We start from the raw sequence: 46,251 nt of genomic DNA, 5'->3' as shown, positions 1-46,251 counted from the left end.
TCCAGCAGAAGCGCTTGACGAGCTGCTGTCACGAATGAAAACACTTGGTGTTGCGACCACCGCTTGAGCCCGCCCCCGGCCCTCCCTGTGCGATGGGCTTACGAGTTATACGCAGTCTCCCCGGTGTCCGGCTTGTGAGCCACCGTCGCCCCTGGGATCATCACCCACGGACTTGGCGCCAGCATCGGGGCGCCGGGACGCTGCGATTTCGTCGTCCTGCTGGACTCGTTCGTCCGCGCGCACATGCGCGCTGCGATCCGACAGGCCACCGCTCCCCGCTTCCTACGTCTCGTGACGATCGCGATGCGCCCCTCCTGTGGAGGCGGGATGCCGGGAAACATCGTCCTGATTTGCCCGACGACACAAGGCGAGCCCCCTGCGGCAGATTGGCTCGACGGGCAATTGGCGCATGGGAGATCGCGCCATTCTGCATATCAGAAACCGGACCGGCTGAGGCTCGGCGCGACCGCGGGAACCGATGGCGCCCGAGGCGCGTTCTCTCACCATCAACGTAATGCGTACGCGATATCCACCGAAGCACGACCTGCTGGCGGCCATCTTTGCATGAAGAATTTTTCCGATGCATCCTTTTCGCCTGACGTCATCGCGCTGATGACCGAAGCCCTCAACGCGTCGGTCGCCGCGCTGCCTGAGCCGGTGAGTTCGACGAACGTGAACCTGCTTGCGGAAGCCGTGCTGCGCGCCGCCAAGGCCGGCGAGCGCGACGTCACCGCGATGCAGCGGCTCGCGCTGCTCGAACTGCAGATCATGCCGCGCATGTAGAGCGGATCACAGGCTTTCCTACAGTCGTAGAGCATTCCCAACGCGCTCACTTCCGGACCTCCTGGCTCGAGATGCGCCGCATGCGGTGCTCCTCACCATGAGGATGTGGGGTCGCGCCTGACGCGCCGCCGGCCTTCCGCGTCCATCCCCCGGCCCCTGCGCCACGTCCCACCCGTTCGCAATTGACAAATCTATTCGTCAATGTCTAACTCCCATCGCCGCCGACAGAGCGGAGCAAAACGGGGAGGATCTTCATGCGACGGCAGCTGCTCGCCTGCGCGTTCCTGGCAACGACGTCATTCATCGCGACAGGCGCTTCAGCCCAGGTTTCTGACGACGTCGTGCGGATCGGCGTGCTCACCGATCTCTCGAGCTGGGGCCGCGACAACAGCGGCCCGGGCTCGGTCGAGGCGGCGAAAATGGCGGTCGAAGAGTTCGGCCCCACCGTGCTCGGCAAGCCGATCGAGATCATCAGCGCCGATCACCAGATGAAGACCGACGTCGGAACGACGGTCGTGCGCGACTGGTTCGACAACGGCAAGGTCGACGCGGTCGTCGACATCCCCAACTCCGGTATCGCGATTGCCGTGCACAACATGGTGCGCGAGCGCAACAAGATCGCGCTGCTGTCAGGGCCCGGCGCGAGTTCGCTGACCGACGAGCTGTGCAGCCCGAACACCGTGCACTTCACCTACGACACCTATGCGCTGTCCAAAGTGACGACCTCGGCCGTGATCAGCCAGGGCGGCAAATCCTGGTACTTCATCACCGCGGATTACGCCTTCGGCCAGCAATTGGAGAAGGACGCCACGCGCTTCATCAAGGAACTCGGCGGCACCATCCTCGGCGGCGTCAAGCATCCGACCAACACCGCCGACTTCTCCTCCTTCGCCTTGCAGGCGCAGAGCTCGAAGGCCGACGTCGTCGCCTTCGCCAATGCCGGGCAGGACACCGACAACGCCATCAAGCAGTCCGGCGAGTTCGGCCTGGTCAAGGGCGGCCAGAAGCTGGTCGGCCTGTTGATGTTCGACACCGACGTGCATGCGATCGGGCTCGAGGCCGCGCAAGGCACCTACATGACCACGGCGTCGTACTGGAACATGGACGACAACACCCGCGCCTGGTCGAAGAAGTTCTTCGCCCGCGCCAAGGTGATGCCGACGATGATCCAGACCGGCGTTTATGGCTCCGTGCTGCACTATCTCAAGGCCATCAAGGCGGCCGGTACCGACGATCCGAAGGCGGTGATGGCGAAGATGCGCGAGCTGCCGATCGAGGATACGTTTGTTCACGGCGGCAAGCTGCGCGAGGACGGCCGCGTCATCCGCGACATGTATCTGGCCCGCGTGAAGAAGCCGTCGGAATCGAAGGAGCCGTGGGACTATCTGGAGATCGTCAAGACCGTGAAGGGCGAGGATGCGTTCCGGCCGGTCTCCGAATCCAAGTGCCCGCTGCTGAAGAAGTAGGAGCGCGCGCATGAGCGGAGCAGATCACCCGGCCGGCGACACCCCTGATTGCGACGTGCTGGTGGTCGGCTCCGGCTGCGCCGGGCTGTCGGCGGCGGTCACCGCCGCCCATGCCGGGCTGAAAGTCATCGTGACCGAGAAGGAGCCGCGCTTCGGCGGCACCACGGCGCGCTCGGGCGGCTGGCTGTGGATTCCCGGCACATCGCTGGCGAAGGCCTGGGGCATCGACGAGCCACCCGAGCTGGCACGCACCTATCTGCGCCATGAGGCCGGCAACAGTTTCGATGCGGCGCGCGTCGACGCGTTCCTGACCAAGGGCCCGGAGGCCGTCGACTTCTTCACCAGCAAGACGGCGCTGAAGTTCGACATGCCGCTGACCTTTCCGGACTACCACGCGGAGGCGCCGGGCGGCACCCAAGGCGGCCGCTCGATGGTGACCCGGCCATTCGACGGCCGCGAGCTTGGGCGTCACATCGAGGATCTCGGCCAGCCCCTGCCCGAGCTCACCGTGTTCGGCATGATGCTCGGCTCCGGCAAGGAGATCATCCACTTCATGCGCGCGACCAAGTCGCTGACGTCGGCGTTCTATGTCGCGAAGCGGCTGTCGAAGCATGCGCTGGACGTGCTGCGCCATGGCCGCGGCATGACGCTGACCAACGGCAATGCGCTGGCGGGGCGGCTGGCGAAATCGGCGTTCGATCTCGGCATTCCCCTGTGGCTGTCGTCGCCGGTGGCCGAGCTGATCCGCGACGGCGATGCCGTGCGCGGCGCCGTGGTGACGCGGCAGGGCAAGCGCATCAGGGTCAATGCGCGGCTCGGCGTGGTGCTGGCCTGCGGCGGCTTCCCGCATGATGTCGACAGGCGCAAGGCAATGTTTCCGCATGCGCCGACCGGCCAGGAGCATGTGTCGCCCGGACCGGTCGGCAACACCGGCGACGGCCTGCGGCTCGCGGAGGCCGTCGGCGGCCGGGTCGAAGACGGCCTGCCGCATGCGGCGGCCTGGGTGCCGGTCTCCGTCACCACGCGCAAGGACGGCAGCAAGGGCGTGATGCCGCACTTCATCGACCGTGCCAAACCCGGCGTGATCGCAGTGACCGCGGACGGCGTGCGCTTCGCCAATGAAGGCAATTCCTACCACGACTTCGTGCAGGCGATGGTCAAGGCGGCCAAGCCCGGCCTCGAGATCGCGGCCTGGCTGATCACCGATCACCGCTCGTTGCGCCGCTACGGCCTCGGCTGCGTGCCGCCGTTCCCGATGCCGCTCGGGCACCATCTGAGCACCGGCTATCTCAAGCGCGGCGCGACGCTCGCCGAGCTCGCGAGCACGACGGGCATCGATCCGCGGGGGCTCGAAGCAACCGTCGCCGCGTTCAACGCCGATGCCGCGCTGGGCCAGGATCCCACGTTCGGCAAGGGCTCGCGCGCCTACAATCGCTATCAGGGCGATGCGCTGCACGGGCCGAACCCGTGTGTGGCGCCGATCAAGGACGGGCCGTTCTACGCCATCAAGATGGTGATCGGCGATCTCGGCACCTATGCCGGCATCCGCACCGATGCGCATGCCCGCGCGCTCGACGCCCAGGGCCACCCGATCGAGGGGCTCTATGCCGCCGGCAACGACATGGCGAGCATCATGGGCGGCAACTATCCGGGCGCCGGCATCACGCTGGGACCGGCGCTGACCTTCGGCTACATTGCCGGCCGCCATCTCGCCGAACGCGCTGGCCAAAGGAGCGCCGCATGAGCGACAGTCAGATGTTGGCCGGCAAACTTGCGCTGGTCACGGGGGCGGCGCACGGCAATGGCCGCGCGATTGCGCTCGGCCTCGCCGGCCGCGGCGCCGATGTCGTCATCACCGACATCGACTTGGAGGGTGCCGAACGTTGCGCCGCCGAGATCCGCGAGCACGGCCGCCAGGCGTGGGCGCATCGGCTGGATGTCACCGACGCCGCCGGATGCACCGCATTGGCGGCGCAATTGCGCGCCGAGGTCGGCGCCATCTCGATCCTCGTCAACAATGCCGGCATCATCATCCGCGAGAACATCGACTCGCCGCGTGCGCCACAGAACTGGCAGCGCGTGCTCGACGTCAATCTCAACGGTGTTTTCAACGTCACCTACGCGTTTCTTGCGGCGCTGCGCGCGACGCGCGGCACGATCGTCAACATCGCATCCGTCGCCTCCTTCATCGGCATCAGCAACACGCTCGGCTACTCGCCGTCCAAGGGCGGGGTGAAGTCGCTGACCCAGGCGCTGGCGCGCGAGCTCGCCGCCGACGGCATCCGCGTCAACGCGATCGCGCCCGGCGTGATCGCCACCGCGATGACGGAGTCGACCCGCAACGATCCCGAGCGGCTCGCCGGCTTCATGAGCCGCACGCCGCTCGGCCGCGTCGGCCAGCCCGAGGAGCTCGCTGGCCCGGTGGCGTTCCTGGTCTCCGACATGGCGTCCTACGTCAACGGCGTCACGCTGCCGGTCGACGGCGGCTTCCTGGCGGTGTAGGCACGGCGCCGGACCAGGGGCACAACAAGACATGGGACGAGAGAGCCGCGGCATCCAGTCGATCGAGGTTGGCGGCACCTTGCTGCAGGCACTGGCCCGCAGCGGCGAGCCGATGATGCTGCGCGACCTCGCGCGCGAGGCCGGGCTGCCGCCGGCCAAGGCCCATCCCTACCTCGTCAGCTTCTCGCGCATCGGTTTGATCGAGCAGGACGAAACCACCGGCCGCTACGAGATCGGCCCGCTGGCGCTCGAGCTCGGCCTGATCAGCCTGCGGCGGCTGTCGGCGGTCCGGATCGCGACGCCGAAGATCGCAGCGCTCGCCGGCGCGATCGATCACGCGGTGTCGCTCGCGGTGTGGGGCACCAATGGCCCAACCGTGGTGCGGCTTGAGGAGCCGAGCCATCCGGTGCACATCGTGATGCGCGTCGGCTCGATCATGGCGCTGCTGGAGACGGCGACGGGCCGCGCGTTCGCGGCGTTCCTGCCGCCGAAGACCGTGAAGGCCGCGCTCGACACCGGCCTCGATCATCTCGGTGTCGGCTACAATCCGAAGCGCGCGCCGAAGAGCCCGAAAGTGGCGGAGATGCTGGCCGAGGTGCGCGCACAGGGCCTGGCGCGCGCCATCGGCGATCCGCTGCCCGGCGTCAATGCCTTCGCCGCACCGGTGTTCGATCACGCCGGCCACGTCGCACTGGTCATCACCGCGATGGGCCCGGCCGGCACCTTCGACGCCGGTTGGCAGTCCCCGCTCGCCAACCGCCTGCGCGCGTGTGCGGCCGAGATCTCCAAGCAGCTCGGCCACGGCATCGCGCAGCCGTGACGCTCAGGCCGCGACCGAGCGTTTCTCCGGCCACGGCTCGGCCCACGCCGGCAGCCGCATCAGGCCATCGAGCCAGCGCACGATGTTCGGAAACGACTCCATCGGCATCTCGGCCTCGCGCCAGTCGGTCGCCATCGAGGCGGCCGCGAAATCGGCGATGGTGAGCCGGTCGCAGGCGATGTGGCTGCGCGCCCGCAGATGCGCATCGAGCACGGCGGCGAAGGTCTTCAGGTTGGCGACCTTGCCGGCCAGCGCGGCACGGTCGGGCGCACCGAGGCCGAACGTCTTGCGGACGATGTGCTCGAAATAGAACGGTCCGACCGCCGGCGCCCAGTGGCAGTCGTTCCAGGCCAGCCAGCGCAGCACCTCGATCTGCTCCTGCGGATTGCGCGCCGGCCACATGTCGCAGCTCTCGCGGATGCAGAGGTGCGCCATGATGGCGGTCGACTCCCACAGCACGGTGTCGCCGTCGACCAGCACCGGCGCCTTCATATTCGGGTTGAGCGCGGCGAACTCCGGCGTCTTCAGGCCGCGGCTGATGTCGATGAACTCGGCGGGCACGCCGAGATGCTTGACCAGCGCGAGCACGCGGCGCGGCGCCTGGGCCTTGATCCAGTAGATCTTCATGACGGGTCTCCATCTCCTGTGCCTTGAAGACGAACGTCGCAGCACCGGATCGACAGTGACGGAGCAAAAATTCAGCGGCGGTTCCGCCGACTCGTACGGTTCCCGTAGCCGTCACATCGCGCGCACCGCCGCCCGTGCGGTGAGAATGCAACCCGGCAGGAACGTGCCCTCCAGCGAACGCTTGCCCGACGCGCCGCCGCCGCCGAAGCCGGCGGCTTCGCCGACCGCATAGAGCCCGCCGATCGGCGCACCCGTGGTGTCGAGCACCCGGCTCTGCAGATCGGTCTTGAGGCCGCCGAGGCTCTTGCGGGTAATCAGTTGCATATGAATGGCGATGTAAGGCCCGGCGCCCGGGGCCTGCAGCGGCGCAGGCTTGCAGGTGCGGAGCTTGTCGGGGCCCCATTGCCGCGCGTGCAGGATGCGGCGCAACTGATCGTCATTGTGGAGCTTGTCGCCATTCCCAAAGTTCGCGTCGAAGGCGTCGGCGGTGGCCTGCAGCACCTCCGGCTTCACGTCGCCGGTGCCGGTCAGCGCATTCATCTTGGCGGCGAGACCGGTCAGCGTCTCGTCGACCAGGAAATGCCGGCTCTCGCGCTGCATCTGCCTGACCAGGCGATGATTGCCGAGCAGCGTCTCCTTGAGGAACATCGGCATCTGCCGGTCGCGGATGCGCGGATTGTGCTCGGCGCCGGAGATGGCGAACTCCTTGGCAGCGATGCGCCAGTTCAACAGATGCCACGTATACGGCTTCTCCTGCGCCGCGACGCGCTGGCACAGATCATGGGTGTCGAAGCCGGTCACCAGCGGCTCGGGCCCGATGCGCTCGCCCCTGTGATTGAGCCACAATGCCGATTTGCACGGCACCAGCGACAGGCCATGGCCCTCGAAATGCGGAAACGGATGCGGGATGCCGGCGGCGTAGTTCCACATCTCGCCGGCATGCGTGATCTCGGCGCCGAACGCCTCGGCCGCGTGGTGATGCAACTTGCCGTCGGAGAACGGATGCGCGCCATTGAGCATCGCCGCCGGCAGCGGCCGGCCCTTGATCCAGTTGGCGCGGGCCTCCGCATGGCTGCCATTGAGGCCGCCCATCGCCAGCACCGTCAGCGGCGCGGCGATGCGGATTTCGGCGCCCGTCTCCTCGTTGACGGCGACCACGCCCGATACTGCGCCGGCAGCGCAATCGAGGCTGACAACGCGATGACGGTGCAGCACCGTCAGCCTGCCGCCACCGTCGGCCCCGCGCATCGCTTCGATCATTACGCGCGTGAGCCGCTGCGAGGTGCCCCAGACGATGTGATAGCGCGGCAGCGCATTACCGTCGCCGTACCGGCCGCGCTCGACCCAGTTCACTGCCGGCATGAACGTCACGCCGTGCGCCAGCAGCCAGTCGTAGACCTCGCTGCGGGAATGCGCGACGTAGTAGCGCGCCCATTGCAGCGGCCAGTGCTCGGCGGCATCGAGCTCGCCGAACCTGATCCAGTCGCGCAACGCGATCTCCGGCGTATCCGGGATCTTCATGCGCGCCTGCAGCGGCGTGCCGATCAGCGCCATGCCGCCGAATGCCCACAGCGCCAGCCCGCCGAGCCGCTCGGGCGTGTCCCGGTCCACGATCGTCACCGACTTGCCGGCGCGCAGTGCCTCCAGCGCGGTGACGATGCCGGCAAGACCGCCGCCGGCGATGACAACATCGGATTGCAGCGTCGCGCTCATGTCACGGCGCGATCTTGCGCTTGAGCATCCGCGCCACCGGCAGCGGAACGCGGTCGAGCGATCCCAGGAGGTGCGGCAGGAGCTTCAGCTTGAGGCCGGTCAGCGCCGGCGGCACCATCGCCTCGATCAGATGGGGCCCCGGCCGCGCCAGCGCCCCCTGCAAGGCGCTGGTGAGTTCGTCCGGCGTGGTGACGCGGGTCGATCGCACGCCCATGCCGTCGGCGATCTGCGCGAGCTTGAGGACCGGCCCGTGCAGGTCGAGCTGCGCCCGCGCCTTCGGTCCGATCTCCTCGGCGCCGACCCGTTCCAGCTCGACGTTGAGCACCGAGTAGGAGGCGTTGTTGAAGATGATGGCGGTGACGTTGAGCCGCTCGCGCGCGATCGTCCACAGCGACTGGATCGTGTACATCGAGCTGCCGTCGCCGATCAGCGCGATCACCGGCCGGTCGGGACAGGCGATCGCCGCCCCGATCGCATTCGGCAGCCCCTGCCCGATGGCGCCGCCGGTCAAAGTGATCAGATCGTGGCGCGGCGCGCCCGCGGTGAATTTCGACAGCATCAGGCCGGAGCTGATCGCCTCGTCGATGATGATGGCGTTCTCGGGCAGGAGGTGACCAACGGCCTTGCAGACCTTTTCCGCGGTCAGCTTCTTGCCGCGCGGACGCCCGGGCCGCGAGGCCGGCGACAATGCCGGCGTGGCGCGCCCGGCCTCCAGGGCGGCGGCAAGCCTGGTCAGGCTGCACGCGGCGTGCTGCGCCGGCGTCGACAAGGTCAGCACCTTGCAGCCGTCATGCGGCAGATAGCTCTTCTTGCCGGGATAGGCGAAGAACGACACCGGCGCCTTGGCGTCGACCAGGATCAGGGTGTCGATCTCCTTGAGCTGGATCTGCGCCATCTCGGCGAGATAGGCGATCCGCTCGACGGCCGGCAGGCCCGCTCCACGCTGCATGCGTGTCGGAAACGTTTCGGCATAGACTTTCACACCGCAGGTCGCGGCGATGCGCGCGGCCGCCAGCAGCGACTCCTCGTGCAGCGCCGTGCCTCCGAGTAGAAAAGCGCTGCGGCCGCCCGCCCTGATCGCCTCGGCGACGGCCTGCACGGTCGCATCGTCCGCAGGCGCCGGCGGCTCGATCACCGGCGCCGGCTCGGCGACGCCGCCCTCACCCCAGGACACGTCGGCCGGCAGGATCAGCGTCGCGACCTGTCCGGGCCAGGAGCACGCCGCCTTCACGGCCGCCACCGCGTCGCGGCACAGCTCCGACGTCACCTGCGAGGTCCAGACGAATTCCGGCGAGACGTTGCGCGCGACGGTCTCGATATCGGACTGGAGCTGCGCGTCATACGGGACATGATAGGTGGCGTGGTCGCCGACGATGTTGACGACGGGCACCTTGCCCTTGCGCGCATTGTGCAGATTGGCGAGGCCGTTGCCGAGGCCGCAACCGAGATGCAGCAGCGTTGCCGCGGGCGTGCCGGTCATCCGGGCGTAGCCGTCCGCCGCACCGGTCGCCACCCCTTCGAACAGGCACAGCACGGCGCGCATCTCCGGCGCGGAGTCCAGCGCCGCGACGAAATGCATCTCGGAGGTGCCGGGATTGGTGAAGCAGACCCGAATGCCGGAATTGACCAGGGTCCGTATCAGAGCTTGTGCGCCGTTGGGCATGAGAAAAGCCTGTTGCGGGGAAACTGCCGCAGCTCGGGGCGACTTGGCCGGCCCCGCCATGGCATTTCCCCTGTTTGTATTTGTGCCATTTTGGAATTGACGGTCTCAGAAATCCAATGAATTGTTATGCTTTGATCAATGAGCTGGGGTCATCGATGCACACACCAACGTTGCGTCAGTTGCAGCAGCTGGTCTACCTCGCGGAAGAGCGGCATTTCGCCCGGGCCGCCAAGCGCGCCCATGTCACCCAGTCGGCGCTGAGCCGCAGCCTGCAGACCCTGGAGGACGAAGCGGGGATGCGGCTGTTCGACCGCAGCTCGCGCTCGGTGGAGATCACGGCGGTCGGCGAACGGCTGGTGGCGCGGGCGCGCTCGCTGTTGTCGGGCGCCGACGATCTCGGCCGCGAGATGCGGCTGTTGCGCTCGGGCGATGCCGGCCAGGTGACGGTGGGCGTCGGCGCGTTCACGGGCCTAGTGCTGCTGCCGGATGCGATGGCGCAGCTGTATGCCGAGCATCCATCCGTGCGCATCAAGCTGGTGCAGGACAATTGGCGCGCCCTGATGGACGTGCTGCAACAAGGCAAGCTCGATTTCTTCCTGGCGCACATCACCGACATCAGGACCGACGACAGCCTGGACCTCGAGCCGCTCGGAAGCCTTCCCGGCTACTTCTACTGCCGGCCGACCCATCCGTTGGCGGGGCGACGGGAGCTGTCGGCGCGCGATCTGGCCGGCCAGCACTTCGCCTCCGTCGCGCTGCCGCCGGACTTCAGCCGGCGGCTGGACGACCTGATCGCCGCGCCACGGGGACGCGGTTTCAATGTCGCCCTCGAATCCGAGAACGCCGGCCTGCTGGTGCAAATGGCGGTCCGCTCGGACGTCGTGCTCGTCGCGGGGGATGCGGTCGTCACCCACGAGCTGGCCTCCGGTCAGCTGGTCCGGCTCAATGTGGCCGAGCTGAAAGAGCCACGCGCATCCGACCTGCTGCTGGCGCAGTTCGGCATCCTGCGCCTGAAGGGCCGCACCCTGTCGCCGGCGGCGATGATGCTGATGGACATGGTGCGCGCGCAAGCCGCGCAAATGCTGACCGGACCGCGCCGGCCGCCGGCTCCGCGCGCCGCACGCAACGCGCATCGATCTCGGCCGAGATCACGCAAGAAGCCGGGTGCACCCCGGCGCAACCGGTCGCGAAGTCATACCAGGAGCAAAGCCTGACCGGGGCGTGGCCCTGCGCCATCATCCGACGGCCGCGCGGCGCGACATCTCCTCCAGAACCCGCATTGCCTGCTCTGCCTGCGCTTCGGGTACGAACAGGTGATCATGATGAAAGGCCGAGACCGCGTTGACACCGATGCCAGCAGCAGCCAGCGCCGCTGTCACCCTGGCGAGGAAGCCCACCGCGTCGAGCGCTGATAGCACCGACAGCGTGATCAGGCGCGAGGTGAAGCGATACGCCAGCCCTGCCCGTTCGGCGTCCTCGCGCCGGACGATGAGAGTGTCACCCTCGCGCTCCCGGAACAGCATCAGCGGCGACAGCATCGCGGCAATCGCATCGCCGGCGCTGAGCGTGCAGAACACGAAGACGCCATCCTGCAGCTCGGGAGCCATCGTGCGCAGCAGCGTATCGAGGTTGCGTTCGCCCGCCATGGATCCCCGTCAGTTCGCCGCCAGGCGCTCGCGCCCATGCGGCGAGGTGAAATCCTGCCGCGGCCCGACCGGGACGATGCCGGTCGGATTGATGGTGCGATGGCTCTCGTAGTAGTGCCGCTTGATGTGCTCAAAATTCACCGTCGCGGCAATCCCCGGCCATTGGTAGAGATCGCGCGTGTAGGCTGAAAGATGCCGATAGTCGGCGATGCGGCGGATGTTGCACTTGAAGTGGCCGACATAGACGGCATCGAAGCGGATCAGCGTCGTGAACAGCCGGATGTCGGCCTCGGTCATGGTGTCGCCGAGCAGGAAGCGGCGCGCCGACAGCCGCTCCTCCAGCCAGTCGAGCGTGGCGAACAGCGGGCCGATCGCCTCCTCATAGGCGGATTGCGTGGTCGCGAAGCCGCACTTGTAGACGCCGTTGTTCAGCGTGTCGTAGACGCGCGCATTGATGGCGTCGATCTCCTCGCGCTGGGCTTGCGGATAATAGTCGCCTTGCCTGGCGCCGACGCCGTCGAACGCCGAGTTCAGCATGCGGATGATCTCTGACGACTCGTTGTTGACGATGGTGCGGTTTTGCTTGTCCCAGAGCACGGGCACGGTGACGCGGCCGGAATAATGCGGCTCCGCGGCGGTGTAGACCTGATGCAGAAGGCCGGCGTGATTGACGCTGTCGGCCACGACGCCCGGCCCCTCGGCAAACGTCCAGCCCTGCTCGCGCATCAGCCAGTGCACGACCGATACCGAAATCATGTCATCGAGCCCCTTCAGCGCGCGCATGATCAGGGTGCGGTGAGCCCACGGGCAGGCCAGGCTGACATAGAGATGATAGCGGCCCGCTTCGGCCGCGAAGCCGCCGGTGCCGGATGGGCCCGGACGGCCGTCAGCCGTGACGAAGCTGCGGAACGCCGAATCCTTGCGGATGAAACGGCCGCCGGACGCCGCCGTGTCGTACCAGACGTCGTGCCATTGGCCGTCGACCAGGACTCCCATGACGCTCTCCTCTCACACCGTGGCCTGTGCGCAGGACTGCAACCTGCAGCCCCTTCGCCTGGGCCCTTACGTGACAGGAGTACACGTCACCCCGCCGCTGCGCCAGCAGAGAGCACGCTCCGAGAAGACGGCTCCGCCGAACACGCGGTCACGACTGGAACGGGATGGTGCGCCCCGGCTGCGCCGCCTGTTCCCGCGTATAGGAGACGCCGTGCACCTTCACGCCCGCGGCATTCAACAGCGTGATGATGCCGCCCCGGTTCGACAGCGCGACCGGCGCGACGATGGGCACCACCAGGGTGGCGCCGCGCCCGATCATGCCGCTCAGTTGCATGGCGTTCTTCTGCTTGTCCTTGATCTGCCAGCCGGTGAGATCGACGTCGACATCGGCGGTGTTCAGCAGCGTGACCGTCTCGTGCTCCGGCGTGCGCACGTCGTTGACATAGGCCGCGATGATCCGCACCAGCCCGTCGGGCACGTCGAGCGGCGGAATGTGGTCGCGGTCGGGAGGCGTATGCGGCGCGTTCGGGTAATCGGGATCGGGCGGAAGGATGACCCCTCCGCTGGCATCGTCCGAATGCCAGGCCTGGGTCTGGAATTTCAGGAAGATGGCGACCCATTGCTGCTGGCCGGGAAACTCGAAGAGCAGTCCGCCATCCTGCCAGGGACCGTTGTCCTTGGCATATTGGCCGGGCGGATTGCCCTGGTTGAAATGGATGTCGTGGATACCGCGGCCGGGCTTGAAGCCGAAATAGCGGTCCGCCTTCTCCTCCGGTCCCCATGCGACGCCGAAGGCATAGATGAGAGCCGTCTCGTCGGACATGGCGCGCTGAACGTAGGCGTCGATCTTCTCGTTGAGATCGTTGTCGGGGCCCGCGGCCGACAGCGGCAGCGGCTTCAGCTCCCATGGCTGCATCAGATTGCCCCGGATGAAATCGAGCGCCACGCCGCCGGGCTTGCTCTCCAACGGATGCAGCCCTTCCGAAAACGCCTTCAGGTCGTCGACGATTGGATGTTCGAAGCGCGAGCGGACCAGGAATTCGACCTCGCTGCCATCCTGGGAGCGGACATTGATGGCGATACGATAGAGCTCACCGCCGGCCGAGACCTGCACCTGATAGTGCGGACTGCTTCCCGTCGCCAGACGATTGTTGATGGGCCGCCCCTTGAGAAGCGAATAGTCATTCAATGGCATGGTCGTCTCCAACTCTGTCCGTAGCGATATCTAGGACGAGAACAGCAATCGATCGCGTTCAGCCTGCGACCCCTCGACATAGAAGCGCTCGAACCAGGCCGGCTTGCCGGACAATGCGGTCGGCTTGCGCAGCGTGATCGCGGCAGGCGCGGATGCAGCGCGCTGCCGCTCGGACTTGCCGTGGAACGCGTCGCGCATCCGATTGCGAAACTGCAGGTGATCGAACACGCGGGTGGCTTCGATCGCATAGGAGGTCGCGATCTTTCGGTCCTCGATCATGATGAGATGGTCGCCGTTGCCCTTCTCGCCGCTCGGCGAGAAGTTGCTCGATCCGGTGAACACTTTCGCTGTCGGCAGGCTGAAATCGGTCACCAGGAATTTGTGATGGATGTTGCGGCCCTTGCCGCCGGACCATTCGCTGCGGAACGGCTCCGGCGCCTTGCTCGCGAGATAGGCGAAATCGACGAGACCGATCGAGCCGTCGGGCTTGCGCAGCTCCAGGGCGCCGCGCTTGTCGACCGTGCCGTAGCTGAAGATCGGCCGCTCCATCACGCGGTCGAACGCCTCCTTGGTCGGACCGTCGCCGAGCTGGCTCAGAAACGCGACCGAGTAGAACACCGACGAGGAGGCCTGATCGATCGCGGCCCGGATCGGATTGAGCGAGAGATCGGTGGCCTGGTGCGGCGAGAAGCAGAGCTGCACGGTCGGCTTTCCCTCGGAATGGACGGCGTGCCATTTCTTGGAGAAATCATTCTTCCGGAAGAGCGAGGGGTCCTCGAAGGCGATGTCGAACATCTCGCCGAACAGCCCGGCGACATCAGGCGAATGAAAGACCAGCATGTTGTTGGCCTGAATATAGAGGCCGCGGAACGTGAAATTGGTCGAGCCGCACAGCACCTTCTCGGGCTTGCCGTTGCGGCGCGTGATCAGGACCTTGTTGTGCTGGAGATTGCTGAAATGCGTGCGCAGCACGGCAGCACCCGCCTGCTTGAAGCGCTTGGCGCTGCGCGATTCCGCGCTGCCGGGCAGCTTGTGGCTGTTATCCTTGGCGTTGGAGTCGTCGATGATCGCGCGCAGCCGCGGACCGAACTGCTCCAGCAGGCCGATCACGTCGGGCTCATTGAGGTCATAGGCCATCACGTCGAGCGTGAGCCCGGGATCCGCCAGGGCGTCTTTCAAAAAGCCGAACAGGAGGTCGTAGGCCTCGAACCCCAGCCACTCATAGACGCTGTCGCCGGCCTCGTTGGCGAGGTCGAGCTTCTCGAAGCTCGGCCCGTCGCGGCTCTCGACGGGGATGATCTCGGCATTGTTGCCGAACTGATCGCGATAGGCCTGAGACGAGGCGAAGTTGCGGGTGAAACCGATGTCGATGAGGCCATCATAGGTGACCGCGCTCTGCGCAATGTCGAGCGTGAGGCTGGTCCCTGCCACGAGCGTGCCGTCGTTGCGCATGTGCTGCTTGGCGACGCGATACGTATAGACGCCATCCTTGGGCCGGTAGGGAAAGTGGATCCAGCGGAATTTCTGGAACGGTGCCTCGGTCGACGGGAAATTCCGGTTGCCGTCGACCTCCGCGCCGGCCCCGGCCGGATAGGAAAACGCGATCCTGTTGCGCAACTGGGAAAAATCCCGCGCGCCCGGCGACTTCACCTCGATCGAGAATCCGACAAGATCGGGTTCGGGCTCGGCGACGTCGAAGCCGATCATCGTCATGCGCTCTCCACGCCACAGCTTGGACGTGAACCCGTTGCTGGATTTGCTGTTCTCGAAATCGCTCATGATCGAAATGCCCCACGGTGATGAAAAAAGGCGCGCACGAAACGCATCTCGCCGAAGGGCTGCAATCTTCGCCATGAGCCGCGGACGACGCAACTTCAAAATGATGTGAAACTTGTCATCAACCAGGATTGTTGCATGATCCTACGTCGGTCATGTGAAGGCGGATGTGAATGACGTCACAGTCGGAGACGGTATCCGGATCAGCTTTGCCGTGATGCCGGCGCGTGTGTCGTCAGTCTCGACGTTGGCGAACGAGCGCGCGGGCGCATGACGACGAACGTCGAAAACGAGCCCTATCGCGAGGCGGGCCTTGCCCGCGTCACGGCGTTGATGAAGCCCTCGCGGGCGTCGGAATGGCCCTGCCCGCGCGGCTCCAACACGTGACGGAGAAGGAACATGCCGGTCAGCCGGAAACCGTCGAGCAGATCCTGCTGCGACCAGCCATGGCCCTGCTCGCTCTCGCGCAGGAAGGGCGGCAGCGGCAGCAGCCGGTCGGCCCATGGCGCCCCGGCCGTGCGCGACACCGCGCCGCCCGACTTCGGCGATACGTAGATCAGGTCCGAGGTCTCGCCGGTCGCAGCGCAAGAGTCGAGATCGAGCCCGAAGCCGAGTTCGGCGAGGATCGCCAGTTCGAAGCGCACGATGTGGGCGGCGGCGCCGCCCGCATCCTCGAAATCATCGAGCGCATGTTCGAGCCGCAGGTACATGTCTTCGTGCGGATCGCGCTCCGGCAACAGCCGGGCCAGCGAGGCAAGATGCGTCACGCCGTAGGCGCCGTGTTGCGCGGAGATCAGCCCCGCCGCCCGCAAGGTCAGCGCGTCGATGGCGTACATGCCGAGATGCTCGTCGAGCCGCGCGCGCCAGATCGCGCGCACCGTGTTGCCCGGCTGCAGCACCGGCCGCATGCGCTTGCCGCTCGCCCCGCGCACGAGACCGAGATGCCGGCCATGCTCGCGGGTCAGCAGCTCGACGACCGCCGAGGATTCGCCGTGCCGCCGCACGCCCAGCACGATGCCGTCATCGGTCCATTCCATCTCACGAGCCGCCCGACTGATTCCACACGCGCTCGTCCCCTAGCGCCGTCCGCGGGTGGACAATCAACGTAGCTGGTGCGCGCTGCCACCGCAAACACCGTCATTGCGAGCGCAGCGAAGCAATCCAGAGTCGGGTTCGCAGCCCTGGATTGCTTCGCTGCGCTCGCAATGACGTCTTGGCGGCGTTCTGCGCCAGCCCCTAACCTTGGTGGGTGCGATGTGCCCTACGGCCCCGACGGTCGACGCGTCACGCGTTGAACCAGCCGCGCGCATCGCCCGTGAACGAATAGTACAAGCCCATCGTCGTCAGCGCGCAGGAAATGACCTCGATGCCGGCATCGAGCGTCATGCCCTTCTGCCCGATCACCTGCACCAGGGAGATGTCGGACAGCACCAGCGCCCCCAGCAGCACCCAGCGCGGCCAGTTCCTGCGGCGCTGCGCCGCCAGATAGACGAAATAGAACAGCAGCAGGATGACCACCCCGTTGAGCACGGTCTGCGCGGTGATCATGTCCTCGGTTACGTCGAAGGTCGGCGTCCGGTCGGAGACCGCAACCGACAGCGCGTCCAGCATCAGCGAGATGTAGAGCAGCACTTCGAACCACAACACGTTGCGCGGCACGCTCATTGTCATTCCCTGGGGAACTCGAGCCCCATCTCCCGGTAGCGGTCGGGATCATCGCCCCAGTTCTCACGCACCTTCACGAACAGGAACAGGTGCACCGGCACGCCGGTGATCTCTGCGATTTCCTTGCGCGCCTGCGCGCCGATCGACTTGATCGTCGCACCGCCCTTGCCGAGCACGATCTTGCGCTGGCTGTCCCGCTCCACGAAGATCGTCTGCTCGATGCGGATCGAGCCGTCCTTGCGCTCGGTCCAGCTGTCGGTCTCGACCGTGGACTGGTAGGGCAGCTCCTGATGCAGATGCGAATAGATCTTCTCACGGGTGATCTCGGCCGCGAGGTGCCGCATCGGCGCGTCCGACATCTGGTCCTCGGGATAGTGGAACGGACCGGGCGGCACCATCTCCGCCAAGGCCCGCCTGAGATCGTCGACCCCGTCGCCAGAGATCGCCGAGATCATGAAGGTGCGCGCGAACGACAGCTTCTCGTTGGCAGCCGCGACCAGCGCCAGCAGCTTCTCGCGCGGCACCAGGTCGACCTTGTTGACCACCAGGATCTTCTCGTGCGCGACCGCAGCCGCCTTGTCGATGATGGCCTGCGCCTCATCGTCGATGCCCTTCTTGGCATCGAGCAGCACGCAGACGAGATCGGCATCATGCGCCCCGCTCCAGGCCGTCGTGACCATGGCGCGGTCCAGCCTGCGCTTCGGCGCGAAAATGCCGGGGGTGTCGACCAGGATGATCTGAGACGCGCCTTCGATGACGATGCCGCGGATCAGCGCCCGCGTCGTCTGCACCTTGCGCGAGACGATCGTGACCTTGGAGCCGACCAGCGCGTTGACGAGCGTCGACTTGCCGACATTGGGCGCGCCGATCAGCGCGACGAAACCGCAGCGGGTCCCGGCAGCCGGCCCCGATTGTTGTTCAGCCGTCATTGCTGCCGCCGCTGACGCCTTCGCGCTCGATCATGACCGATGCCGCCACCTTTTCTGCCGCCCGCTTGGAGCCGCCGATGCCTTCGGCCGGCTCCAGCCCCGGCAGGTCGACGGCGACACGGAACTGCGGATCGTGATGCGGGCCGGTGCGCTCCACCTCCCGGTACACCGGGGTGGGCAGGCCCTTGCCCTGCGCCCATTCCTGCAGCACCGTTTTCGGATCGCGGAGCGGGCGCCGCGGCTTGTGCATGCGCTCGGTCCAGTTGCGCTCGACGAATCCAGCGGCGGCCGTGTAGCCGCCGTCGAGGAAGATCGCGCCGATCACCGCCTCGCAGACGTCGCCCAGCACCGACTTGCGCAACCGCGCCCCGGCGCCGGCGCCGACCGCGCCGAGCTTGATGTCGTCGAGCAGGCCGAGCGACTTGGCGACGTCGGCACAGCTCTCCTTGCGCACGAGATCGGCGAGCCGCTTCGACAGCTCGCCCTCGTCCGCGCTCGGAAACGAGCGGTACAGCATGTCGGACACAATCAGGCCGAGCACGTGATCGCCGAGGAATTCGAGCCGCTGATAGCTGTCGCCGCGCTTCTTGGACGATTTCAGCGCCGAGACGTGGGTAAAAGCGGTGCTGAGCAGCGACGGATCGGCAAAGTGATGGCCGATGCGCGCCTCGATCGCGGCATTGGCGGCCTTGTCCGCGGCCTTGGCGCCCTTGGCGGCGCTGGTCCCCGCGCTCTTGGTACGGCGACCGCCCTTCGCCTTGCTGCGCGGCTTGCCGTCGGAATCGGCCTCGGCAACGAGCGCGGTCGGGTCCGCCCCATCCTCGGTCGGGCGAGCGGGCACCGATTCGGACTCGACGGTCTTCATGTCTGGCTTGGAGACCGGCTTCGCGTCGGTCTTGGAATCGGCCTTTGGCTCGGTCTTGGGCTCGGCCTTGGGCTCGCTCTTCTGCTCAGGCTTGATCTCGGACTTCGGCCGCGACGCGGCCTTGGGCGTTGCCTCCAGCGCACCCGTGCCGGGTTGCGGGCTCGATGCGGCAGCCTGCGTGGTCTGGATTTCGGGTGAGTCGTCGATCATCGCACGAATTTGAAGATTCGATTCCAGCGCACCGATACCGGCCAGCGCCAGAACGCCCAGGCATGCTCGCCTTCGGCAATGGAAAAGAAGATCAGCTGCGCACGGCCGACGATGTTCTCGAACGGCACGTAGCCGACCTGGCTGAGGAAGCGGCTGTCGGTCGAGTTGTCGCGGTTGTCGCCCATCATGAAGAAGTTGCCGGCCGGCACGGTATACACCGCGGTGTTGTCGACATAGCCATTGTCGACGCAGTCCAGCGTCTCATAGCTGACGCCGTTCGGCAGGGTCTCCTTCCAGCGCTTGACGCGCGCGGTCGAGTCCGGCTGCCCGCAGGGATCCTCGCCGATGAAATCGGAGAGCCGCTCGCGCTGCACCGGCTTGTCGTTGATGTAGAGCAGCCCTTCGCGCACCTGGATGCGGTCGCCAGGCAGGCCGATCACCCGCTTGATGTAGTCGGTGGTGTCGTCCTTGGGCAGACGAAACACGACGATGTCGCCGCGGTTCGGCTCCGAGCCGAAGATGCGGCCCGAGAAAATCGGGGGCGACAGCGGAATCGAGTAGTGGCTATAGCCGTACGAATATTTCGATACGAACAGATAGTCGCCGACCAGCAGGGTCGCCTTCATCGATCCCGAGGGGATGTTGAACGGCTGGAACAGGAAGGTGCGGATCACCAACGCGATCAGCAGCGCATGAACGACGACACGAACGGTTTCACCGAGGCCGCTCTCAGTCTTGGTTCCGGAGGTCACGCTCATCGCTCTTTCAATGTCCCTTGGCGAATGGTCCGACGATTCGCCAGCCGTTGCCGAACACCCCTCCGTCCGCGAACACCATACCGTTCCGCGGCTTAAGGGAGTCTGTCCTGATTCTGGTGGTTAAGGCCAACTCCGGTTTGACCCAGAATCCGCCCGTGATGCAGCCGGTTCGATCCCGGCGGGTTTTAGACGACTGCGCGGGGCCGCGCAATCAATCGCCGTATCAAAACTACATAACTCGCTGGAATCGATCGCATTTTTGTTTTTCCTGCGGGGCGGCCGCCCTTCAGGATGTCTCGCGGCGCACCGCCGAAATTATGACGAAGGCTTGCGCCAGCGGCCAGTCGTCGGTGATCGACAGGTCGATGCGCGGCTCGTGGCCCTCGGGGGTCAGCGCCTTCAGCCGTTCGGCCGCGCCACCCGTGAGCTGCATGGTCGGCCGGCCGCCGGGCAGATTGACGACGCCCATGTCGCGCCACCACACCCCGTGACGGATTCCGGTGCCGAGCGCCTTGGCGCAGGCCTCCTTGGCGGCGAACCGCTTGGCGTAGGTGGCGACCACCATCTTCTCGTTCTTGGCCCGCCGCTCGGCCTTGGCTCGCTCGGCCGCGGTGAAGATCCGGTTCAGGAAGCGCTCGCCGTGCCTGTCCATCACCTCGGCCACGCGGCGGATGTCGATCAGGTCGGAGCCGATGCCGATGATCATGCCGATGTCCCCAGCCGCGCCCGGCCACGATCCATGGCCGCGCGCATGGTCCGGACGGTCTCGGCGAGGCCCACGAACAGCGCCTCCCCCATCATGAAGTAGCCGATGTTGAGCTCGACGATCTCCGGCAACGCCGCGATCCGCTCGGCGGTGACATAGTCGAGCCCGTGGCCGGCATGGACCTCGAGCCCGGCCGCATAGGCCTGCCGGGCGCCGGTCACGATCCGCTCCCACTCCACCTCCGCCTTGTCGTGGTGGCCGTCGGTGATGGCATCGCACCAGCCGCCGGTGTGGATCTCGATCACGGGCGCGCGCAGTCGCGCCGCCATCTCGATCTGCGCCGGGTCGGCGGCGATGAACAGCGACACCCGGATGCCGGCATCGCTCAGCCGGGCGATCGCCGGCGCCAGCGCCTTGTGCTGGCCGACCACGTCGAGGCCGCCCTCGGTGGTCAGCTCCTCGCGCCGCTCCGGCACCAGGCAGCAGGCATGCGGGCGCGTCGCCAGCGCGATCCGCACCATCTCCTCGGTGGCCGCCATCTCGAAGTTCAGCGGCTTGGAGATCTCGGCCCTCAGCCGCGCCATGTCGTCGTCGCGGATGTGCCGGCGGTCCTCGCGCAGATGCGCCGTGATGCCGTCGGCCCCGGCCTCGATCGCGAGCAGCGCGGCGCGCACCGGATCGGGGCTGCGGCCGCCGCGGGCATTTCGCAAGGTGGCGATGTGGTCGACGTTGACGCCGAGGCGCAGCTTCGGAGGATGTGACTTTGACGGATCGGACATGGGCCGGCTCGCAGGACTTTCGAATAGACTACGGCTTGTTTAGCGCATCCCGAAGCAGAACGCCGCAGCCATCCCCGCAGATTAGCCATTCACCCGGTCGACCCGCGCCACGATGGTCTTGGCGCGCAACTGGTTGATGATCGCCGAGAGATGCTTGAGGTCGTAGACCTCGAGATCGATCGTGAGCTCGGTGAAATCAGGCGAGCGGCGGCTCATGCTGATGTTGTCGATGTTGCCGTCATGCTCGGCGATCACGGTGGCGACCTGGGCGAGGCTGCCGGGCTCGTTGACGTTCTCGACGCGAATGCGCGCCGGAAAGCGCTGCGGCGAGGTCTCATCGACATCCCAGCGCACGTCGAGCCAGCGCTCCGGCTCCTCCTCGAAATCCTTCAGCGCCGGCGACTGGATCGGATAGATCGTGATCCCCTCGCCCGGCGTCACGATGCCGACGATGCGGTCGCCCGGCACGGCGCCACCGTTCGGCGCGAACTTCACCGGCAGGCCGGAATTGAGCCCGCTGATCGGGATGGCGAACGGGCCGCGGTGGGGCTCGGCCGCGGGCGCGGCAGCCTTGGCCGCCGGCGCGGCGGCCGTCTTCTTGGCGCCATAGCGCACGACGCGCTCTTCCTTGTAGTCCGGATACATCGCGCGCGCGACGTCGGAGGCCTTGATCTCGCCGCGGCCGACCGCCGCCATCACGTCCTCGATCGAGGCGCGCGCCAGACGCGGCAGCGCGCCCTTGAGCTTGTCGTCGGCATATTCGAGCTTGGTCCGTTCGAACAGACGTTCGACGATGCGCCGGCCCAGCCCGGCATATTGATCGCGCACGGCGGTTCGGGTGGCGCGCCGGATGGCGGCGCGTGCCTTGCCGGTGATGGCGAGCGTCTCCCAGGCCGAGGGCGGCGCCGACTGCGCATCCGACGTCAGCACTTCGACCTCGTCGCCGTTCTGCAGCTCCGACGACAGCGCCGCGAACTTGCCGTTGATCTTGCAGCCGACGGCGCTGTTGCCGACGTCGGTATGCACCGCATAGGCGAAGTCGATCACGTTTGCGTGGCGTGGCAGCGCGATCAGCTTGCCCTTCGGCGTGAAGCAGAACACCTGATCGTGAAACAGCTCGAGCTTGGTGTGCTCGAGGAACTCTTCGGGGTTGGCGCTCTCCGAAAGGATGCCGATGGTGTGGCGGAGCCAGGCGAAGGCGTTCGATTCGCGCTTCAGCCGTTCCGTCGGCGAGGCGAGGTCGTCCTTATAGAAGGCGTGGGCGGCGATGCCGAGCTCGGCGATCTGATCCATCTCCTCGGTGCGGATCTGCAGCTCGACGCGCTGCTTGCCCGGGCCGATCACGGTCGTGTGGATCGAGCGATAGTCGTTCTGCTTCGGCGTCGAGATGTAGTCCTTGAAGCGGCCGGGCACGACAGGCCAGGTCGTATGCACGATACCGAGCGCACGATAGCAGGATTCCAGATCCGGCATGATGACGCGAAAGCCGAAGATGTCGGACAGCTGCTCGAAGCCGATGGATTTGCGTTCCATCTTGGTCCAGATCGAGAATGGCCGCTTGCGGCGGCCGAACACCCGCGCGGTGAGGCCGTGCTCGCGAAACTTGCGGGCCAGCTGGCTCTCGATTTCGCCGATCAGGTTGCGGTTGCGCTCCGCCAGCGCATCGAGCCGCTGCATCACCACGCTGTAGGCCTGCGGGTCGAGCGTCCGGAACGAGAGATCCTCGAGTTCCTCGCGCATCTCCTGCATGCCCATCCGGCCCGCCAGCGGCGCGTAGATGTCGAGCGTCTCCTCGGCAATCCGCCGCCGCGATGCCTCCGGCACGAACTCCAGCGTGCGCATGTTATGCAAGCGATCCGCGAGCTTGACCAGTAGCACACGCACGTCGTCGGCGATCGCCAGCAGGAGCTTGCGCAGATTCTCGGCCTGCTTGGCCTCGCGCGAGACCAGCTCGAGCCGTTTCAGCTTGGTCAAGCCTTCGACGAGCGCACCGATCTCGGGGCCGAAGAAGCGGTCGATCTCGGCGCGGGTCGCCTCGGTGTCCTCGATCGTGTCGTGCAGCAGCGCCGCGACGATGGTGGCGTCGTCCAGCTTCAGGTCGGTCAAAATGGCCGCGACCTCGAGCGGATGCGTGAAATACGGGTCGCCCGACGCGCGGGTCTGCGACCCATGCGCCTTCATGGCGTACACGTAGGCGCGGTTGAGCAGATCCTCGTTCGTATCCGGATTGTAGGAGCGGACCCGTTCCACGAGATCGTACTGCCGCATCATGCGGGAGCGCGGCTTCGGCGGCCGCGGCCGCTCAGCCGGCGGCGGAGGCGCCAACGCGGCCGATTCGGCCGCCGCCTGCATCTGCTGAGGAGTGTGGCCCGAAACCACCATGGAAAATGACTAAACCTTTATCTTCGTGACCAAATCTGCCGGATGGCAGGCGCTTGGCGCAGCCCTATGGTAATCACGGAATCACGTTCAAATGCAAAGGCCCGGACGTGGTCCGGGCCTTCACATTCTCACAAGTTAGCTGGAGCTCGCGCTGACGGTGACGAGACCGTCACTCGTCCTCTTCCGGCTGCTCTTCCGGCGGAGCGAGGCCCTCGAGGCCCTTCAGCAGCTCTTCCTCGGTCATGCGCTCGACGGCGACCTCGGTGTCGTCGGCATCGACGCTGGCACCGGCCGAGCCGATCAGCGGCACCGTGTCCGGCTCCGGCTCGTCGACCTCGACGAACTTCTGCAGCGAATGCACCAGCTCTTCCTTCAGATCCTCGGGAGAAATGGTCGAATCCGCAATTTCCCGGAGTGCGACGACGGGATTCTTGTCATTATCTCTATCAATTGTAAGTTGCGATCCTGATGAGATCATGCGCGCGCGATGCGCGGCCAGGAGAACCAGGTCGAACCGGTTGTCGACTTTATCGATACAATCTTCCACAGTGACGCGCGCCATTGTCGCTCCGGTCCTTTGTGTGCTTAATATGCTGATTATGCTGGGCTAGTTATAGAGGCTGGCCGGCTTTCGCAAGGCAAAACTGGCGTCAGGGTTCGGTAAGGGGCAAGGAGTACCGAATTCGGCAACCTTGACTGGCGCTCCGTCCAGACCCGTGGAATTCGGGCCTTGGACAAGAAAACGCTTCATTACGTCGTCACAAGTGCGCCTTTGTTGCCCCGACCACTCCTGTTTGCGGTAACCTCACACCAGATGGACCGCCGACGCCTTGGCAGTATCTTGAAATGGAATGCGCGACCGACTGGAGTCGCGCCAAAAATAGAATCTAACTGAACGCGAGACACTGAATGTCATCTTCGACCAACAAGATTGCGCTCTTCATTGACGGCGCCAACCTATACGCCACGGCCAAGACGCTCGGCTTCGACATTGACTACAAGCGCCTGCTCAAGGAATTTCAGAGCCGCGGCACGCTGCTCCGCGCGTTCTATTACACCGCGATCATCGAGGATCAGGAGTACTCGTCGATTCGGCCCTTGATCGACTGGCTCGACTACAACGGCTATACGGTCGTCACCAAGGCGACGAAGGAATTCATCGACGCCAGCGGCCGGCGCAAGGTCAAGGGCAACATGGACATCGAGCTCGCCGTCGATGCCATGGAACTCGCCGAGCATATCGACCAGATGGTGCTGTTCTCGGGCGACGGCGACTTCCGTTCGCTGGTCGAAGCGATGCAGCGCCGCGGCGTTCGCGTCACCGTGATCTCGACCATCTCCAGCCAGCCGCCGATGATCGCCGACGAGTTGCGCCGCCAGGCCGACGTCTTCACCGACCTCATGGAGTTGCAGTCCAAGCTCGGCCGCGACCCGTCGGAGCGCCCCGCCCCGCGCGAGCCGCGCCACCATTCCCCGCAATTCCTGCAGCGCTCGACCACGGCGCCCGCCCGCGCCACGACCACCACCACCGCCACGCCCAACGATGACGATTTCGAGGACTAGGCGGACGGGCACTCAGCCTGCGCCGCCTGCCCCGTCTTCGACCAATCCCGATCGAGACTGTCCGCTGTGCCCTCGCCTCGTTGAGTTCCGCGAGGCGCAGCGCGCGCGTGAGCCGTCATGGTTCAACGCCCCGGTGCCGTCGTTCGGCGATCCCGACGCGCGCCTCCTGATCGTCGGCCTCGCGCCAGGGCTGCAGGGTGCGAATCGCACCGGGCGCCCGTTCACCGGCGACTATGCCGGGGAGCTGCTCTACGGGACGCTGCTGCACTACGGATTTGCAGAAGGCCGCTTCGAAGCCCGCCCCGACGACGGGCTGACGCTGGTGGACTGCCGAATCAGCAACGCGGTGCGCTGCGTGCCGCCGCAGAACAAGCCGCTGCCGGCCGAGATCAACCAATGCCGGAGCTTCCTCGGCGCCACCATCGCCGCGATGCCTCGGCTGCGCAGCATCGTCGCGCTCGGCCGCGTCTCCCACGACACGCTGCTGAAGCTGCTGGGCTTGCGCGCGGTCGCGGCGCCGTTCGCCCATGGCGCCGTGCACCAGGCCGGCGGGATCCGGCTGTACGACAGCTATCACTGCTCACGCTACAATACGAACACCGGCGTGCTCACGACCGAGATGTTCCACGCCGTGTTCGCGCGCGTGAAGGCGGATCTGGATTAGTTCGGCCCGCCCTTATCCTCACGCGGCAGATGCGCGGTTGTCCTTCAGCCACGCCAGCACGTCGCCCGCGTTCCTGTCCGGTGGAAACACCGGATAGAACACGTGGGTGATGCGGGCGTCGTCCACGATCATGGCAAGCCGCTTGATCATGGTCAGCCCGGCGATCTCCATCGTCGGCAACCGCAGGGCATTGGTCAGCTCGAGCTTTTCGTCCGACAGCACCGGAAACGGCAGGTGCAGGCGTGAGGCCATCTCGGTCTGATAGGCATTGCTCTGCGTCGACAGGCCGAACACATGCGCGGCGCCGGCCGATTTCAACTCGCCGAACAGGTCGCGGAAGCTGCAGGTCTGCGGCGTGCAGCCGCGCGCACCCGGGATCATGTCCCAGTCATCGACGAGCGACACCTTGCCGGGTTCGCCGGTCCGCGGATAGGCGAACACGACGGTCCGTCCTGGCAGATCGGACAACGTGACCAGCGTGTCGTCGGTCGCACGCAGTCCGATCGCGGGAATGATCGTCCCGACCAGATGATCGGCTGCGCCGTCGTCGGTCGGAGCCGGAATCCGGCTCCAGTCGACGTCCAAGAGGTTCTTCTGATTCATCGGATGCTTTCCCAAGGCTCAGGCGTGCCGCCGAGGAGCGCGCGGCAAAGGTCTCGTTAGCCGCGCGCCCGCAGCAGCCGGCCCTTCTCGCGGCCCCAATCGCGCTTCTTCTCGCTTTCGCGCTTGTCGTGCAGCTTCTTGCCCTTGGCGACGGCGAGCAGCAGCTTGGCGCGGCCCCGCTCGTTGAAATAGAGCTTCAGCGGGATCAGCGTCATGCCTTCGCGCTCGACCGCGCCCATCAGCTTGTTGATCTGCTTGCGATGCAGCAGCAGCTTGCGCGGCCGCTTCGGCTCGTGATTGAAGCGATTGGCCTGCAGATATTCCGGAATGTTGGCGTTGATCAGCCAGATCTCGCCGTTGCGCGAATCCGCATAGGATTCCGCGATCGTCGACTTGCCGCCGCGGACCGACTTCACCTCGGTGCCGGTCAGCGCGATGCCGGCCTCGATGGTGTCCTCGATCGCGTAGTTGAACCGCGCCTTGCGATTCTCGGCGGCGACCGTGATCTTGGGTTCGTTCTTTTCAGCCATCAGGACTTTTTCAGGAGATCACGGATCTCGGTCAACAGCTCGACCTCGGCCGAGGGCTTCGCCGGCGCCGCGGGGGCTGCCGCTTCGTTCCGCTTCAACCTGTTTATCACACGGATGATCATGAACAGCACGAAAGCGATGATGAAGAAGTTCAGGGTCAAGGTCAGGAACTGTCCATAGGCCAGCACGGCACCCTGCTTCTTCGCGTCCGCAAGGTTGCTCGCATTGACCGTCTTGGACAGCGGGATGAAGTAGTTCGAGAAATCGAGGCCGCCGGTGATGGCGCCGATGATCGGCATGATGACATCGGCGACGAGCGAGGTGACGATGGCGCCGAAGGCCGCGCCGATGATGACGCCGACGGCGAGGTCGACGACGTTGCCCTTCATCGCGAATTCACGGAATTCCTTCAACATGCTCGCGTCCCCCTCAGATACGTCGGCTCAGTTGATCAGTCCGGCATGAACCATCGCCTCGCGCACCGCGACCCGGGTCGGCTCCGACACCGGCACCATCGGCAGCCGCAGCTTCTCCTCGATCTTGCCGAGCAGCGACAGCGCGTATTTCACCGGGGCCGGGTTGGACTCGATGAACAGATTGGTGTGCAGCGGCATCAGCTTGTCGTGGATCTTCAGCGCCGTCGCGACATCGCCCTTCTGCCAGGCCTGGTGGAATTCCGAGCACAGCCGCGGCGCGACATTCGACGTCACCGAGATGCAGCCATGGCCGCCATGCGCCATGTAGCCGATGATCGTCGCATCCTCGCCCGAGAGCTGGTTGAACTCCTCGCCCATCGCGGCGCGCTGCTGCGACACCCGCACCATGCTCGCGGTGGCATCCTTCACGCCGGCGATGTTCTTCAGCTCGAACAGGCGCTTCATGGTGTCGACGGACATGTCGATCACCGAGCGCGGCGGAATATTGTAGATGATGATCGGAATGCCGATCGCGTCGTTGATCGCCTTGAAGTGCTGATACAGGCCTTCCTGCGTCGGCTTGTTGTAATAGGGCGTCACCACCAGCACCGCGTCCGCCCCCGCCTTCTCGGCGTGCTGGGCGAGCTCGACCGCCTCCTTGGTCGAATTGGAGCCGGCGCCGGCGACGACGGGCACGCGTCCCCGGGACTCGGCGATGCACCACTCGACCACCCGCTTGTGCTCGTCATGACTGAGCGTCGGGCTCTCGCCCGTCGTGCCGACCGGCACGAGGCCGTTGGTGCCCTCGTCGATCTGCCAGTTCACAAGGCTGCGAAAAGCGGCCTCGTCCACGGACCCGTTCTTGAAAGGAGTGACCAAGGCGGTGAAAGAACCCCGGAAATTCGTCTTGGCTGCCATGAAACTCCCTCCCAAACGCCGTTTGGCCCCTGTGCGAGCCACTTCATACCGGGTCTACCGACGGGGCGGAAGGCCCGCCCGCGGCTGGGCTGCCTTCTCAACAGGCACACGAATCGCGCGAATCGCTTTGGCGAGGCCCGCGATCACCCTTCGCTGAAGCCCCACGGCCCGCACGCCGCCCTTCGGTCGTGATTTCGCCGCGGTGTTGGCGCAGGTTGCAGTCCTTCCCGGTATATTTAGGATTTGTTCACCTTTTCGATAGACCCATGTTGGTCAGGGGATCGAAGTCATCCGCCGCAAAAGGAACGCCGTGCCCTTTTCTGCCCGCGCCACTGCATTGCGATCGACCGCCCTGTCGGTGTCACTCTCGGTGTCCTTGGCCGCCGGCCTGACACTCGGATGGGCTCTCGCCGGACATAGCGCTCTCGCCAAGGACCAGGCCGCTGGGTCCAAGGTTTCGGGATCCAAGGCTCCCGCGACCAAGGTTCCGGTGCCGAAGGCGCGTCCGATCGCGCGCAGCGCGGTTCCGAAGACGAACACCCACGAGGCCGCCGGGACCAAGAGCGAGGTCGACGCGCGGGCCGAAGCGAAGGCCGAGGTCAAGAGCAGCCCCAAAGGCGCCGGCGAGACGCCGCGCGCGGCCCCGAGGGACATCACCCCCAGCGCGGCGGCTGCAAGCCTGCCGGCCCGCCAGCATGCCGCCCTGCCCGCCTCCCGCAAGCTCGTGGTGCCGGCTGCGATCGCCGTGACGTCCTCGACCTCGCAGTCCGACAAGGACGCGCTCGAAAACGTGATCGAGCTCGTCCGCAAGCGCAAGCCCAGCGATGCCACCGAGGTCGTGCAGGCGATCTCGGATCCCGTGGCGCGCAAGCTCGCGGAGTGGGTGATCCTGCGCAGCGACAACAACAATGCCAGCGTGGAGCGCTACCGCGCGTTCATCACCGCCAATCCGTCCTGGCCGTCACAGACCTTCCTGCGGCGCCGGCTCGAGGCCGCCTTGTGGGACGACAAGCGCGACGATGCCGTGGTGTGGTCTTGGTTCGAGAACGAATCGCCGCTGTCGGCCAAGGGCAAGTTCGCGCTGGCCCGGGTGATGCTCAATCGCGGCGACCGCGCCAATGCCGAGCGCCTGGTGCGCGATGCCTGGCGCAACGACGCGATGTCCGAGGAGACCGAGAACAACATTCTGGATCAGTACGGCGCCCTGCTGTCCGGCGGCGATCACAAGGCGCGGATGGACACGCTGCTGTATGGCAGCGAGCACGAGGCCGCGATGCGCGCTGCCCGGCGGCTTGGCTCGGGCCACGTGGCGCTCGCGAAAGCGCGAATCGCGGCCTATCGCAAAGCCTCCAACAGCCAGAGCCTGCTCGATGCCGTGCCGCGCGAACTCCACGGCGATGCAGGCTACATCTTCAGCCGCATCCAGCTGCTGCGGCGCGACGAAAAATTCGCCGAGGCGGCGCAGCTGATGCTGAACGCGCCCAAGGATCCCGGCCGCCTGCACAATCTGGACGAATGGTGGATCGAGCGCCGACTGCTGGCGCGCAAGATGATCGACACCGGCGAATATCGCAGCGCCTACCTGATCGCGCGCGACGCGGCGCTGCCGAACCGCGACATCTACAAGACCGAGCAGGAATTCACCGCGGGCTGGATCGCGCTGCGTTTCCTCAACGATCCGGCCACCGCGGCCCAGCACTTTGCACGGATCGGCGTCGGCAGCGTCAATCCGACCACCCTGGCTCGGGCCGGCTATTGGCAGGGCCGCGCGGCAGAAGCGATGGGGCGCATGCAGGAGGCGCGCGCGGCCTATACGTCGGCCGCCGAGCAGTCCACGAGCTACTACGGACAGTTGGCGCGCGCGAAGCTCGGCCTGCCGCAGCTCGGCCTCAATGCCGCGCCGAGCGGCCGCGGACGCGGCGTCGAACGGCTCGAGGTGGTGCGCGCGGTACAACTGCTCTACGAGCTCGACGAGGGCGAGGTCGCGATCCCGATCTTCGCCGACATGGGCGATAACGGCGACCCCGACGTGCTGGTCGGAATCGCGGAAATCGCCGCGCGAAACAGCGATGCGCGAGCGATGCTGCTGGTCGGCAAGGCCGCGCTCAATCGCGGACTGCCGTTCGATCATTACGCCTATCCGGTCACGGGCATCCCCGCGTTCCGGGCGCTCGGGCCGGAGGTCGAACAGAGCGTGATCTTCTCGATCGCGCGCCAGGAGAGCGCCTTCAACCAGGCCGTGGTCTCGCCGGCTCAGGCCTACGGGCTCATGCAGGTCACGCCGGATGCGGGTCGCTACGTCTGCAAGCGCGCCGGCGTCAGCTTCGATCTGAACCGGATGAAGACCGACCCGGTCTACAACGCGCAGCTCGGCGCGGCCGAGCTTGGCGGCCTGCTCGAGGACTATCGCGGCTCGTACATCATGACGTTCGCGGCCTACAATGCCGGCCGCGGCAGCGTACGGAAATGGGTCGAGCGGTATGGCGACCCACGCGATCCGAAGGTGGACGCGGTGGATTGGGTCGAGCTGATCCCGTTCGCGGAGACCCGCAACTACGTGCAGCGGGTGATGGAGAACCTGCAGGTCTATCGCGCCCGCTTCGGCGGCGGCTCGCGGCTGCAGATCGAGGCCGATCTGCGCCGCGGCGCTGTGGTGGAGTAGCGAGTAGCGAGTAGCGAGTAGCGAGTAGCGAGTAGCGAGTAGCGAGTAGCGAGTAGCGAGTAGCGAAGCCTGGGCTCCGCTCCGTCGTCAACTGCTATTCGCTACTCCCTATTCGCCATTCGCCCGCACTTACCAGTTGCGCTGGGCACGCACCAGCAGCGAGACCGAGTCCTGGTCCTTCAACTGGTAGGTCGTGGCCGGCTTGGCGACCGCCGCGACCGCCGGTGCGTTCGCCACGCCGGTGAACTTCTGGTCCAGCCGGGTCCAAGCGACGTCCGCAGAGAAGGTCAGATTCTTGACCGGCGTCCAGCGCGTGATCACACCCACCGTCGAGATGTTGAAGTCGGGGTTGCAATTCGCAGGCGTGATTCCGAGAGCGACCATGCCCGCACCGTTGCAGATCAGTCCCTTCGCGGTGTTGTTGTATCTGACGCCGCTCCAGGAGCCGTAGACCGCCGTATTCCAGAACGGATCCCAGTTGTGGGTAAAGGCACCCCGGAAGCCGTAGGTGGTGGTCAGCTGCTGCTGGGTATTCGCCCCGAACACCGAATCTGACACGCCGGCGAAGCCCAGGCTCTGGAAAGCGCCGGCCATGTTGCTGCCGCCGTACATCGCGTAGTTGATCGGCGCGAGGCTCTGGAAGTTGTAGCGGCTGGCACCGTTGGTGTAGACGCCCTGCAGATTGATGGTGTCGCCGGCGCCGGTCGGGATGTTCTTGATCGACAGGGCGAGCTGACCGGCATAGCCCCATTTATCGGCTGGATGCCCGGTCGTCTCGTTGGCACCGAAGAAGGCGGCGTGATTGTCGTGCGCCGCGAAGGACGCCTGGAACAGGCCCCAGGCCTGATCGACGCGCACCATGCCGACGATGTCGGGCGCGACGTTGCCGCCGAAATTCGACGTGCCATAGCTGCCGGTGAGCACGCCGGCGGCCGTCTGTCCCGCCGTATTCCAGATCTGCGACTGCGAATACTGCGTCGCATCCTGGGCCGAGATCGCGGCCGTGATGCCCGAGCCGAAATCCGCGGTGTAGGTGAACTGGTTGACGCCGGTGATGGTGCCGCCGCCTCCCGTCAGACCGTCGAAATTGTTGCCGGGGTAGTTGGCCCAGGGCGCGTCGAACTGCGACACGGCCTTACCCATGGTGAAGCCGGCGAACTGGATGAAGGCATAGAAGACGCCGATCCCGCCTTGCGCGATGTTGCCGTCAGCCTGCGCTCCAGGCGCGCCCGCCGTCGAATAGGCAGTTGCGCCCGTGGCGGAGCCGGTACCGGCATAGCTGCCCCCGGTCCACTGGAAGACACCGTCGAAGAAGGTGCGCACGACGCCATATTCGGTCGCGGTGCGGGTGTCGATGTTGAGGTCGGCGCGCGAACGCGTCGTGTAGTAGTTGCTGAGACGATTTCGCCCGCCGGCGACGCCGTTCACGGCATTCTGGAAGATCGTATTCGTGCCGAAGCCGGCCTCGACCCGCAGATAGCCGCCGAGCTTGATGCAGGTGTCGGTGCCCGGAATGTAGAAAAATCCGGCGCCGTACATCGAGCAGACCCTGACATACTCGACCGCTTTGGCCTTGATCGGAAGGTCGGCGGCCTGAGCCCCACCCATGGCGAGCAACGCCGCCCCTGAGCCCAAAACAAGGCTCCTCACAGTCTTCATACTAACCTCCAAATTGCTCAGTTCAGACCGGCCCGGCTCGACATCGAACGACCGCCCCAACGGTCAGCCCGTCTCCAGCTGCACCACAGTGCCCGCGCATAGCGTTGCAGTGGGAACGATCGCGAGGCAGAGTTGGTGCTTTATCGGACCATTCTCGTGACCGGCCGGATCACGCATGTGGCACGGCCGCGGCACGGCGCGCGGTCGCCGGATCTCCAAGAGTAATGTGTCGGGGAAGACTTTCGCCGCCGAATGCGTGTCGCGGTCGTGGCGGGAATGCAGCAGGACGGACGTCGAGAACCGCGGCGAGCGCGAGGCTCAAACTCTCTGGCCCCGTCATCCCGGCGATCGTGGCACGGGCCCTCGCCCGCCCGAGATCACGCAGGCCAAGCTTGGCTCAAACGCGCGGTCGAACCGAGCGAACCCGCTGACCGCCTCTCACGGATGTTTGAGCCGCATGGCCACGAGGCGGTCGCGAAATTCCATCCAGATCGTATTGCGTCGCGTGGCCGCGCGGTGTGGTTCTCGGGCGGGTCTGCAGCATGTTTGTCAGCGACAAAGCGGCACGGTGAGGAATGCGGGTCTCGGTGCTGGAGCACGCGCTGGCGAGGCAAAGAAAAACCCCCGGCAGTTGCCTGCCGGGGGTTGGTCAAACCGTCGTGAGACGGTCTGGATCAGAAGTTGCGCTGAGCGCGGAGCAGCAGGACAGCCGACTGCTGATCCTTCAGCTCATACACCGCAGCCGGCTTGGCGACAGCGGCGGCAGCCGGGGCCGTGACCGAACCCGAGTGCTTCTGGTCGAGCCACGAGTAGGCGAAGTCGGCCGAGAAGGTCAGGTTCTTGACCGGGGTCCAGCGCGTGATCAGGCCGATGGTGGCCAGATCGAAGTCCGGATTACAGGTCGAACCCGCGTTGAAGGTCGCAACCACGCCGGGGCTGGTGCAGATCAGGCCCTTGGCCGTGCCGTTGTAGCGGACGGCAGCCCAAGACCCGTAGATCGCAGTGTTCCAGGCCGGGTTCCAGTTGTGGGTGTACGCACCGCGCACACCGTAGGTCGTGGTCAGCTGCTGCTCGCCACCCGTGGTGAACACCGAGTCGCCCACGCCGGCAATGCCGAGGCTCTGGTAGGCACCAGCCAGACCCGTGCTGCCGTACATCGCGTAGCTGTTCGGCATCAGGCTCTGGATGTTGTAGCGGCTCGCACCGTTGGTGTAGACGCCCTGCACGTTGATCGTGTCGCCAGGTCCGGTCGGGATGTTCTTGATCGACAGGGCCAGCTGAGCCGCCCAGCCCCACTTGTCGGCCGGGTGGCCGGAGGTCTCGGACGCGCCGTAGTAAGCGACATGGTTGTCATGCGCCGCGAACGACGCCTGGAACAGACCCCAGGCCTGGTCGACACGGACCATACCGACGAAGTCCGGAGAGACGTTGCCGCCGTAGTTGCTGGTGCCGTAAGCACCACCGATCACGCCAGCCGCCGTCGAACCCGCCACGTTCCAGAGGTTGTTCTGGTAGTAGGCGGTCGCATCCTGAGCCGAAACGGTGGCCGTGATGCCGGAGCCGAAGTCAGCGGTGTAGCTGAACTGATTGACGCCAGTGACCGTGCCGCCGCCGCCGGCGAGACCGTCGAAGTTGTTGCCCGGATAGTTCACCCAGGGCGTGTCGAACTGCGACACGGCCTTACCCATGGTGAAGCCGGCGAACTGGATGAAGGCATAGTACACGCCGACCGAACCCTGCGCGATATTGCCGTCAGCCTGTGCGCCCGGCGCACCAGCCGTCGAGTAAGCGGTCGCACCGGTGGCCGAACCCGTGCCGGCATAGCCGCCGGAGGTCCAGCTGAAGGTCAGGTCAGCGAAGGTACGGACCACGCCGTACTCGGTCGCCGTGCGCGTGTCGATGTTGATGTCCTGACGAGCGCGGGCCGTGTAGTAGTTGCTCAGGCGGTTATGCGCACCACCCTGGCCGCTGAACGTGCCGTTGAAGTCGCTGTTCGTGGCGATCGCCGTTTCAGCGCGGAGATAGCCGCCCAGCTTGATGCAGGTGTCGGTGCCGGGGATGTAGTAGAAGCCCGCACCATACAGGGAGCAAACCTTCACATACTCGACCGCTTTGGCCTTGATCGGAAGGTCGGCCGCCTGAGCCGCGGACATGGCGAGCAGAACTGCCGCCGAGCCGAGGACAAGGCTCTTAACCGTCTTCATTTAAACCTCCAAGTTGCTCTTTTGAGAAAGAACCGGACCAAGATCCCCCAGGACGATCCGCTTCCTCTGCTCCCGAAAAACCGCTTCAGCCGCTTCGCGCCATCGGACACACCCGCATCACGCGAGGGACTTAAGCGAACCACCTGTCACGGGACGATCGAGTAACCCCCCACCGTCATCAGGAACTATGCCTTCGCTCATTCGGTAAGCAAAATAGTTTATGCAGTCAGGTAATTGAATGAAGCCGAAATGTGTCTTGGGGGCAACACAATGGCAGCTTGTTGTGCAGCGCACGGGGGACGGCCGATGTCCTCCTAGATAAGTGATTTTGTTGCGGATTTTTTTTCTTTAGGGTCGAGCTTCGTACTGGAACTCCTGAGCAATGGCGCCCTTGAAGAACATGTCTGCCGCACCTGTGGAAGCGGACGCGCAACCGAAGACTGCCGAACATCTGCCGAAGAATCGCGACGCCATTCTTCGCTTCGCCCGGGAGATCTCCACGATCAACGTCCATCTGGAGGAGCTGAGGTACTTCTGGGCCAAGAGAATCGGCATCAGTGGCCCGCAATGGATGATCCTGATGGCGATCTCCGAGCTGGATCAAGGCGAGGGAGTCGCCGTGAATGCGGCGGCCAAGCGGCTGCACGTCGACCCTTCGTTCGTCACGACTCAGTCGAAGCTGCTCGAGAAGAAGGGCTTCATGGAACGCAAGCCCGCCCCCAACGATGCGCGCGTGGTCCGGATGTCGCTCACCACCAAGACATCGGAGCAGTTCGCCGAGCTGGAAGCTCAGCAGGCGCAGATCTTCAGCTTCATCTTCGAGGAATTCGACGCTCGCGAGCTGGCGACCTTCACGGACAAGCTGGCTGGCCTCAAGGACCGTTTCGAGAAGGCCAGCGCGCGACTCACGATGGGACTCTGAGCCCCCCCGAGGCGGTCACGGCCCGACCGCCTCTTACGGGGGAGCTGGAACAGACATGCGGTCGCGTCAGCCTGGAGGCCGCTGAGACCCCGCCAGACGCTTGGCGATCCAGTCGAAGACGAAGGCATCGGCCTCGAGCCAATCGGCGCCCGCGCTGGAGACGATCTTCAGAGTGATGTCCGGGTGCTCGCGCTTGATCTGCGCGATCAGCCGGGTTGCGATGTCGGCCCGCAGCCAGCCACGCTCCGGCACCGTCACCAGCAGCGGACACATGATCTGCCGGGCCGCCAGCCCATCGCTGGCGATCGACAGCCTGCCCCGCTCGCCCGCACCGGGTCGGCGCGACAGGAAGACGCGCTCGTGAATATCCCACAAGCCGGCGTCGCAGACCGCTGCAGCATAGCGCGGATCGAGTGCGATGCCGCGCGCGACGAAGGACGAGCTCCAGTCATCCGCCAGGATCGCGATCCGGCCTTCGTCCACGTCGTCACGGGACGTCGCGTAGTCCATCACGCTTGCGATGGCTGATTCGAGATCGCGACGGCCGACGATCTCCTCGAAGCGGCAGTCCGGTCCGCTGCCCAGCAGATCGACCACCAGCAGCGCCAGGCCGCGCTGCTCCGCATGGCCTGCAAGCTTGAACAGGGAGGTTTCCTTGCGACGGCCGGGCTCACCGATGCAGATGACGGTGGGCGCCCTGCCTGCCTCGCAACGCGCCGGCAGGAAATAGGCTTCGAGCGGGTAGTCGGCGCGCCAGTGAATTGTGACGACCTCTCCTTGCGGATCGGCACCGCGCAGGAATTCGCGCGCACATTCGCGCATGCGGGACAGCACGACGGCCTGGCGGGAGCGTGAGCTGCTGAACGGACAGGCCGCAGCCTCATAACAATCGATCGCGCGCGACCATTTGCGAAACGCCAGCTCGGGACGGCCGCTGCTCACGGCGTCGGCGGCGGCAGCCTTCATCGCATCCGCGCATTGCATCCACTCGCGATACCAGGACTCGTCGTCGCTGGCCTCGATCCGCTGCGCAACCGCCAGACATTCCGCAAGCTCGGCCCGGCCCTCGGGCCGCGCTTCCAGCAGCCGCGTGATGGCGCCCGCCAGATCGTCTTGGTCGGACCACGGACGCAGCACTCCCACAGAGCCTTCCGAACTCATCTTTGGACTCATTCCTCACTGGCGTGACGGTGTGGCCCCGTCATCTGGCGGTCATGGTGACCATCCGGCATTTCCCGGTCAAGCCGATGAGCAACGATTTTTGGAGAGACGATCGATGTTTGCGCTGACGGCACGGCCTGCGGAGATCACGCCGAGGCTCTGCAATCGAGACGCAACGTCAGATGCTGGGCGGCGAGGAGATCCCGACATGAAGAAGCCTCCGGCGGGGCATCGCCAGAGGCTTCCTGGGGTCTAACATCGTATGATCGTCGTCTTGCGTCGGTGGTGAATGATTACTCAGGCATGACAAAATTAGCTTATCAACTCATCTGTTTTCAACACCATTTTTAAAAAAATACCAGCACGCAGCCAAACTACTGAAACGAATGCGATTTTCGAGCCACAGGCAATTGGATCCCTTGCTCAATTGCCTCGATCCGCCGATTTGGCATCGATCGCTGCTTGAGCGAACCAGACCCGGTGCCGCGCCGGAATGGGCGCCCGCACACAAGCAAAAACCCCCGGCAGTTTCCTGCCGGGGGCTCTTGAACCCGATCAGACGATCAGGATCAGAAGTTGCGCTGAGCGCGGAGCAGCAAGGACACCGAGTTCTGGTCCTTGAGCTGATAGACCGCAGCCGGCTTGGAGGTCGTGGTCGTGGCCGGAGAAACGATGTTGCCCGAGTACTTCTGGTCCAGGTTGGTCCAGGCCACGTCGGCCGAGAAGGTCAGGTTCTTGACCGGGGTCCAACGGGTGATCAAACCGAGCGAGGAGATGTTGAAGTCGGGGTTGCAGGTGAAGCCTGCGCCCGCGATCGCACCCATCGCCGCGCTGCCGCAGATCAGGCCCTTGGCAGTGCTGTTGTAGCTCACGGCAGCCCACGAACCGTAGATCGCCGAGTTCCAGGTCGGGCTCCAGTTGTGGGTGTAGGCGCCACGGAAGCCGTAGGTCGTGGTCAGCTGCTGCTCACCGCCGGTCACGAAGACCGAATCGCTGACGCCAGCGAAGCCGAGCGTGCCGTAGACACCAGCCGTGCTGCTGCCGCCGTACATCGCGTAGGTGGTCGGCACCAGGCTCTGAGCGTTGTAGCGGCTCGCACCGTTGGTGTAGACGCCCTGGATGTTGATGGTGTCGCCGGGGCCGGTCGGGATGTTCTTGATCGACAAGGCCAGCTGAGCAGCCCAGCCCCACTTGTCAGCCGGGTGACCGGTGAGCTCGGTGGCGCCGTAGTAGCCGGTGTGGTTGTCATGCGCCGCGAACGACGCCTGGAACAGACCCCAAGCCTGGTCGACACGAACCATGCCGACGATGTCCGGAGAAACGTTGCCACCGAAGTTGTTGGTGCCATACGAGCCGCCGATGATGCCGGCCGCGGTGATGCCCGACACGTTCCACATGTTGGTGGTGTAGTACTGGGTCGCGTCCTGCGCCGAGATCGCCGCAGTGATGCCCGAGCCAAAGTCGGCGGTGTAGGTGAACTGGTTGACACCGGTCACGGTGCCGCCGCCGCCCCACAGGCCGTCGAAGTTGTTGCCCGGGTAGTTGGTCCAGGGCGCGTCGAACTGCGACACGGCCTTACCCATCGTGAAGCCAGCGAACTGGATGAAGGCGTAGTACACGCCGATGCCGCCCTGGGCGATGTTGCCGTCGGCCTGAGCGCCAGGAGCGCCAGCCGTCGAGTAGGCGGTCGCGCCGGTCGCGGAGCCCGAGCCAGCGTAGGTGCCGCTGGTCCAGGTGAACGTCAGGTCAGCAAAGGTGCGGACCACGCCGTACTCGGTCGCGGTGCGCGTGTCGATGTTGAGGTCCTGACGAGCGCGGCTGTAGTAGTAGTTGCTGTTACGGTTCATGCCGCCGGCAACGCCGTTGACGGCGTTGTTGTACTGGCCGTTGCTGGCGAACGACGTTTCAGCACGCAGGTAGCCGCCCAGCTTGATGCAGGTGTCGGTGCCGGGGATGTAGTAGAAGCCAGCGCCGTAAAGCGAGCAGACCTTCACATATTCGACCGCCTTGGCCTTGATCGGAAGGTCAGCTGCCTGAGCCCCAGACATGGCGACGAGAGCGGCCGCCGAGCCCAGGACAAGGCTCTTGATCGTGTTCATAATGTTAAACCTCCAAGTTGCTCAGTCAGGGAAGGTTCCGCCTCCGCTGGGTGAGAGACACCCTTGGGGTTGGACCCGTTATCCCTCTTCGACCCGTCGCTCAGCCGCTTCGCGCTATCGGACACACCCGCATGAACGCGAGGGACTTGAGCGAACGACCTAAACGGGACGACGTTGGGATGCCCCCCTTCGTCGTGCGAGCAGAATTACCGAAGGCCTTTGCACACGCAACAAAGGAACCATCATTGCGGCGCTCGAGCGGCGCCTTTTCGGACCGGTGTTGCACAAAAGGCACGGAACCGTGGTTCTGCGGGAACACCTAAGTGGCTGTTTATGTTGTCGTTTTGTGACAACGCAATTTGGGGGGCTCAAGGCCACGAGCACTCGCCCGCCAGGAACCCGCCCCAAGTCAGGCGTCTGGGACCACGAATCCAGCCCACGCGCTGAACGAGAATCGGGTTGGAGGACGATGCCGTCTGCGCCCCTGCCACCGGCCGCCTTTGCAGACGACCCTCTATATTAGGGGTCCTCCGTGTCAGGGACCATCGAGAGGGCCGGCGCCGCCCGTCGACTTCCACGCCGTGCCGCGGCCGATCAACGGCAGGCTCAGCTCGCATCGATGGCCGAAGGTGAAGAGCACCGTCCGCACCGGTCCAGCGAAGCCGCGGCCCTGTGAGGATTTCGAAACCGCATGCAATCTGCCGCTTGCGGCTCAGCGCGGCGTCGGGCATACCGACCCTCGCCGGAGACGTGGCCGAGTGGCTGAAGGCGGCGGTTTGCTAAACCGTTATAGGGTTGTAAAGCCCTATCGAGGGTTCGAATCCCTCCGTCTCCGCCAGCCGCCCGTGGGCGCGGCCAACAGCCCCTCCCCCTGATCATCCGCCTCAACGCCGAGCCGTTCACGCACCTGCCGGATCGCAACGGACCGTGGCCGTCGTGATCACGGTTGCCGCTCAATCACGCGCGGTTCAATCGAACAAGCCACGGCTGATGTTGATCACGAAGGCGGCGGGCACGCCGATGATGGTGCCGACGAACCCATAGCCGAGCGCAGCCCACCATGACGCTGCGCCTCCTGCTCCCATCACGGCACCATAGATGGCGCCGAGACCCGCACAGAGGGCGGTCACCACGACGAGGCGGCGGTCATTATGGGCCTCGACCCGCAGACGCTTCAACTCGCGCCGGCTCTGCACCGCAGGCCCGGCCGGCTCGGTCGATCCACAATGCGGGCACGCCACTGCGCTGAAGGAGACACCGCTGCCGCAGTCATGGCAGTCGATCAGCTCTTGCCGCCGCGCCTGTCGCCGTGCCTGGCCCATGCCGTCAATCCCGCTTGTCTGCGTCACACCGAACGACAGATAGGAGATTTATCGGCGCGCGACGAGGCCCGCTTCCGACGAGAATGAGCGATCGGGCGCGGGTCACCCAGCGCCCCGGTTCGCGGCCGGCAACTCTGGCGCGTGCGGTATACCTCGCGCCGAAAGCGAGAGCCGCCAAGCCGCGGCTGAGCTCGCTCAGTGCGCGGTCATCCAGGCGCGCGCCTCGCGCTGCGCGGTCGCGATCTCGGCATCCGACATCTGCTCGGCGACCTCGCGGCGCATTGCCACGGCGTCGACGCGCCCCCTGAGGGCGGCGAGATTGAACCATTTGTGCGCAGCGATCAGATCGACCATACCGTCGCGACCGCTCGCATAGAGCATGCCGAGCTCGAACAGCACATCGCCGCTGGCGCCCTGCTCCGCGGTGGTCACGTCATCAAAATTGAGTTGTCCCTGAAACATCGTCGCTCTCCTTCGCTCGAGGAGGCGGCCGGTCACCCGAGCACGCCCCCGTCCAACTGTTCAACGCCTGGTTATCCCCATGCCGTCTCGCGGCTTATGCGCGAAGGATGACCGATCAAGTTTGAAAGGCAGTTTAAACATCGTGCTGAACGAGCCCTGAACGCGGAGCCCCGCATTTTCCCGGGCCGGCTTCAATGCATTGATTCGAAATGGATTCTTCAACTCGGCAAAGAGCGGTTTACCGTTCTGTTTGGCAAACTCATAACCATCCGCGAAAGCGCCTCACCGCGCTGGCGCGGAGCGCACCACGCCGTTGGTCAACAGCCGCACCGGGACTGGACACGTCTCGACAGCACGTGCGGGGGATTGCGCAGCGCGGTACGAGCACGGCTGCGCCGAGCTGCTGATGATGATGCCGTTCGTCTATGGGAAGGTTGGAGGCACACAGTCGCCAAAGGCGCAGTGCTCAAGGATCGAGGGCGTCGGCGAACACGTCAGGATCAGATCCCACTCTGGCTGATAGCCGCTCGTGAGATTGCAGACCGGAAACGCGATCTGCACCGAACGAAGAAATCCTGTTTCTTCTGCCGGACCGTACCGCGAGCGAAGCCGCTCTCGAGTTCGATCCGACCGTTGACCTGATGTCTCGCCGACACCCTCTATCGTCTGTTGGAGCTTCAGGAGATCCGCCCGGCTCTCGAGGAGCTATGCCGACCTGCGTTCCAACGACGTGCCGGCATCAGTTGCCGGACTCATCTCGCAGAGGACTGCGAGAGTTACTTCTTCTTGGCGACCTTCTTGGTCTTCTTGGCAGTCTTCTTCGCCGCGGTCTTCGCGACCTTCTTCACTGCCTTCTTCGCCTTCTTCGCTTTCTTGGCCATGTTGCCCTCCGATGTGAGATGGCTTAGTCGATGCGTGCACTCGGGAATCGAGCTGCACTCCTCATCGATACACCAACGAGTGAAAAAAAACAGCTTCCGGCTTAAGGAAGTGTTGACAGGCGCGCGCGTGTGCGGCTGACGAAACGCGCGAAGCAGCGCGTCGATCGATCAAGAAAATACAAACGTCTCCCTGCGCAAGGCCGCGATCGCAACTAATCGAGATTGCGCAAAAAGCCTGTGCTGCAAGTATTTTTCTGAACGGCTGAACAGCACGGCGCACGCGACGACGCCGGCGTGTCGGCGTGCAGACTCGCATGGTGAGAGCAACGCGCGGACTCTGAGTCGTAAATTTTGGCAATGAAAAAATTTTCATTGCACACGCCCTCGTGTGCGTTCGAACGCTCGGCAATGGTGGCTTTTTTGCGAATCGCGTGCGGCGATTCGCCGGACCGCGACGCCAAGACAAACGGCGCGCACCATGTGCGCGCCGCTGGAAACGAAGACGGGCGATCGTCGTTCAGATGCCGAGCTTGCTCTTCAGGAGATCGTTCACCGCCTGCGGGTTGGCCTTGCCGCCCGACGACTTCATCACCTGACCGACGAACCAGCCGGCGAGCTGCGGCTTGGCCTTCGCCTGCGCGACCTTGTCCGGATTGGCGGCGATGATCTCGTCGACCACCTTCTCGATCGCGCCGAGGTCGGTGACCTGCTTCATGCCGCGGCTCTCGACCAGCTCGCGGGGGTCGCCGCCCTCGCTCCAGACGATCTCGAACAGGTCCTTGGCGATCTTGCCGGAGATGGTGCCTTCGCCGATCAGCGCGACGATCGCCGCGAGCTGGGAAGCCGACACCGGCGAGGACGCGATGTCGCGGCCCTCCTTGTTGAGCCGGCCGAACAGCTCGTTGATCACCCAGTTGGCGGCGAGCTTGCCGTCGCGCGCCCGCTCGGACAGCGCCTCCAGGACGGCCTCGTAGAACGCAGCGCTCTCGCGCTCGGCCACCAGCACGGAGGCGTCATAGGGCGACAGGCCGAAATCCGCGATGAAGCGCGCCTTCTTCTGGTCCGGCAGCTCCGGCAGCGCAGCCTTCAGCTCGTCGACGAAGGCCTGGCTGAATTCGAGCGGCAGCAGGTCCGGATCCGGGAAGTAACGGTAATCGTGCGCCTCCTCCTTGGAGCGCATCGAGCGCGTCTCGCCCTTGTCGGGATCGAAGCGGCGGGTTTCCTGCTCGATCACGCCGCCGTCCTCGATGATCTCGATCTGGCGCCGCGCCTCGGCCTCGACCGCCTGGCCGATGAAATTGATCGAGTTGATGTTCTTGATCTCGCAGCGGGTGCCGAGCGGGCCGCCGGGCTTGCGCACGGAGACGTTGACGTCGGCGCGCAGGGATCCCTTTTCCATGTCGCCGTCGCAGGTGCCGAGATAGCGCATGATCGACCGCAGCTTGGTGACGTAGGCCTTGGCCTGCTCGGCATCGCGGATATCCGGCTTGGAGACGATCTCCATCAGCGCCACGCCGCAGCGGTTGAAGTCGATATAGGACAGCGACGGCGACTGGTCGTGCAGCATCTTCCCGGGATCCTGCTCGATGTGCAGGCGCTCGATGCCAACAGTGGCGGTCTTGCCGCCGTCGAGCTCGACCGTGACCTCGCCCTCGCCCACGATCGGGTCCTTGTACTGGCTGATCTGGTAGCCCTGCGGCAGGTCGGGATAGAAATAGTTCTTGCGGTCGAACACCGAGCGCAGGTTGATCTTGGCGTTCAGACCAAGCCCGGTGCGCACGGCCTGGCGCACGCACTCCTCGTTGATGACCGGCAGCATGCCCGGCATCGCCACGTCGACCAGCGAGACATGGCTGTTGGGATCGCCGCCGAACGCGGTCGAGGCGCCCGAGAACAGCTTCGACTTCGAGGTGACCTGGGCGTGGATCTCCATGCCGATCACGACCTCCCAGTCGCCGGTGGCGCCCTTCATCAGCTTGCCGCTGGTTGCCGTCATGGCCCTCAACTCCCCATCAGCGCGGAGACGATCCGCTCAAATTCGATATCCAATGCATCCTTGGCGACGGGCTGCCCGGCCTGCCGATACCAATAGGCGGCATTGCCGAGATCGCCTTCGACGCGATGCAGATGCGCGTGCGCCCACGCCGCGTCGCGGCCGGTCTCGTCCTGAATGATCTTGTGCGCCCGGTCCCAGTCGCCCTTCGCCAGCCACCACAGGCCGGTGAGCACCGGCGTCAGGCCGGCCGCGGGCGCGTCGCCCGCGAGGCTCGTCTTGAACCCGGCGACGCTTACCACCACCGGACCGGCGTGAAGCGTCCCGCCGCCTGCTCGATGACCTCGCCGAGCGAGAACAGCGTCTCCTCGTCGAACGGACGGCCGATCAGTTGCAGCCCGAGCGGCAGCCCCTGTCCGTCCTTGCCGGCCGGCACCGCGATGCCCGGCAGGCCCGCCATGTTCACCGTCACCGTGAAGATGTCGTTGAGATACATCTCGACCGGATCGGCGCCGCCCTTCTCGCCGATGCCGAACGCGGCCGACGGCGTCGCCGGCGTCAGGATCGCGTTCACGCCCCTCGCAAAGCAGTCCTCGAAATCCTTCTTGATGAGGGTGCGGACCTTCTGCGCCCGGATGTAATAGGCGTCGTAATAGCCGGCCGACAGCACATAGGTCCCGATCATGACGCGGCGCCGCACCTCGGGCCCGAAACCTTCGGCGCGGGTGTTCTCGTACAGCTCGCCGATCGACTTGCCGGGCACGCGCAGGCCGTAGCGGACGCCGTCGTAGCGGGCGAGGTTGGAGGACGCCTCCGCCGGCGCCACGATGTAATAGGCCGGCAGAGCGTATTTGGTGTGCGGCAGCGACACCTCGACGGTTTCTGCGCCGGCGGCTTCCAGCCACTTGCGACCCTCACTCCAGAGCTTCTCGATTTCGGCCGGCATGCCGTCGAGCCGATACTCCTTGGGAATGCCGATCTTCATGCCCTTCACGGACTTCCCGATCGCAGCCTCGTAGTCCGGCACGGGGATGTCGACCGAGGTCGTGTCCTTCGGGTCGTGGCCGGCCATCGAGCGCAGCAGGATGGCCGCATCGCGGGTCGAGCGCGCGATCGGCCCGGCCTGGTCGAGCGAGGAAGCGAAGGCGACGACGCCCCAGCGCGAGCAGCGGCCATAGGTCGGCTTGATGCCGACGGTGGCGGTGAACGCGGCCGGCTGGCGGATCGAGCCGCCGGTATCGGTTGCGGTCGCGCCCATGCAGAGCAGCGCCGCCACCGCCGACGCCGAGCCGCCGGACGAGCCGCCCGGCACCAGCGTGGTGTTGGAGCCCTCGCGGCGCCAGGGGTTGCCGACCGGGCCGAAGTACGAGGTCTCGTTCGACGAGCCCATCGCGAACTCGTCATTGTTGAGCTTGCCGAGCATCACCGCGCCATCGCGCCAGAGCTGCGAGGTCACTGTCGACTCGTAGGTCGGCACGAAATTACCGAGGATCTTCGAGCAGGCCGTGGTGCGGACGTCCTTGGTCGCGAACAGGTCCTTGATCCCGAGCGGAATGCCGGCCAGCGGCCCACCCTCGCCTCTATTGATCTTGGCGTCGGCGTCGCGCGCCATCGCGCGCGCCTGGTCCGGCGTCTCCATCACGAAGGCATTGAGCGCCCGCGCCTCCTCGATCGCCTTGAGATGGGCGTCGGTGAGTTCCAGCGACGTGAAGGTCTTGCTCGCGAGACCCTTGCGGGCCTCGGCGAGCGTCAGGGACGTCAAATCGGTCATTTGTTGATCGGGCTGCAGAAGAAAGGGGAAAGCGTCTTGTCGTCGGCCGCGTCGTCCGCGAAGAACTTGTTCTTCGCAGGGGGGGCTTTCTTGGTATTGGCGGCCGCTTCGAGCTGGTCGAGGATCTCGTTGACGGTCTTGTCCGGATCGGCGGCCTTGCCCTGCCGCTCCATGGCGTCGAGATAGTCCATATAGGCCTTGTAGGCCGCTTCATCGTCGCAGAGCAGGCACATGGCGTTGGCTCGCTTGTCGGTTTGAAGGAGCGGATCACGCGCGATAAGCGCGGACCTGCCCTGGCTATTCCACGACCTTCGGCACGAGAAAGAAGTTGTTCTCGGTCATGGGCGCGTTCTTGACGATGTCGTCGGCGATCTCGCCGTCAGTGACGACGTCCTGGCGCTTCTTCATCGCCATCGGTGTCACCGAGGTCATCGGCTCGACGCCCTCGACATTGACCTCCGACAGTTGCTCGACGAAGTTAAGCATCGCATTGAGCTCGCCCTGCAGATGCGGGACCTCGGCGTCAGTGACAGCGATCCGCGCCAATTGCGCGATCCGGCGGACGGTGGCGGCATCGACCGACATTATATAGGGCCTCACGGGACAAGGTGAACCCGCCCTATAGCAGAGCCCGCTTTCGCGCCGCAACCGGCAGCCTCCGGACTTTCTGGGGCAGCGCCCTGCCCGCAGCGTCAGCCCGCCATCCGCCGCAAGCGCGCCTGGGCCTGTTCGGCCAGTGTCCGCGTCAATTCGGCGGCCGGTAGCGCGCGCCCGAGCGGCAGCGCCTGCCCGGCCCAGAGATTGGTGAAATCGACCCTTCCCTGCTTCTCCGCGGCGGCCTTGAGCGGACCGAGCGCGGTGGCGGCATGCGGAAACGCCGGCGCATCCGGCGAGATCGGCCCGACCTCGCGCATCACCCGGTTGGCGACGCCGCGGGCGA

The 46,251-nt window shown here is 65.5% G+C and carries 42 protein-coding genes and 1 tRNA gene (1 of these 43 running past the window's edge); 11 read left to right on the top strand and 32 right to left on the bottom strand.

From position 1 onward, the window contains the following. The first annotated feature begins 327 nt into the window (after positions 1-327). The 5 genes from ACQR13_RS30735 (at position 328) to ACQR13_RS30715 (ending at position 5,571) form a co-directional block, all read left to right on the top strand. Entirely contained in the window at positions 328-783 is a 456-nt protein-coding gene (locus tag ACQR13_RS30735; protein WP_409999253.1) for a hypothetical protein, read from the top strand. A 254-nt stretch (positions 784-1,037) separates the two neighbouring features. Continuing rightward, positions 1,038-2,249 carry an ABC transporter substrate-binding protein gene (locus ACQR13_RS30730; RefSeq protein WP_316165162.1) on the top strand — a complete coding sequence of 404 codons (1,212 nt, stop codon included), beginning with the start codon at positions 1,038-1,040 and terminating at the stop codon, positions 2,247-2,249. Positions 2,250-2,259: 10 nt separating this feature from the next. Then, a complete protein-coding gene (locus ACQR13_RS30725; protein ID WP_434843807.1) occupies positions 2,260-3,993 on the top strand; it encodes an FAD-dependent oxidoreductase in 1,734 nt (577 codons plus the stop codon). Next, positions 3,990-4,751: an SDR family NAD(P)-dependent oxidoreductase gene (locus tag ACQR13_RS30720; protein WP_315711418.1), complete on the top strand. Its 762-nt coding sequence runs from the start codon at positions 3,990-3,992 to the stop codon at positions 4,749-4,751. The genes ACQR13_RS30725 and ACQR13_RS30720 overlap by 4 nt, the downstream gene beginning before the upstream one ends. Positions 4,752-4,782: 31 nt before the next feature. Then, positions 4,783-5,571: an IclR family transcriptional regulator gene (locus ACQR13_RS30715; protein ID WP_316165159.1), complete on the top strand. Its 789-nt coding sequence runs from the start codon at positions 4,783-4,785 to the stop codon at positions 5,569-5,571. Positions 5,572-5,574: 3 nt separating this feature from the next. Here the strand turns inward: ACQR13_RS30715 and ACQR13_RS30710 are convergent, their stop codons facing one another. The 3 genes from ACQR13_RS30710 to ACQR13_RS30700 all read right to left on the bottom strand — a co-directional run bounded on the left by ACQR13_RS30710 (position 5,575) and on the right by ACQR13_RS30700 (position 9,574). Next, on the bottom strand, positions 5,575-6,198 hold the full coding sequence (locus ACQR13_RS30710; protein WP_316165158.1) for a glutathione S-transferase family protein: 624 nt from the start codon (positions 6,196-6,198) through the stop codon (positions 5,575-5,577). Positions 6,199-6,309: 111 nt separating this feature from the next. Further along, entirely contained in the window at positions 6,310-7,911 is a 1,602-nt protein-coding gene (locus ACQR13_RS30705; protein WP_434843808.1) for an FAD-binding protein, read from the bottom strand. Position 7,912: 1 nt separating this feature from the next. Further along, positions 7,913-9,574 (bottom strand): acetolactate synthase large subunit, encoded by a 1,662-nt coding sequence (locus ACQR13_RS30700; RefSeq protein WP_315711412.1) that lies wholly within the window; start codon positions 9,572-9,574, stop codon positions 7,913-7,915. 155 nt (positions 9,575-9,729) lie between these two features. Here ACQR13_RS30700 and ACQR13_RS30695 point away from each other — a divergent pair, with 155 nt between their 5' ends. Continuing rightward, positions 9,730-10,788 (top strand): LysR family transcriptional regulator, encoded by a 1,059-nt coding sequence (locus tag ACQR13_RS30695; protein WP_315711411.1) that lies wholly within the window; start codon positions 9,730-9,732, stop codon positions 10,786-10,788. A gap of 21 nt (positions 10,789-10,809) precedes the next feature. On the opposite strand, the gene ACQR13_RS30690 is transcribed toward ACQR13_RS30695, so the two are convergent. The 13 genes from ACQR13_RS30690 to rpoZ all read right to left on the bottom strand — a co-directional run bounded on the left by ACQR13_RS30690 (position 10,810) and on the right by rpoZ (position 24,043). Next, positions 10,810-11,220 carry an ACT domain-containing protein gene (locus ACQR13_RS30690; RefSeq protein WP_315752937.1) on the bottom strand — a complete coding sequence of 137 codons (411 nt, stop codon included), beginning with the start codon at positions 11,218-11,220 and terminating at the stop codon, positions 10,810-10,812. Positions 11,221-11,229: 9 nt separating this feature from the next. Beyond that, the gene (locus ACQR13_RS30685; RefSeq protein ID WP_315752938.1) at positions 11,230-12,216 is read right to left on the bottom strand and encodes a glutathione S-transferase family protein; all 987 of its coding nucleotides are present in this window, start codon (positions 12,214-12,216) and stop codon (positions 11,230-11,232) included. A gap of 148 nt (positions 12,217-12,364) precedes the next feature. Next, positions 12,365-13,411 carry a DUF2278 family protein gene (locus tag ACQR13_RS30680; protein ID WP_434842112.1) on the bottom strand — a complete coding sequence of 349 codons (1,047 nt, stop codon included), beginning with the start codon at positions 13,409-13,411 and terminating at the stop codon, positions 12,365-12,367. A gap of 30 nt (positions 13,412-13,441) precedes the next feature. Beyond that, entirely contained in the window at positions 13,442-15,190 is a 1,749-nt protein-coding gene (locus ACQR13_RS30675; protein ID WP_316165154.1) for a phospholipase D-like domain-containing protein, read from the bottom strand. 293 nt (positions 15,191-15,483) lie between these two features. Then, positions 15,484-16,224 carry a DNA repair protein RecO gene (gene recO, locus ACQR13_RS30670; RefSeq protein ID WP_315827223.1) on the bottom strand — a complete coding sequence of 247 codons (741 nt, stop codon included), beginning with the start codon at positions 16,222-16,224 and terminating at the stop codon, positions 15,484-15,486. A 247-nt stretch (positions 16,225-16,471) separates the two neighbouring features. Then, positions 16,472-16,852 (bottom strand): hypothetical protein, encoded by a 381-nt coding sequence (locus ACQR13_RS30665; protein WP_315752942.1) that lies wholly within the window; start codon positions 16,850-16,852, stop codon positions 16,472-16,474. Between the two features lie 2 nt (positions 16,853-16,854). Then, on the bottom strand, positions 16,855-17,781 hold the full coding sequence (gene era, locus ACQR13_RS30660; protein WP_316175177.1) for a GTPase Era: 927 nt from the start codon (positions 17,779-17,781) through the stop codon (positions 16,855-16,857). Then, positions 17,771-18,856 (bottom strand): ribonuclease III, encoded by a 1,086-nt coding sequence (rnc, locus tag ACQR13_RS30655; protein ID WP_316188499.1) that lies wholly within the window; start codon positions 18,854-18,856, stop codon positions 17,771-17,773. The genes era and rnc overlap by 11 nt, the downstream gene beginning before the upstream one ends. After that, positions 18,853-19,614, bottom strand: coding sequence for a signal peptidase I (lepB, locus tag ACQR13_RS30650; RefSeq protein ID WP_315711399.1), 762 nt, complete (start codon positions 19,612-19,614; stop codon positions 18,853-18,855). The genes rnc and lepB overlap by 4 nt, the downstream gene beginning before the upstream one ends. 286 nt (positions 19,615-19,900) lie before the next feature. After that, entirely contained in the window at positions 19,901-20,320 is a 420-nt protein-coding gene (gene acpS, locus ACQR13_RS30645; RefSeq protein WP_315711397.1) for a holo-ACP synthase, read from the bottom strand. After that, complete coding sequence (locus ACQR13_RS30640) at positions 20,317-21,099, bottom strand: pyridoxine 5'-phosphate synthase (protein WP_434863521.1); 783 nt, start codon at positions 21,097-21,099, stop codon at positions 20,317-20,319. Before ACQR13_RS30640 ends, acpS begins: the two co-directional genes overlap by 4 nt. Before the next feature lie 81 nt (positions 21,100-21,180). Continuing rightward, positions 21,181-23,481, bottom strand: a complete 2,301-nt coding sequence (locus tag ACQR13_RS30635; protein WP_315711393.1) for a RelA/SpoT family protein — start codon at positions 23,479-23,481, stop codon at positions 21,181-21,183. A 169-nt stretch (positions 23,482-23,650) separates the two neighbouring features. Continuing rightward, positions 23,651-24,043, bottom strand: coding sequence for a DNA-directed RNA polymerase subunit omega (gene rpoZ, locus ACQR13_RS30630; RefSeq protein ID WP_006612728.1), 393 nt, complete (start codon positions 24,041-24,043; stop codon positions 23,651-23,653). 347 nt (positions 24,044-24,390) lie between these two features. Between rpoZ and ACQR13_RS30625 the strand changes: the two genes are divergently transcribed. Continuing rightward, complete coding sequence (locus tag ACQR13_RS30625; RefSeq protein WP_434863520.1) at positions 24,391-25,044, top strand: NYN domain-containing protein; 654 nt, start codon at positions 24,391-24,393, stop codon at positions 25,042-25,044. Continuing rightward, complete coding sequence (locus ACQR13_RS30620) at positions 25,025-25,708, top strand: uracil-DNA glycosylase (RefSeq protein ID WP_434863519.1); 684 nt, start codon at positions 25,025-25,027, stop codon at positions 25,706-25,708. Before ACQR13_RS30625 ends, ACQR13_RS30620 begins: the two co-directional genes overlap by 20 nt. 18 nt (positions 25,709-25,726) lie before the next feature. On the opposite strand, the gene ACQR13_RS30615 is transcribed toward ACQR13_RS30620, so the two are convergent. Genes ACQR13_RS30615 through dapA form a run of 4 tightly spaced genes read right to left on the bottom strand, consistent with a single transcriptional unit; the run spans position 25,727 to position 28,175 of the window. Continuing rightward, positions 25,727-26,311 (bottom strand): peroxiredoxin, encoded by a 585-nt coding sequence (locus tag ACQR13_RS30615; protein WP_316226279.1) that lies wholly within the window; start codon positions 26,309-26,311, stop codon positions 25,727-25,729. Positions 26,312-26,367: 56 nt separating this feature from the next. Further along, positions 26,368-26,841 (bottom strand): SsrA-binding protein SmpB, encoded by a 474-nt coding sequence (gene smpB / locus ACQR13_RS30610; RefSeq protein WP_315711387.1) that lies wholly within the window; start codon positions 26,839-26,841, stop codon positions 26,368-26,370. Further along, positions 26,841-27,257 (bottom strand): large conductance mechanosensitive channel protein MscL, encoded by a 417-nt coding sequence (gene mscL, locus ACQR13_RS30605; RefSeq protein WP_315711385.1) that lies wholly within the window; start codon positions 27,255-27,257, stop codon positions 26,841-26,843. The genes smpB and mscL overlap by 1 nt, the downstream gene beginning before the upstream one ends. A gap of 27 nt (positions 27,258-27,284) precedes the next feature. Beyond that, on the bottom strand, positions 27,285-28,175 hold the full coding sequence (gene dapA, locus ACQR13_RS30600) for a 4-hydroxy-tetrahydrodipicolinate synthase (RefSeq protein WP_315711383.1): 891 nt from the start codon (positions 28,173-28,175) through the stop codon (positions 27,285-27,287). 310 nt (positions 28,176-28,485) lie between these two features. On the opposite strand from dapA, the gene ACQR13_RS30595 reads away from it, so the two are divergent. Then, the gene (locus ACQR13_RS30595) at positions 28,486-30,837 is read left to right on the top strand and encodes a lytic transglycosylase domain-containing protein (protein ID WP_315752948.1); all 2,352 of its coding nucleotides are present in this window, start codon (positions 28,486-28,488) and stop codon (positions 30,835-30,837) included. A gap of 129 nt (positions 30,838-30,966) precedes the next feature. On the opposite strand, the gene ACQR13_RS30590 is transcribed toward ACQR13_RS30595, so the two are convergent. Together ACQR13_RS30590 and ACQR13_RS30585 are read right to left on the bottom strand one after the other, a co-directional pair. Next, a complete protein-coding gene (locus ACQR13_RS30590) occupies positions 30,967-32,496 on the bottom strand; it encodes a porin (protein ID WP_315711381.1) in 1,530 nt (509 codons plus the stop codon). 674 nt (positions 32,497-33,170) lie between these two features. Next, positions 33,171-34,700 carry a porin gene (locus ACQR13_RS30585; RefSeq protein ID WP_315752949.1) on the bottom strand — a complete coding sequence of 510 codons (1,530 nt, stop codon included), beginning with the start codon at positions 34,698-34,700 and terminating at the stop codon, positions 33,171-33,173. Between the two features lie 382 nt (positions 34,701-35,082). Between ACQR13_RS30585 and ACQR13_RS30580 the strand changes: the two genes are divergently transcribed. Then, positions 35,083-35,622 (top strand): MarR family winged helix-turn-helix transcriptional regulator, encoded by a 540-nt coding sequence (locus tag ACQR13_RS30580; RefSeq protein ID WP_315729363.1) that lies wholly within the window; start codon positions 35,083-35,085, stop codon positions 35,620-35,622. Positions 35,623-35,688: 66 nt separating this feature from the next. Here the strand turns inward: ACQR13_RS30580 and ACQR13_RS30575 are convergent, their stop codons facing one another. Both ACQR13_RS30575 and ACQR13_RS30570 read right to left on the bottom strand, forming a co-directional pair. Then, positions 35,689-36,783: an alpha/beta hydrolase family protein gene (locus ACQR13_RS30575; protein WP_315752950.1), complete on the bottom strand. Its 1,095-nt coding sequence runs from the start codon at positions 36,781-36,783 to the stop codon at positions 35,689-35,691. A gap of 569 nt (positions 36,784-37,352) precedes the next feature. Beyond that, entirely contained in the window at positions 37,353-38,882 is a 1,530-nt protein-coding gene (locus tag ACQR13_RS30570; RefSeq protein WP_315752951.1) for a porin, read from the bottom strand. Between the two features lie 744 nt (positions 38,883-39,626). Here ACQR13_RS30570 and ACQR13_RS30565 point away from each other — a divergent pair. Then, positions 39,627-39,720, top strand: a tRNA-Ser gene (locus ACQR13_RS30565). A 130-nt stretch (positions 39,721-39,850) separates the two neighbouring features. Here ACQR13_RS30565 and ACQR13_RS30560 read toward each other — a convergent pair. The 8 genes from ACQR13_RS30560 to ACQR13_RS30525 all read right to left on the bottom strand — a co-directional run. After that, positions 39,851-40,204: a hypothetical protein gene (locus ACQR13_RS30560; RefSeq protein WP_315752952.1), complete on the bottom strand. Its 354-nt coding sequence runs from the start codon at positions 40,202-40,204 to the stop codon at positions 39,851-39,853. Between the two features lie 195 nt (positions 40,205-40,399). Beyond that, the gene (locus ACQR13_RS30555; RefSeq protein WP_315711373.1) at positions 40,400-40,666 is read right to left on the bottom strand and encodes a hypothetical protein; all 267 of its coding nucleotides are present in this window, start codon (positions 40,664-40,666) and stop codon (positions 40,400-40,402) included. A gap of 1,398 nt (positions 40,667-42,064) precedes the next feature. Then, positions 42,065-43,543, bottom strand: a complete 1,479-nt coding sequence (gatB, locus tag ACQR13_RS30550; protein ID WP_315752953.1) for an Asp-tRNA(Asn)/Glu-tRNA(Gln) amidotransferase subunit GatB — start codon at positions 43,541-43,543, stop codon at positions 42,065-42,067. 5 nt (positions 43,544-43,548) lie between these two features. Continuing rightward, a complete protein-coding gene (locus tag ACQR13_RS30545; RefSeq protein ID WP_315752954.1) occupies positions 43,549-43,845 on the bottom strand; it encodes a hypothetical protein in 297 nt (98 codons plus the stop codon). Further along, the gene (gene gatA / locus ACQR13_RS30540) at positions 43,836-45,311 is read right to left on the bottom strand and encodes an Asp-tRNA(Asn)/Glu-tRNA(Gln) amidotransferase subunit GatA (RefSeq protein WP_315752955.1); all 1,476 of its coding nucleotides are present in this window, start codon (positions 45,309-45,311) and stop codon (positions 43,836-43,838) included. Before gatA ends, ACQR13_RS30545 begins: the two co-directional genes overlap by 10 nt. Continuing rightward, positions 45,308-45,544, bottom strand: a complete 237-nt coding sequence (locus ACQR13_RS30535) for a hypothetical protein (RefSeq protein ID WP_315752956.1) — start codon at positions 45,542-45,544, stop codon at positions 45,308-45,310. Before ACQR13_RS30535 ends, gatA begins: the two co-directional genes overlap by 4 nt. A 64-nt stretch (positions 45,545-45,608) precedes the next feature. Continuing rightward, a complete protein-coding gene (gatC, locus tag ACQR13_RS30530) occupies positions 45,609-45,896 on the bottom strand; it encodes an Asp-tRNA(Asn)/Glu-tRNA(Gln) amidotransferase subunit GatC (RefSeq protein WP_315711367.1) in 288 nt (95 codons plus the stop codon). Positions 45,897-46,003: 107 nt separating this feature from the next. Beyond that, a protein-coding gene (locus ACQR13_RS30525) for an NAD(P)H-dependent flavin oxidoreductase (protein ID WP_315752957.1) crosses the window boundary here: on the bottom strand, positions 46,004-46,251 show its 3' end. The gene runs 829 nt beyond the window's last position; the window shows 248 of its 1,077 coding nt (coding positions 830-1,077); the start codon falls outside the window, past its right edge; it ends in the stop codon at positions 46,004-46,006.

This window comes from Bradyrhizobium sp. HKCCYLRH3059, from assembly GCF_051168035.1.
Classification (GTDB): domain Bacteria; phylum Pseudomonadota; class Alphaproteobacteria; order Rhizobiales; family Xanthobacteraceae; genus Bradyrhizobium.
Note: the sequence above shows the minus strand (reverse complement) of the source record. Positions and strands in the feature narration are given on the sequence as shown.

Coding starts and splice junctions, on each gene's coding strand:
- rpoZ (WP_006612728.1), bottom strand. CDS start 24,043: ATGGCGCGCGTCACTGTGGAAGATTGTATCGATAAAGTCGACAACCGG.
- ACQR13_RS30735 (WP_409999253.1), top strand. CDS start 328: ATGCCGGGAAACATCGTCCTGATTTGCCCGACGACACAAGGCGAGCCC.
- ACQR13_RS30725 (WP_434843807.1), top strand. CDS start 2,260: ATGAGCGGAGCAGATCACCCGGCCGGCGACACCCCTGATTGCGACGTG.
- ACQR13_RS30675 (WP_316165154.1), bottom strand. CDS start 15,190: ATGAGCGATTTCGAGAACAGCAAATCCAGCAACGGGTTCACGTCCAAG.
- ACQR13_RS30580 (WP_315729363.1), top strand. CDS start 35,083: ATGGCGCCCTTGAAGAACATGTCTGCCGCACCTGTGGAAGCGGACGCG.
- ACQR13_RS30625 (WP_434863520.1), top strand. CDS start 24,391: ATGTCATCTTCGACCAACAAGATTGCGCTCTTCATTGACGGCGCCAAC.
- ACQR13_RS30570 (WP_315752951.1), bottom strand. CDS start 38,882: ATGAACACGATCAAGAGCCTTGTCCTGGGCTCGGCGGCCGCTCTCGTC.
- ACQR13_RS30555 (WP_315711373.1), bottom strand. CDS start 40,666: ATGTTTCAGGGACAACTCAATTTTGATGACGTGACCACCGCGGAGCAG.
- ACQR13_RS30640 (WP_434863521.1), bottom strand. CDS start 21,099: ATGTCCGATCCGTCAAAGTCACATCCTCCGAAGCTGCGCCTCGGCGTC.
- recO (WP_315827223.1), bottom strand. CDS start 16,224: ATGGAATGGACCGATGACGGCATCGTGCTGGGCGTGCGGCGGCACGGC.
- ACQR13_RS30685 (WP_315752938.1), bottom strand. CDS start 12,216: ATGGGAGTCCTGGTCGACGGCCAATGGCACGACGTCTGGTACGACACG.
- ACQR13_RS30715 (WP_316165159.1), top strand. CDS start 4,783: ATGGGACGAGAGAGCCGCGGCATCCAGTCGATCGAGGTTGGCGGCACC.
- ACQR13_RS30585 (WP_315752949.1), bottom strand. CDS start 34,700: ATGAAGACGGTTAAGAGCCTTGTCCTCGGCTCGGCGGCAGTTCTGCTC.
- gatB (WP_315752953.1), bottom strand. CDS start 43,543: ATGACGGCAACCAGCGGCAAGCTGATGAAGGGCGCCACCGGCGACTGG.
- gatC (WP_315711367.1), bottom strand. CDS start 45,896: ATGTCGGTCGATGCCGCCACCGTCCGCCGGATCGCGCAATTGGCGCGG.
- ACQR13_RS30575 (WP_315752950.1), bottom strand. CDS start 36,783: ATGAGTTCGGAAGGCTCTGTGGGAGTGCTGCGTCCGTGGTCCGACCAA.
- ACQR13_RS30705 (WP_434843808.1), bottom strand. CDS start 7,911: ATGAGCGCGACGCTGCAATCCGATGTTGTCATCGCCGGCGGCGGTCTT.
- gatA (WP_315752955.1), bottom strand. CDS start 45,311: ATGACCGATTTGACGTCCCTGACGCTCGCCGAGGCCCGCAAGGGTCTC.
- lepB (WP_315711399.1), bottom strand. CDS start 19,614: ATGAGCGTGACCTCCGGAACCAAGACTGAGAGCGGCCTCGGTGAAACC.
- ACQR13_RS30590 (WP_315711381.1), bottom strand. CDS start 32,496: ATGAAGACTGTGAGGAGCCTTGTTTTGGGCTCAGGGGCGGCGTTGCTC.
- ACQR13_RS30720 (WP_315711418.1), top strand. CDS start 3,990: ATGAGCGACAGTCAGATGTTGGCCGGCAAACTTGCGCTGGTCACGGGG.
- ACQR13_RS30690 (WP_315752937.1), bottom strand. CDS start 11,220: ATGGCGGGCGAACGCAACCTCGATACGCTGCTGCGCACGATGGCTCCC.
- acpS (WP_315711397.1), bottom strand. CDS start 20,320: ATGATCATCGGCATCGGCTCCGACCTGATCGACATCCGCCGCGTGGCC.
- ACQR13_RS30695 (WP_315711411.1), top strand. CDS start 9,730: ATGCACACACCAACGTTGCGTCAGTTGCAGCAGCTGGTCTACCTCGCG.
- rnc (WP_316188499.1), bottom strand. CDS start 18,856: ATGATCGACGACTCACCCGAAATCCAGACCACGCAGGCTGCCGCATCG.
- dapA (WP_315711383.1), bottom strand. CDS start 28,175: ATGGCAGCCAAGACGAATTTCCGGGGTTCTTTCACCGCCTTGGTCACT.
- ACQR13_RS30710 (WP_316165158.1), bottom strand. CDS start 6,198: ATGAAGATCTACTGGATCAAGGCCCAGGCGCCGCGCCGCGTGCTCGCG.
- ACQR13_RS30615 (WP_316226279.1), bottom strand. CDS start 26,311: ATGAATCAGAAGAACCTCTTGGACGTCGACTGGAGCCGGATTCCGGCT.
- era (WP_316175177.1), bottom strand. CDS start 17,781: ATGACGGCTGAACAACAATCGGGGCCGGCTGCCGGGACCCGCTGCGGT.
- ACQR13_RS30700 (WP_315711412.1), bottom strand. CDS start 9,574: ATGCCCAACGGCGCACAAGCTCTGATACGGACCCTGGTCAATTCCGGC.
- smpB (WP_315711387.1), bottom strand. CDS start 26,841: ATGGCTGAAAAGAACGAACCCAAGATCACGGTCGCCGCCGAGAATCGC.
- ACQR13_RS30635 (WP_315711393.1), bottom strand. CDS start 23,481: ATGGTGGTTTCGGGCCACACTCCTCAGCAGATGCAGGCGGCGGCCGAA.
- ACQR13_RS30665 (WP_315752942.1), bottom strand. CDS start 16,852: ATGAGCGTGCCGCGCAACGTGTTGTGGTTCGAAGTGCTGCTCTACATC.
- ACQR13_RS30560 (WP_315752952.1), bottom strand. CDS start 40,204: ATGGGCCAGGCACGGCGACAGGCGCGGCGGCAAGAGCTGATCGACTGC.
- mscL (WP_315711385.1), bottom strand. CDS start 27,257: ATGTTGAAGGAATTCCGTGAATTCGCGATGAAGGGCAACGTCGTCGAC.
- ACQR13_RS30680 (WP_434842112.1), bottom strand. CDS start 13,411: ATGCCATTGAATGACTATTCGCTTCTCAAGGGGCGGCCCATCAACAAT.
- ACQR13_RS30535 (WP_315752956.1), bottom strand. CDS start 45,544: ATGTGCCTGCTCTGCGACGATGAAGCGGCCTACAAGGCCTATATGGAC.
- ACQR13_RS30620 (WP_434863519.1), top strand. CDS start 25,025: ATGACGATTTCGAGGACTAGGCGGACGGGCACTCAGCCTGCGCCGCCT.
- ACQR13_RS30730 (WP_316165162.1), top strand. CDS start 1,038: ATGCGACGGCAGCTGCTCGCCTGCGCGTTCCTGGCAACGACGTCATTC.